Origin of the sequence: Lactiplantibacillus sp. DA1 (assembly GCF_032681335.1) — a bacterium.
In the GTDB taxonomy this organism is placed as follows: Bacteria; Bacillota; Bacilli; order Lactobacillales; family Lactobacillaceae; genus Lactiplantibacillus.
Map to the genome: position 1 here is coordinate 57,672 of NZ_JAWHTQ010000007.1, position 57,671 is coordinate 115,342.

The 57,671-nt window shown below is 42.2% G+C and carries 55 protein-coding genes and 1 pseudogene (1 of these 56 only partly in view); 26 read left to right on the forward strand and 30 right to left on the reverse strand.

Going from position 1 to position 57,671, the window contains the following annotated elements:
- The 5 genes from RXV91_RS11720 to RXV91_RS11740 all read right to left on the reverse strand — a co-directional run.
- Nucleotides 1-616, reverse strand: partial view of an ABC transporter ATP-binding protein gene (locus RXV91_RS11720; RefSeq protein WP_316439998.1) — the 5' portion only. The gene continues 278 nt to the left of window position 1, outside the view; only the first 616 of its 894 coding nucleotides appear in the window; it begins with the start codon at nucleotides 614-616; its stop codon lies beyond the left edge, outside the window.
- The gene (locus RXV91_RS11725) at nucleotides 613-969 is read right to left on the reverse strand and encodes a GntR family transcriptional regulator (RefSeq protein WP_316439999.1); all 357 of its coding nucleotides are present in this window, start codon (nucleotides 967-969) and stop codon (nucleotides 613-615) included. Before RXV91_RS11725 ends, RXV91_RS11720 begins: the two co-directional genes overlap by 4 nt.
- A gap of 258 nt (nucleotides 970-1,227) precedes the next feature.
- Nucleotides 1,228-1,413 (reverse strand): hypothetical protein, encoded by a 186-nt coding sequence (locus tag RXV91_RS11730; protein WP_316440000.1) that lies wholly within the window; start codon nucleotides 1,411-1,413, stop codon nucleotides 1,228-1,230.
- A gap of 93 nt (nucleotides 1,414-1,506) precedes the next feature.
- Nucleotides 1,507-2,034 carry a GNAT family N-acetyltransferase gene (locus RXV91_RS11735; RefSeq protein ID WP_316440001.1) on the reverse strand — a complete coding sequence of 176 codons (528 nt, stop codon included), beginning with the start codon at nucleotides 2,032-2,034 and terminating at the stop codon, nucleotides 1,507-1,509.
- Entirely contained in the window at nucleotides 2,034-2,522 is a 489-nt protein-coding gene (locus tag RXV91_RS11740; RefSeq protein WP_316440002.1) for a GNAT family N-acetyltransferase, read from the reverse strand. The genes RXV91_RS11735 and RXV91_RS11740 overlap by 1 nt, the downstream gene beginning before the upstream one ends.
- 184 nt (nucleotides 2,523-2,706) lie before the next feature.
- On the opposite strand from RXV91_RS11740, the gene RXV91_RS11745 reads away from it, so the two are divergent.
- The 6 genes from RXV91_RS11745 to RXV91_RS11770 all read left to right on the forward strand — a co-directional run bounded on the left by RXV91_RS11745 (nucleotide 2,707) and on the right by RXV91_RS11770 (nucleotide 8,101).
- Nucleotides 2,707-3,174, forward strand: coding sequence for an ASCH domain-containing protein (locus RXV91_RS11745; RefSeq protein ID WP_021731981.1), 468 nt, complete (start codon nucleotides 2,707-2,709; stop codon nucleotides 3,172-3,174).
- Nucleotides 3,175-3,653: 479 nt separating this feature from the next.
- Nucleotides 3,654-4,205: an XRE family transcriptional regulator gene (locus RXV91_RS11750; protein WP_316440003.1), complete on the forward strand. Its 552-nt coding sequence runs from the start codon at nucleotides 3,654-3,656 to the stop codon at nucleotides 4,203-4,205.
- A 70-nt stretch (nucleotides 4,206-4,275) separates the two neighbouring features.
- The gene (locus tag RXV91_RS11755; protein WP_021731983.1) at nucleotides 4,276-5,373 is read left to right on the forward strand and encodes an ABC transporter ATP-binding protein; all 1,098 of its coding nucleotides are present in this window, start codon (nucleotides 4,276-4,278) and stop codon (nucleotides 5,371-5,373) included.
- Between the two features lie 12 nt (nucleotides 5,374-5,385).
- Nucleotides 5,386-6,219, forward strand: a complete 834-nt coding sequence (locus RXV91_RS11760; RefSeq protein WP_021731984.1) for an ABC transporter permease — start codon at nucleotides 5,386-5,388, stop codon at nucleotides 6,217-6,219.
- On the forward strand, nucleotides 6,219-7,034 hold the full coding sequence (locus RXV91_RS11765; protein WP_033610035.1) for an ABC transporter permease: 816 nt from the start codon (nucleotides 6,219-6,221) through the stop codon (nucleotides 7,032-7,034). The genes RXV91_RS11760 and RXV91_RS11765 overlap by 1 nt, the downstream gene beginning before the upstream one ends.
- Entirely contained in the window at nucleotides 7,031-8,101 is a 1,071-nt protein-coding gene (locus tag RXV91_RS11770; RefSeq protein ID WP_316440004.1) for an ABC transporter substrate-binding protein, read from the forward strand. The genes RXV91_RS11765 and RXV91_RS11770 overlap by 4 nt, the downstream gene beginning before the upstream one ends.
- A 174-nt stretch (nucleotides 8,102-8,275) precedes the next feature.
- Here the strand turns inward: RXV91_RS11770 and RXV91_RS11775 are convergent, their stop codons facing one another.
- The 3 genes from RXV91_RS11775 to RXV91_RS11785 form a co-directional block, all read right to left on the reverse strand.
- Nucleotides 8,276-8,515 carry a hypothetical protein gene (locus RXV91_RS11775; RefSeq protein WP_396426774.1) on the reverse strand — a complete coding sequence of 80 codons (240 nt, stop codon included), beginning with the start codon at nucleotides 8,513-8,515 and terminating at the stop codon, nucleotides 8,276-8,278.
- 194 nt (nucleotides 8,516-8,709) lie between these two features.
- Entirely contained in the window at nucleotides 8,710-9,912 is a 1,203-nt protein-coding gene (locus RXV91_RS11780; RefSeq protein ID WP_316440005.1) for an NAD(P)/FAD-dependent oxidoreductase, read from the reverse strand.
- Nucleotides 9,913-10,092: 180 nt separating this feature from the next.
- Complete coding sequence (locus RXV91_RS11785) at nucleotides 10,093-10,515, reverse strand: MarR family winged helix-turn-helix transcriptional regulator (RefSeq protein ID WP_316440006.1); 423 nt, start codon at nucleotides 10,513-10,515, stop codon at nucleotides 10,093-10,095.
- A gap of 73 nt (nucleotides 10,516-10,588) precedes the next feature.
- Here RXV91_RS11785 and RXV91_RS11790 point away from each other — a divergent pair, with 73 nt between their 5' ends.
- Nucleotides 10,589-11,032: a GNAT family N-acetyltransferase gene (locus RXV91_RS11790; protein WP_316440007.1), complete on the forward strand. Its 444-nt coding sequence runs from the start codon at nucleotides 10,589-10,591 to the stop codon at nucleotides 11,030-11,032.
- Between the two features lie 129 nt (nucleotides 11,033-11,161).
- Here the strand turns inward: RXV91_RS11790 and RXV91_RS11795 are convergent, their stop codons facing one another.
- The gene (locus tag RXV91_RS11795; RefSeq protein ID WP_316440008.1) at nucleotides 11,162-12,358 is read right to left on the reverse strand and encodes an acetate kinase; all 1,197 of its coding nucleotides are present in this window, start codon (nucleotides 12,356-12,358) and stop codon (nucleotides 11,162-11,164) included.
- Nucleotides 12,359-12,543: 185 nt separating this feature from the next.
- Between RXV91_RS11795 and RXV91_RS11800 the strand changes: the two genes are divergently transcribed.
- The 9 genes from RXV91_RS11800 (at nucleotide 12,544) to RXV91_RS11840 (ending at nucleotide 22,420) form a co-directional block, all read left to right on the forward strand.
- Nucleotides 12,544-12,909, forward strand: a complete 366-nt coding sequence (locus tag RXV91_RS11800) for a hypothetical protein (RefSeq protein WP_316440009.1) — start codon at nucleotides 12,544-12,546, stop codon at nucleotides 12,907-12,909.
- A gap of 532 nt (nucleotides 12,910-13,441) precedes the next feature.
- Nucleotides 13,442-15,811 (forward strand): ATP-dependent DNA helicase, encoded by a 2,370-nt coding sequence (locus RXV91_RS11805; protein ID WP_316440010.1) that lies wholly within the window; start codon nucleotides 13,442-13,444, stop codon nucleotides 15,809-15,811.
- Nucleotides 15,811-16,527: a hypothetical protein gene (locus tag RXV91_RS11810; RefSeq protein WP_316440011.1), complete on the forward strand. Its 717-nt coding sequence runs from the start codon at nucleotides 15,811-15,813 to the stop codon at nucleotides 16,525-16,527. Before RXV91_RS11805 ends, RXV91_RS11810 begins: the two co-directional genes overlap by 1 nt.
- Nucleotides 16,524-17,441 (forward strand): sce7725 family protein, encoded by a 918-nt coding sequence (locus RXV91_RS11815; protein ID WP_316440012.1) that lies wholly within the window; start codon nucleotides 16,524-16,526, stop codon nucleotides 17,439-17,441. The genes RXV91_RS11810 and RXV91_RS11815 overlap by 4 nt, the downstream gene beginning before the upstream one ends.
- Nucleotides 17,442-17,452: 11 nt before the next feature.
- Nucleotides 17,453-17,827: a glycine cleavage system protein H gene (locus RXV91_RS11820; RefSeq protein ID WP_316440013.1), complete on the forward strand. Its 375-nt coding sequence runs from the start codon at nucleotides 17,453-17,455 to the stop codon at nucleotides 17,825-17,827.
- 404 nt (nucleotides 17,828-18,231) lie between these two features.
- Nucleotides 18,232-18,861 (forward strand): LysM domain-containing protein, encoded by a 630-nt coding sequence (locus RXV91_RS11825; protein WP_316440014.1) that lies wholly within the window; start codon nucleotides 18,232-18,234, stop codon nucleotides 18,859-18,861.
- Between the two features lie 1,087 nt (nucleotides 18,862-19,948).
- Nucleotides 19,949-20,719 carry a LysM peptidoglycan-binding domain-containing protein gene (locus RXV91_RS11830; protein ID WP_316440015.1) on the forward strand — a complete coding sequence of 257 codons (771 nt, stop codon included), beginning with the start codon at nucleotides 19,949-19,951 and terminating at the stop codon, nucleotides 20,717-20,719.
- Between the two features lie 122 nt (nucleotides 20,720-20,841).
- Nucleotides 20,842-21,564: a CPBP family intramembrane glutamic endopeptidase gene (locus tag RXV91_RS11835; RefSeq protein WP_316440016.1), complete on the forward strand. Its 723-nt coding sequence runs from the start codon at nucleotides 20,842-20,844 to the stop codon at nucleotides 21,562-21,564.
- A 94-nt stretch (nucleotides 21,565-21,658) separates the two neighbouring features.
- Nucleotides 21,659-22,420, forward strand: coding sequence for a CPBP family intramembrane glutamic endopeptidase (locus RXV91_RS11840; RefSeq protein WP_316440017.1), 762 nt, complete (start codon nucleotides 21,659-21,661; stop codon nucleotides 22,418-22,420).
- Between the two features lie 186 nt (nucleotides 22,421-22,606).
- On the opposite strand, the gene RXV91_RS11845 is transcribed toward RXV91_RS11840, so the two are convergent.
- The 4 genes from RXV91_RS11845 to RXV91_RS11860 form a co-directional block, all read right to left on the reverse strand.
- Nucleotides 22,607-23,266, reverse strand: coding sequence for an ABC transporter ATP-binding protein (locus tag RXV91_RS11845; protein ID WP_316440018.1), 660 nt, complete (start codon nucleotides 23,264-23,266; stop codon nucleotides 22,607-22,609).
- A gap of 11 nt (nucleotides 23,267-23,277) precedes the next feature.
- Nucleotides 23,278-24,744, reverse strand: coding sequence for an ABC transporter permease (locus RXV91_RS11850; protein ID WP_316440019.1), 1,467 nt, complete (start codon nucleotides 24,742-24,744; stop codon nucleotides 23,278-23,280).
- A 347-nt stretch (nucleotides 24,745-25,091) separates the two neighbouring features.
- On the reverse strand, nucleotides 25,092-25,655 hold the full coding sequence (locus tag RXV91_RS11855; protein WP_316440020.1) for a DNA-3-methyladenine glycosylase I: 564 nt from the start codon (nucleotides 25,653-25,655) through the stop codon (nucleotides 25,092-25,094).
- Nucleotides 25,656-25,746: 91 nt separating this feature from the next.
- Nucleotides 25,747-29,871 (reverse strand): MMPL family transporter, encoded by a 4,125-nt coding sequence (locus tag RXV91_RS11860; protein WP_316440021.1) that lies wholly within the window; start codon nucleotides 29,869-29,871, stop codon nucleotides 25,747-25,749.
- 180 nt (nucleotides 29,872-30,051) lie between these two features.
- Here RXV91_RS11860 and RXV91_RS11865 point away from each other — a divergent pair, with 180 nt between their 5' ends.
- Nucleotides 30,052-30,624 (forward strand): TetR/AcrR family transcriptional regulator, encoded by a 573-nt coding sequence (locus RXV91_RS11865; RefSeq protein ID WP_316440023.1) that lies wholly within the window; start codon nucleotides 30,052-30,054, stop codon nucleotides 30,622-30,624.
- A 322-nt stretch (nucleotides 30,625-30,946) separates the two neighbouring features.
- Here the strand turns inward: RXV91_RS11865 and RXV91_RS11870 are convergent, their stop codons facing one another.
- From RXV91_RS11870 to RXV91_RS11880, 3 genes are all read right to left on the reverse strand, one after another.
- Nucleotides 30,947-31,639 carry a GTP pyrophosphokinase family protein gene (locus tag RXV91_RS11870; RefSeq protein ID WP_021730568.1) on the reverse strand — a complete coding sequence of 231 codons (693 nt, stop codon included), beginning with the start codon at nucleotides 31,637-31,639 and terminating at the stop codon, nucleotides 30,947-30,949.
- Between the two features lie 45 nt (nucleotides 31,640-31,684).
- Nucleotides 31,685-31,972 (reverse strand): hypothetical protein, encoded by a 288-nt coding sequence (locus RXV91_RS11875; protein WP_316440024.1) that lies wholly within the window; start codon nucleotides 31,970-31,972, stop codon nucleotides 31,685-31,687.
- Between the two features lie 168 nt (nucleotides 31,973-32,140).
- Nucleotides 32,141-33,535 carry an FAD-linked oxidase C-terminal domain-containing protein gene (locus RXV91_RS11880; RefSeq protein WP_316440025.1) on the reverse strand — a complete coding sequence of 465 codons (1,395 nt, stop codon included), beginning with the start codon at nucleotides 33,533-33,535 and terminating at the stop codon, nucleotides 32,141-32,143.
- Between the two features lie 276 nt (nucleotides 33,536-33,811).
- On the opposite strand from RXV91_RS11880, the gene RXV91_RS11885 reads away from it, so the two are divergent.
- Nucleotides 33,812-34,843, forward strand: coding sequence for an LCP family protein (locus tag RXV91_RS11885; protein WP_316440026.1), 1,032 nt, complete (start codon nucleotides 33,812-33,814; stop codon nucleotides 34,841-34,843).
- Nucleotides 34,844-34,988: 145 nt separating this feature from the next.
- Here RXV91_RS11885 and RXV91_RS11890 read toward each other — a convergent pair whose 3' ends face one another.
- On the reverse strand, nucleotides 34,989-35,246 hold the full coding sequence (locus RXV91_RS11890) for a hypothetical protein (RefSeq protein ID WP_316440027.1): 258 nt from the start codon (nucleotides 35,244-35,246) through the stop codon (nucleotides 34,989-34,991).
- A 160-nt stretch (nucleotides 35,247-35,406) separates the two neighbouring features.
- Between RXV91_RS11890 and RXV91_RS11895 the strand changes: the two genes are divergently transcribed.
- Nucleotides 35,407-35,784, forward strand: coding sequence for a hypothetical protein (locus RXV91_RS11895; protein WP_316440028.1), 378 nt, complete (start codon nucleotides 35,407-35,409; stop codon nucleotides 35,782-35,784).
- Nucleotides 35,785-36,061: 277 nt separating this feature from the next.
- Here RXV91_RS11895 and celB read toward each other — a convergent pair whose 3' ends face one another.
- The 3 genes from celB to RXV91_RS11910 all read right to left on the reverse strand — a co-directional run bounded on the left by celB (nucleotide 36,062) and on the right by RXV91_RS11910 (nucleotide 38,786).
- Nucleotides 36,062-37,384, reverse strand: coding sequence for a PTS cellobiose transporter subunit IIC (celB, locus tag RXV91_RS11900; protein WP_021730562.1), 1,323 nt, complete (start codon nucleotides 37,382-37,384; stop codon nucleotides 36,062-36,064).
- Between the two features lie 302 nt (nucleotides 37,385-37,686).
- Nucleotides 37,687-38,418, reverse strand: a complete 732-nt coding sequence (locus RXV91_RS11905; RefSeq protein ID WP_316440029.1) for a MurR/RpiR family transcriptional regulator — start codon at nucleotides 38,416-38,418, stop codon at nucleotides 37,687-37,689.
- 80 nt (nucleotides 38,419-38,498) lie between these two features.
- The gene (locus RXV91_RS11910; protein ID WP_316440030.1) at nucleotides 38,499-38,786 is read right to left on the reverse strand and encodes a hypothetical protein; all 288 of its coding nucleotides are present in this window, start codon (nucleotides 38,784-38,786) and stop codon (nucleotides 38,499-38,501) included.
- Between the two features lie 166 nt (nucleotides 38,787-38,952).
- On the opposite strand from RXV91_RS11910, the gene RXV91_RS11915 reads away from it, so the two are divergent.
- Together RXV91_RS11915 and RXV91_RS11920 are read left to right on the forward strand one after the other, a co-directional pair.
- The gene (locus RXV91_RS11915) at nucleotides 38,953-39,657 is read left to right on the forward strand and encodes a response regulator transcription factor (RefSeq protein ID WP_316440031.1); all 705 of its coding nucleotides are present in this window, start codon (nucleotides 38,953-38,955) and stop codon (nucleotides 39,655-39,657) included.
- Nucleotides 39,644-41,026: a HAMP domain-containing sensor histidine kinase gene (locus tag RXV91_RS11920; RefSeq protein WP_316440032.1), complete on the forward strand. Its 1,383-nt coding sequence runs from the start codon at nucleotides 39,644-39,646 to the stop codon at nucleotides 41,024-41,026. Before RXV91_RS11915 ends, RXV91_RS11920 begins: the two co-directional genes overlap by 14 nt.
- A gap of 43 nt (nucleotides 41,027-41,069) precedes the next feature.
- Here the strand turns inward: RXV91_RS11920 and RXV91_RS11925 are convergent.
- A pseudogene (locus tag RXV91_RS11925) lies at nucleotides 41,070-41,251 on the reverse strand (hypothetical protein).
- Between the two features lie 704 nt (nucleotides 41,252-41,955).
- Between RXV91_RS11925 and RXV91_RS11930 the strand changes: the two are divergent.
- From RXV91_RS11930 to RXV91_RS11940, 3 genes are read left to right on the forward strand one after another with little or no spacing between them, the layout of a single operon-like run.
- Nucleotides 41,956-42,207: a hypothetical protein gene (locus RXV91_RS11930; protein WP_033610459.1), complete on the forward strand. Its 252-nt coding sequence runs from the start codon at nucleotides 41,956-41,958 to the stop codon at nucleotides 42,205-42,207.
- Nucleotides 42,208-42,264: 57 nt separating this feature from the next.
- A complete protein-coding gene (locus tag RXV91_RS11935; protein WP_021730556.1) occupies nucleotides 42,265-42,570 on the forward strand; it encodes a hypothetical protein in 306 nt (101 codons plus the stop codon).
- A gap of 35 nt (nucleotides 42,571-42,605) precedes the next feature.
- Nucleotides 42,606-43,247: a hypothetical protein gene (locus tag RXV91_RS11940; RefSeq protein ID WP_316440033.1), complete on the forward strand. Its 642-nt coding sequence runs from the start codon at nucleotides 42,606-42,608 to the stop codon at nucleotides 43,245-43,247.
- 26 nt (nucleotides 43,248-43,273) lie between these two features.
- Here the strand turns inward: RXV91_RS11940 and RXV91_RS11945 are convergent, their stop codons facing one another.
- Nucleotides 43,274-44,635, reverse strand: coding sequence for an Nramp family divalent metal transporter (locus tag RXV91_RS11945; RefSeq protein ID WP_316440134.1), 1,362 nt, complete (start codon nucleotides 44,633-44,635; stop codon nucleotides 43,274-43,276).
- 203 nt (nucleotides 44,636-44,838) lie between these two features.
- The gene (locus RXV91_RS11950; RefSeq protein ID WP_060677575.1) at nucleotides 44,839-45,528 is read right to left on the reverse strand and encodes a TetR/AcrR family transcriptional regulator; all 690 of its coding nucleotides are present in this window, start codon (nucleotides 45,526-45,528) and stop codon (nucleotides 44,839-44,841) included.
- Between the two features lie 184 nt (nucleotides 45,529-45,712).
- Between RXV91_RS11950 and RXV91_RS11955 the strand changes: the two genes are divergently transcribed.
- Nucleotides 45,713-46,153, forward strand: a complete 441-nt coding sequence (locus RXV91_RS11955) for an Rrf2 family transcriptional regulator (protein WP_316440034.1) — start codon at nucleotides 45,713-45,715, stop codon at nucleotides 46,151-46,153.
- Nucleotides 46,154-46,455: 302 nt separating this feature from the next.
- Here the strand turns inward: RXV91_RS11955 and lpdD are convergent, their stop codons facing one another.
- From lpdD to tagD, 6 genes are all read right to left on the reverse strand, one after another.
- On the reverse strand, nucleotides 46,456-46,866 hold the full coding sequence (gene lpdD / locus RXV91_RS11960; RefSeq protein WP_316440035.1) for a gallate decarboxylase subunit LpdD: 411 nt from the start codon (nucleotides 46,864-46,866) through the stop codon (nucleotides 46,456-46,458).
- Between the two features lie 2 nt (nucleotides 46,867-46,868).
- Nucleotides 46,869-47,432, reverse strand: a complete 564-nt coding sequence (locus RXV91_RS11965; RefSeq protein WP_316440036.1) for a UbiX family flavin prenyltransferase — start codon at nucleotides 47,430-47,432, stop codon at nucleotides 46,869-46,871.
- Nucleotides 47,433-47,827: 395 nt separating this feature from the next.
- Nucleotides 47,828-49,576 carry a hypothetical protein gene (locus tag RXV91_RS11970; RefSeq protein WP_316440037.1) on the reverse strand — a complete coding sequence of 583 codons (1,749 nt, stop codon included), beginning with the start codon at nucleotides 49,574-49,576 and terminating at the stop codon, nucleotides 47,828-47,830.
- A 308-nt stretch (nucleotides 49,577-49,884) separates the two neighbouring features.
- Nucleotides 49,885-52,704: a glycosyltransferase gene (locus RXV91_RS11975; protein ID WP_316440038.1), complete on the reverse strand. Its 2,820-nt coding sequence runs from the start codon at nucleotides 52,702-52,704 to the stop codon at nucleotides 49,885-49,887.
- 51 nt (nucleotides 52,705-52,755) lie between these two features.
- On the reverse strand, nucleotides 52,756-53,964 hold the full coding sequence (locus RXV91_RS11980; RefSeq protein ID WP_060677562.1) for a CDP-glycerol glycerophosphotransferase family protein: 1,209 nt from the start codon (nucleotides 53,962-53,964) through the stop codon (nucleotides 52,756-52,758).
- Nucleotides 53,965-53,988: 24 nt separating this feature from the next.
- Nucleotides 53,989-54,393, reverse strand: coding sequence for a glycerol-3-phosphate cytidylyltransferase (gene tagD, locus RXV91_RS11985; RefSeq protein ID WP_021730542.1), 405 nt, complete (start codon nucleotides 54,391-54,393; stop codon nucleotides 53,989-53,991).
- Nucleotides 54,394-54,753: 360 nt separating this feature from the next.
- Here tagD and RXV91_RS11990 point away from each other — a divergent pair, with 360 nt between their 5' ends.
- The gene (locus tag RXV91_RS11990) at nucleotides 54,754-55,536 is read left to right on the forward strand and encodes a hypothetical protein (protein WP_316440040.1); all 783 of its coding nucleotides are present in this window, start codon (nucleotides 54,754-54,756) and stop codon (nucleotides 55,534-55,536) included.
- 41 nt (nucleotides 55,537-55,577) lie between these two features.
- Here the strand turns inward: RXV91_RS11990 and RXV91_RS11995 are convergent, their stop codons facing one another.
- Complete coding sequence (locus RXV91_RS11995) at nucleotides 55,578-57,542, reverse strand: glucose PTS transporter subunit IIA (RefSeq protein WP_316440041.1); 1,965 nt, start codon at nucleotides 57,540-57,542, stop codon at nucleotides 55,578-55,580.
- Nucleotides 57,543-57,671: the final 129 nt, after the last annotated feature.

Below are 57,671 nucleotides of genomic sequence, written 5' to 3' on the forward strand. Positions count from 1 at the left end.
TTTGCCCATTTTTCAGCATCAGGGCTCGATCAATAACACCTTCTAGCTCAACTAAGTTATGGGAGGCAATAACGATTGAACGCTCACCGGTCGCCACTTCGTCGATCAAAATACCGAGAATGTTTTTACGAATCAGTACATCCAAGCCATCCAACGGCTCATCTAAGAACAAATAAGGCGCTTCAGTTGCCACACTCAAAATAATCGTGAACAAGCCAAAAGTCCCCTTAGAAAAATGACGCAGCTTCTGCTTAGACGTCAAATGATATCGTTTTAATAGCTGTTCAAACTTAGCATTATTAAAATTCGGATAGGCGGTCTGGTAATACCACTGAATTTGTTTAATCGTTGCGCCTTTAAAAAAATTCGCTAACGGATCAATAAAACACAGTTGCGTACGCAATTGGGGCTTGGTCGCAATAACTTGCCCATCAATACTGACATCACCATTGTCAGCTAAATATTGACCATTAATCGTTCGAAAAAGCGTTGTTTTACCGACCCCGTTACGCCCTACAACGCCTATGATTTGTCCTGGTTCAATTGTAAAACTAATCTGATCTAAAGTCGTCCGGTGGTCAATTTGTTTACTTAACTTATTAATTACTAAACTCATACTGGTTCCCCCATTTGATCAAGCCATCCATGCAATTCAGTGATACTCACGCCACTTTGGTAGGCTAACTTGACGATCTGTGCTAACTTTTCATGGACTTCTTGCCGTAGCACCGTCGAGTCACTCACGTTCACATAGGTCCCTTTACCGGGTACGGTTTGAATAACGTGTTGCGCTTCTAGTTGCTTATAAGCTTTGCTGACCGTATTCGGATTGAGCAAGTGTCGGCGAGCCATTGCGCGCACTGACGGTAATTGTTCACCACTACCTAACACGCCGTGCGCAATATCTTGCTTAATTCCCGCTACTAACTGCGCATAGTATGGATAGCCACTATTATGATCAATTTGCATAGCCACACCTCCATGAATGATAGTAATTTACTTAAACCAAATAGTACAGCATAGTACAGTAACTAACAAGGTAAGAAAAAGTTAAAATAACTATCGCGATAAAGTTAGTAGGTTACTATTACTAATCAAACCATCACGAGCATACCTACTACCAATTGTTAAGGCACCCCGTTCTTTAACATGACAATATAAAAAGTCCGCATTCGCAGGTAAACCTACAAATGCGGACTTTTATGATTCGTTCGGCAATTAAAGCTACTATTTTCGCCGTAATTCCGTTGCGGCGTATTCCATAATCGCCATCAACACAATCAAACTAATCGGAAAGGCAATGACACTGACTGTCAAACTGGCCGTGATTTCAAAAAACGAAAAAATCACCATCAACAGCAGAATTGCTGTAATCAACATACCGGTCTCAGCCTTTCCCCAACGCTTAATCATCGTGTTAACCTCATTTCTATTTATTAGTCACCATGAGTTTAACATGCCTGATAATGCTTACTAGTCCTTATCACTAAGAGTTTCATGAGAATTCTATTGGAGCACCCGTGTCATTGTCGTCACCGCTAACCGACCGCCTGCTTTCAATGGTAAAAACAACTGATTACCATCTTCAAAACCCAAACGGTGCCAGAATCGAGCCACCCCATCATCAGCGGTGACACGCGTTAATTGAATGGCCGCGATATTGCTTTGTAATGCAGCCTGCATAAGCCCCGTCATTATCACTTGGCCCACTGACTTACGTTGATAAGTTTGATTAACCATCAACAGTCCAACGAACAATATTTGCTCTTGAGGATACTGATTTAAAAGATCTAAGACGGCCACTAGCCGATTAGCAAGATAAAATCCAAAAACTTGCTTTTGCGCGGCCGCAATTTCATCTGGATGGGCAGTTAAATCATGTCGAATTTCGGTCATTGTTAACGGTTCTGGTGAAAAATACTGGTGGTAACGTGGATTACTTTGTTCCAAGGCTAACAGTGCCTCTTGATCAGCTAAGGTTAATAATCGAATTTTAAAATTCGGTAACTGTGCTTGTAAAGTTGCTAGTTTCATCAATCAGTCCAGACTTTCTCTAAATTATACCAAGTTTCATCCGCATGTTCAGATGCTGCAACACCCTGATTAACAAACCCATTACGTTCATAGAATGGAATTAACCGCTCCAAGCAAGTCAATGCCATACTGGTGCGTCCATGCGCTTGTGCATTTTCAGCCAAAGCCGTCAACAACTGGCTCCCGATTTGTTGGTGACGTGCTAATGGTGAAACCGCCAGCGTGAAGACAAGCTGATGCCCACCTCGCGGTAAATTAGTCGGAGTCGTAGCAAACATGGCGTCTTCAATATAGCGGGCCCCCACTGCTGGTCCTACAATAAAGCCAAGTACAACTGCACCATCACGGGCAACTAGGAAGGTATCAGCCAACTTTTCAATGCGTTCACGATAAGCAGCTTCGCTACCGGCTTCTGCTTCCGAAAAGCCAGACTTCTCAATTGCCATAATTTGTGGTAAATCCGTCATTTTAACTGGTGTGATTTCCATTAATTTTCGCCCTCCAATTCGTACATTTATTATAACAAATGTTGTTAAATTGTTGACTGACTTAATTTTCCTTGAAAAACCAGTGTCGAGCATGTCGTTTTCAGAAGTGACATGCTATACTTGAATTGTGAATTCGGTTACATATCCAAAAATTCACTATTCTTATTGAAATTAGGTGAAGCTTATGCCAGCACAATCAGCAGAACAATTATGGAACGCTTACAATGAAACCACCGATACTCATGGCGCTTCTTATCAAACACGTTGGTTCGGTCAACAAAATAATCCCGCCGAAGTGCAGGCCCTTGCCGAGGCTATTCTGGCCGGTACGAAGACAGCTACGACCACGCCATTGGACAGCTATACGGCAGAACAAGTTGCGATTCCCCAAGTTGGGGACTATAACATTCTTTTGAATGGCGAAATGAAACCCGTTGCCGTACTCAAGACGGTCGTGTCCGAACTTATTCCATTTTATCGAATCTCGGCGGAACACGCCTATCACGAAGGTGACGGTGACCGTACCATCGGTGATTGGCGCAAGCGCAAGACGGAAGAATTTACACCAACGTTAGAAGAACACGGCAAAAACCTCTCATCGGATACTCCAATGGTCAGCGAAGTTTTTGAAGTCGTTTACCGCGCAGATTAATCAACAACGTTAACGGCCTAAGACGGATGTCTTGGGCTTTTTTATTAGAGTGTGAGGGGCGCGGGTTGAAGCTGAGCATTGCCTAGATAAGGGATTAATGCGGGTTAGGCATTGATTCCTTAGCGTAGCAAGCGCAGGCTTCAGCAGCACCGAGCACGTTTCAATAGAGTGTGAGGGGCGCGGGTTGAAGCTGAGCATTGCCTAGATAAGGGATTAATGCGGGTTAGGCATTGATTCCTTAGCGTAGCAAGCGCAGGCTTCAGCGGTAGCCGCATCTACTTAGCTAATTTATACTAACCAAACACCGCAATCATTGCTCCAAACCGCCAGTCAGCACGTGATTTAGCGAGCCGAGCCGTGGAGCACCAAATAACTGATCAATGATTGCAAAAAGGGCTTGTCACCACACCATTTTTCATTATAATTAAAGCTCGTACTAAACTTGTTGTTTAGTTTAACAAAACAATAATTGATTCGAGGTGAATGTCACGGACATTGGTCAACGTATCCGCAACTTACGGATTCAAAAACAGCTTACGCAAGAAGAACTCGGTGAACGAACTGACCTCAGCAAAGGCTACATATCACAGTTAGAGCATAATCAATCATCACCCTCAATGGAAACTTTCTTTGCGATTCTTGAAGTGCTTGGTTGTGCGCCCAGCGATTTTTTTGCGGCGGAACAACCTCCTCATAAATTGGTCTACCATCCTGCAGATCAGACCACGTATGACGATGAAGCCTTAGGATACCGTGTGAAATGGCTCGTACCCGCATCTAACGAAAATCAGTTAGAACCGGTCACCGTCACACTGGCACCTAATGGTCGCTTCAAATCTTTTGAGCCGTCGCCGGCAGAGACCTTCATTATGGTCCAAACCGGCACTTTAAGCTTACAGCTCGGAACTCAGCAATACACTGCCAATGCAGGTGATACGCTGTACTTTCACGCGACTAAGACGCATCAGATCCGCAACCTAGGGACCACATCCTGCACGTTCACCTTGGTTACGACCGCGTCCTACCTATAATCATGTCACACCCTATCGAGCCCATTTTAAGTTACAATGGCTCGGTACACGTTTTAAGGAGGTCTTTACTTTGGGGGTTAATACACAACCTATTATTCGGTTAACCAACGTAACCAAAAGTTACGGGGAACATCAAGTTTTAAAAAATATCGACTTAGATCTCGAAGCTGGTAAGTTCTATACCTTACTCGGCCCTTCTGGCTGTGGTAAAACAACCATTTTGCGCACCATTGCAGGCTTTACCGATGCTACTTCTGGTCAAGTTTATTTTGACGGTCAAGTCATCAACACCCTGCCGGCCAATCAACGCCAAGTCAACACAGTCTTTCAAGACTACGCCCTTTTTCCACACCTGAACGTAGCGGAAAATGTCGCTTTCGGCCTTAAACTACACAAGGTCGCTAAGGATGAGATTGAAACGCGCGTCCAAAAAGCACTTGCGATGGTTCAATTAGCCGACTTGGGTGACCGCGAAATTAGTGAGATTTCTGGCGGTCAACAACAACGAGTCGCGATTGCGCGCGCACTAGTTATGCAGCCTAAGGTGCTCTTACTTGATGAGCCATTATCGGCTCTCGATGCTAAGCTTCGCAAAGATATGCAGTATGAACTACGCGACTTACAACAACGGCTAGGCATTACCTTTCTCTTCGTTACTCATGACCAGGAGGAAGCTCTGGCAATGAGCGATGAAATCTTCGTCATGAACGCTGGTGAAATTTTACAAGGTGGTTCGCCAGTCGATATTTACGACGAACCCATCAACCATTTCGTAGCTAACTTCATTGGTGAAAGTAACATTATTCCGGGCAAAATGCTCAAAGATTTTGAAGTAGAATTTGTTGGCAAACAATTTGAGTGTGCCGATGCTGGAATGCAACCCAATGAACCGGTCGAAGTCGTACTCCGACCAGAAGATCTCGATATCGTGGCTGCTGATCAAGGTAAGCTGGTCGTTACTGTCGACTCCCAACTATTCCGGGGTAACTATTTTGAAATCGTCGCTTACGATACCGATCATAATGAGTGGCTGGTTCACTCAACTAATCCAGCAGCGGAAGGTGAACCGATTGGCTTAACCTTTGACCCGCAAGACATTCACGTCATGCGGCTCAATGAAAGCGAAGCGGCCTTCGATGCCCGCCTTGAACAATACGAAGATGACTAGGAGGTGGCAATTATGCAGCAAAAACAACGGCTGAGTCGTAACACGGCCTATTTTATTCCGTACATGTTGTGGATCATCCTCTTCGTCATTGCACCAGTATTACTATTAATTTATCAATCATTTTTTAACATTAACGGGCAATTTACACTGAGTAATTACCAAACCTATTTTTCATCCAACACTTACTTGATGATGACACTCAACTCCGTTTGGTACGCCTTCTTGATCACACTCGCAACATTGTTAATCAGCTATCCCACAGCTTACCTACTCAACGAGACAAAGCATCCGCAACTGTGGCTACTCCTGATCATTATGCCAACGTGGATCAACTTATTACTCAAGGCCTATGCGTTCATTGGCATCTTTAGTCAGGCGGGGATTGCTAACCAGTTTCTAAGCTTCATCGGCATTGGTCCTAAGCAGCTACTCTTCACTAATTTTAGCTTTATTTTTGTCGCAGCCTATATTCAGATTCCATTTATGGTCTTGCCCATTTATAACTCTATTAGTGAACTGAATCCGTCCTACGTTAATGCTAGTCGTGACCTAGGCGCAACGAATTGGCAAACTTTTAGTCGCGTGATTTTCCCACTGACACTTCCCGGTGTTAAAGCGGGGATTCAAGCTGTCTTTATTCCCTCACTATCGCTCTTCATGTTGACTCGGCTAATCGGGGGTAACAAAGTAATCACGCTGGGGACTGCGATTGAAGAGCACTTCTTGACGACGATGAACTGGGGCATGGGTTCCACGATTGGTGTCGTCTTGATTATCGCAATGGTTATCATCATGTGGCTAACCGGCGGCAGTAAAAAGCGCACACGAAAGGGGTTAACGAAATAATGACCTTACGTAACTTTAAGTGGCGCAACTTATACCTGTGGCTCGTCTTCATTGTGCTATACGCGCCGATTATTTTTCTGGTCGTCTACTCCTTTAGCCAAGGTACGACCATGAACAACTTTCATGGCTTTACCTGGCAACACTACCAGGACCTATTTGCCGATAGTCGCTTAATTGCCATTTTTCTCGACACTATCTTGATTGCACTCTTATCGTCATTATTAGCTACTATCATCGGGACTCTGGGAGCACTCGGTATCAATAGTACGACCAAACCGATAACTCGCAATACTTTATTATCATTAAATAACATCCTAATGGTTTCCCCCGACGTTATTATTGGGGCCAGTTTTTTGATATTCTTCACCGCGCTTAAAATTCCGCTGGGCTTTGGCTCGGTCTTACTGAGTCACATTGCCTTTTCAATTCCAATCGTGGTGTTAATGGTCTTACCCAAGATTCAAGAAATGAGTAGTAGTTTACTAGACGCAGCGGCTGATTTAGGTGCTAACAATTGGCAACTACTCAGTCAGATCATTGTGCCATACATCATGCCCGGAATTTTTTCTGGCTTCTTTATGGCGCTGACCTACTCCCTGGATGACTTTGCTGTCACCTTCTTCGTTACCGGGAACGGTTTTAGTACCTTATCCGTTGAAATCTATTCGCGGGCTCGCCAAGGTATCAACTTGGAAATCAACGCCCTATCAGGCCTAATGTTCTTGATGGCCCTAGTGTTAGTAATTGGTTACTACTTCATCAATCAATATAGCCGACGGCACCGGCGGCCAGCAGTCAGGGGGCGGCGGAAATGAAAAAATTATTGAGCATCATCGTTAGCCTGCTAGCGGTTTGTGGCTTATTAGCATTCGGCGCCCAACGCTTACAGACAAGCTCTGGTAGTACTGGCAAAAAAGTCTTGAATTTATATACTTGGGGAGATTATATCGATCCAAGTTTACTGACCAAGTTTCAGAAGCAGACGGGCTACCACGTTAACGTGGAAACCTTTGATAGCAACGAAGCCATGTATACCAAGATCAAACAGGGCGGTACGAGCTATGACTTAACGGTTCCTAGTGATTACATGATTGAAAAAATGAAAAAAGCCCACCTGCTCTTACCACTTGATAAAAGTAAGCTGACCGGGATGCAGAACTATGACTCACGCTTCATGAATTTGGACTTCGATCGGCATAATCGCTATTCAGTTCCTTATTTCTGGGGTACCTTAGGGATCATTTATAACGACAAGTACGTTCAACCAGGGCGTATTAAGCATTGGAACGACTTGTGGCAGCAAAAGTATCACAACAAGGTTATGCTAATTGATAGTGCCCGCGACGTGATGGGCTTTGCGCTCGCATCAATGAACCAGTCTATGAACACAACCACCCCTGCCACCTTGCTTGCTGCTCGTAACAAGTTAAACCGACTATCGCCGAACGTCAAGGCCGTCGTAGCGGATGAGATCAAGATGTACATGATCCAAAATGAAGCCGCAATCGCGGTCGACTGGTCTGGTGAAGCCAGTGAAATGTTGGCTGGCAATTCGCACTTGCATTACGTTGTCCCCTCTGAAGGAAGTAACTTATGGTTCGACAACTTAGTCATTCCAAAAACGGCCAAACATTTCAAGGCAATTTACGCCTTCTTGAACTTTATGAATGAACCTAAGAATGCCGCGCAAAATGCAGAGTACATTGGCTATGCAACACCTAATCGGAAAGCTAAGGCGCTACTGCCTAAAGCCATTCGCAATGACCGCCAATTTTATCCAGACAACAATACCATTAAACATCTCCAAATCTACCAAGACTTATCACCAGCTAAAGTTGGCCTGTATAATGACCGTTACTTGGAATTTAAGATGCATCATTGATTGACTTGCCGTGTTAGCATTGACATCAGTTCTAACCAGTACCACAGGATAAGTGGCCTTAAGAAACAACTGATTATAAAGTAAAAGGGCCTGACTTGAAACAAAGCGTTTCAAGTCAGGCCCTTTAATGTTGACACGATTTACCGCAATGTCAGGCCACCAATGATCAAGAATTTAATATTTGCTATCACTCACTACTAACGCTAGTACCATTCCTAAACTGAGCCGATTTAGCCAATAACGATCCGCGGTGGTTGGAAAAACAATAAATTGTAAGTTTAAAACGAGTAGCGAACAAAACGCACTGATGGCCAACCACCAAAGTGCGTTAGAAAACAAGATCGTCAGTAAGCAGACCGCTACCACTAGGACAAACCACGGTTGAATTGGTATCCGTATTGATTTAGTCGTCATTTTGACCGCCCCCTTATCATGCCTTAATTGTAAGAGGTGCCCGTAAAGTATCGTTAGTCCCAACAGCTGGTTACTTAATTGCCCGAATCAGCAACAAGCTGAGTCATTCGACTGTTAACTAGTCCAAAATAGCCACCACAGAAATCGAATTTCTGCGGTGGCTATTTGCCATCCTGCTGGAATTAATTTAATGATTAATGATATAAGTCAAAGCGCCCTTTACTGAAGACGGTTCCTAAATGGGCACTTTCCAAAAGCGAACGGTCAGTAATAATTTTCTTCAAGGCCGATGCAGCGTAACCGTGGACCGGTTTATTACTACTAAAGATTTCACCAATGCCGTCACGATCACTCAATGAAGCAACGGTTCCACTAGATTCATAGTGGAACGGTGCGGTTGATTGATTATGACGTAACGCGCCAATATTCTTAGCAGCCTGTTCGCCCGCCGCCAAGGCAATTTGCGCCGTAGTCGGGTATGGCCGATTACTTTCTGGATCCATCACTGCTGCCACGTCACCAACAATAAATACTTCGGGATGATCTTCTAGTGACAAATCGGGTTTAACCACGACTCGGTTACGGCGTTGATCAAAGCCTGAATCAGCAATCACGTGTGAACCACTGACACCAACCGTCCAAATAATGGTATTGGCTGTAAATTCATGCTCATTCTTATCAGCATCACTGTAGACGACCGCCCCTGGCTTAATGGCTTCAATAACGGCTCCCAACCGCATTTCAACGTTATTTTTTTCCATAAACTTCAAGGCATAGTCGCGTAATTCCTGTGTAAACATTGGTAAAATTGATGGCATCCGTTCCAAACAAACTAGTTTGGCAGCGGGGGTTTGATACTTCGCTTGCAGTTTCGGTAATGTCTGCGTCAATTCACCTAATAATTCAATTCCAGTGAACCCAGCACCACAGACCGCAATCTTCAAATCATTTTTGTCCTTACTGGTACGGTAAGCTTTAAAACGTTCTTCCAGATGTTCATAAACGGCCTGTGAAGTGGCCAAATCGTCCATTGGCAACGCATTTTCATCGGCACCAGCTACCCCAAATGTTTCTGACTGGAAGCCTAATGCTAATACTAAGTAGTCATAGGTCATTTCAGGATGATCTTCAAAAGTTACTTGCTTATGTTCGACGTCCACGTTTTTGACCGTTGCTTGCACGAACTGAACCCGCTTACCGATAATATCTGGAATCTGATAAGTAATCCGATCAGGAGCAATCGTCCCCGCTGCGACCTCGTGTAAATTGGTCTTTTCCGTATGAGTTGGTGTCTGATCAACAAGGATGATTTCGTCCTCAGTCGGTAGACTCTTCTGTAAAAATTTGACGGCCCGCATCCCTGCATAACCCCCACCTAACACCAAAGTTGTTGCCATGATTTATTAACCCCTTTCATTATCGCTGTCGACTAATGCGACTTGCTAAGGCAATTGCCTCCACATACATTAATCCAGTTATAACTTGATAACTACATGGTACACTCTTCACGTCTAAAATTCAGCTAAAACGCCACGCTATTTTAATTGTTCACAATTCATCTAGTTTAGTGAATAAACTTACTCAATATACTTAGTCACATTAGCAGTTACTAGTGACAAACTTTCAAACAAGACTTGTTGTTGCCCAGCCGTTAATTGTTCACCGACTAAGTCAGCACACCATTGTTCATAAGCATGTAATTCTGGATACAGCGCTTGACCAGCATTAGTGGGATACAAACAACGCACTTTTTTATTCTTTGGGTGAGTTTGCTTAGACACATAGCCCTTTTTAATTAAATTCTGAACGGCCCGATAGTTAGTGGTTCGATCCATCTTCATTTGATCAGCTAGTTGACTGAAAAACAACCCGGGTTGCTCGCAAATCCGAATTAAATAAATAAACTGATTATTATTGAGACCGTATTTTGCAAAACGCTGATTGCCCTCATTCATGACAATTCGCGACAAAGTTCCCATCAATCTTAATGTTGGTATCATAAAAGCTCCTTTTTATTATTGCATATGCAATTATTCAGTGATAAACTTAACGGCATGCTAAGGAGGCACTACCATGTGGTCAATCAAAACATTCTCAGAATTAACAACAACTGAATTATACGATATTTATGAATTACGAGTCAAAACGTTTGTCGTTGAACAACAACGTATCTATCAAGAAGTCGACGCTATCGATTTGGCAGCTTATCATGTCTTTAAAACCGTCAATCACAAAATTGTTGCATACGCACGAATATTCAAAGAGGCCGATCACCTTTCTTTTGGTCGGGTAGTGGTTGACCAAAAACAACGTGGTCAGCATCTAGGAACCGATCTAATGAATCACATCGAGCAAGTCGTTCAAGACCACTATTCCAACTTGCCAATTCAAATTGAAGCCCAAGTGCCAGTACAAGGTTTTTACCAGCATTTTGGCTTCACTTCGAACGGCGCACCGTTCCTATTCAACCATACACCCCACATCAAGATGACCAAACCAGCACTACAAATCCAGTAGTGTGCGCAAAATTGATGTTATTAGTTAGCTAGCTTGCACAATGGGATTTCACCGATTATTAAGCTTATAGTAACTAAAACGCGTGACCCAGATTACCATCATCTGGACCACGCGTTTTTAGACGCCTAATTATTCAGCTTTGGATAGTCGCTCAACGTCGCGTACAATCATCAACTCTTCGTTAGTTGGGACGACCATGACCGTTACCGGTTCGTCATCCTTACTAATAATTTGTTCCTTGCCGTGCATATGATTCTTTTCATCGTCAACGGTTACACCAAAGTAACCCAATGCGTTAGTAACACGTTCCCGAATCATCCATGAGTTTTCACCCACACCTGCTGTGAAGACAAGGGCATCGATACCGTTCATCTCGGCAATATAACTACCAACGTACTTCACAACCCGATTAACAAAGATATCAATGGCGAGTTTCGAGCGTTCACGCGTATCTTGCGTTTTATCAAGATCACGCATGTCAGGTGATAGCCCGGAAATACCCAGCAAACCGGACTTGTGATTCAAAATATCCACGAAGTCCTCGACATCAGAAATTCCTAAGTGGCGCATTAAAAATGGAATAATTGACGCGTCAATGTCGCCTGAACGTGTGCTCATTGTAATCCCAGCCAGTGGTGTGAACCCCATTGACGTATCAACCGCTTTACCATGATCAAAGGCAGTGATTGAAGCTCCTGATCCTAAGTGCAGCGTCACTAATTTAAGTGAGTCAAGCGGTTTGCCTAATAATTGGGCCGTTCGGTTGGCAACGTAACGGTGACTTGTGCCATGTGCCCCATACTTCCGCGCGCCAAACTTCTCATAATAATCGTAAGGAATACTATATAGGTAATTAACTTTAGGCATCTCCGCATACAGCGAAGTGTCGAACACGGCTACTTGAGTCGCTTTTGGTAATAAATCACGGAATACTTCAATATAATAAGCCTGCGTTGGATTATGTAGCGGCGCATACTCAGATAAATCTTTGATTTTTTTCAAAGTTTGTGGCGTAATAATGACGGAATCTTTAAAATCTTCGCCACCCGCAACGACCCGATGGCCAACCCCGGTGATTTCACTAAGGTGGGTCACAATGTTATCGCTCTTCAACCGTGTTAGAACCATCGCGGCGGCTTCTTTTGCGTCAATTTTGTCCTTTGTTTCAGAATACTTACTACCGTCCGCTTTCTTAATTGTAAAAACGGAATCTGACAATCCCAGCCGATCAACCATTCCCGATGCGATTACCGTTTCTTCGGGAACACTGAAAAGCTTCCATTTTAAAGTTGAACTGCCAGCATTAATTGCTAATATTTTTGCCATGACTATTTTTCCTCCATCCATCATCAAGTGTGCCTAATGTCAGTTTAACTAATCGTGGATACGCTTTCAAGGATTTATTCACAAACTTTCAATTTTCATAACATTGCAAACTTAATTATTAGCATATCATTTCTTTCATAAGCGTGAATTGTCCTATAATATGGGTAATAGAAAGCGAGGCGATCATGATGAAAAAAGCATTTACTTGGTCCCTAAGTAACGGGTTTGCCACTCTCCTCCTAATCGTGGGGACTGTCCTTGCCATCGTCACCCTCAGTATTAGCTTCGGTTCACCAATTAGTGTTGATGCAATGGTCACGGCTGCGGCCCTCTGGCTTGCTGGTGTCGTCTTCTTACATCCAGCCCCTGTTAAGATCTTGATTCCAGTAATCTTATTAGCCAGTCTCAGCCTTGGTTATGCCACCTACTTCAGCACGGCTGGTTCATGGTTACTAGCAGTCCTCGCAGCCATCATCACCGCCAGTATCGTCAGTTATGGTTTCAGTCTCCGTAAGACGATTCGCCAACATCACAGTCACTGGTACGATTAGCTGCCCAGTCTGATAGACTTTCTTCTAAACCAAAATCATTAATCTAAGCATCGCAACAGGCATCAACGTCTTTGTCGCGATGCTTTTTTCGTTGAACTTTCAATTCAAGGATGAATTAGTGTTAAGTTGTGTTAACTTTCAAAGTCAAAAACAACCAGCTGAGATTCGCTGAAAGAAATGCGGATTAGTGTAAACATGCTTAATTGGTTTGTCCTATGCCGACCTCCAGGCATTTCCGCTAATTGCTGGGTACTTTAACACAGTTTTAAGCCGAAACCCACGTCTCAAATACTGGTTTTCCACTAACTAAACCAATAACGCTCGCTAAGTGGAATTTCACCGCTGAGCACTGGCAGAAACGCCTTCCAATTGGGATAATATTCGAATGGCTGACGGTGATCAACTTTTGCACGATTTAACCACCATTCATGTCCACACAACAGAGTCAAACCCAGCTTTACCAATCAACAGAAGACAAAGCCGAACAGATGTTTTATAATAGGAAACGACTAAATTCAGAAGGGATGCTCCGATGGCAACTAAGATTGGGATTCGACAACTGGTAGAATTCGTCTTGCGACAAGGCGACTTAAATGAAGTAAAAAATAGTCAGAACACCGCGTTAAATGGTGCCAATATTCACCGGCAACTCCAGAGTAGTCGTGGCGAAGACTATGATAGCGAAGTTTACCTAAAAAAAGTCGTCACGATGAATGCCACCGATTATATTATTGCTGGTCGGGCAGATGGTATTCAATTAAACGATGACGGCGCTTTGATCGAAGAAATCAAAACTTCTGATCAAGCCTTTGAAGACTTAAGCACCAATACACAGACTCTTTACTGGGGCCAAATTAAAGTCTACGGTTACCTCTTACTACAAGAGCACCCTGACCTCGATCAAGTTACTTTACAGCTGACTTATTTTCAAGTTATCAATAAAAAAATCACTAAAACTCAGCAAGTTCTTCACCGCGCCGAACTAGACGCCTTCTTTCAGGACTTAATTACAGAATATGAATATTGGCTAACACTACGGGCTGATTTGCGACGGCAACGAAACGCTTCTATTGAAGACTTGCCATTTCCGTTTCCAGCTTTTCGACCGGGCCAACATGAATTGGCTGGCGCTGTTTATAAGACCATTCGATTACAAAAACGCCTCTTTGTCGAAGCACCAACTGGGACGGGGAAAACAATTTCAACGCTATTTCCGGCCATCAAAGCAATGGGCGAAGACGTGATTGAGCGCCTCTTTTACCTGACCGCTAAGCAAAGTACGCGCCACGTTGCTGAAGAAGCGGTCACGCTAATGAGTCATGACGGACTCAAACTGAAAAGCATTACGCTAACTGCCAAGGATCAGATTCGGTTTCCTGAGGAACAAGATGTACTTCCAGAAGATAATCCTTATATGATTGGCTACTACGACCGACTTAAACCAGCACTCAAGGATCTGTTGACCCATGAAGACCAAATTACTCGTCCCATTATTGAACAGTATGCTCGCAAACATACTGTCGATCCGTTTGAATTTTCCCTTGATACATCGCTTTTCTGTGATGTGATTATTTGCGATTACAACTATCTTTTTGACCCATTAGTCTATTTACAACGGTTCTTTAGCGAAAGTGATGACGACAACTTCTTTCTTGTCGATGAAGTCCACAACCTTGTTAGTCGCTCCCGTGATATGTATTCTGCGGTCGTTAGTGACCAGCCAATCAGTGCGTTGCTAAAATTGGCCAAGCCCGATAAAAGTCAGCCGAGTGACGACTTACAACGCGAACTCAAGAAAGTCCGGCGTAGTTTTACGCGCATCAGTAAAACCTTGATTGATGACCAAGTGACGGAACAGGTGCTACCTGATCCCCCGGACAAATTATTACGCACCCTCAGAACATTTAATGAATTTGTGACCGACTGGTTGGCGCAACAAAAGCCGGGGCCACTGCTTGACGCCGTCCGTGACTATTTCTTCGCCTGTCTGACCTTTGTTAAAATTGGCGACCTATATGATGGCAGCTACCAGACTCGCTTCGTCCTTGACGGTCATCACTTGACGATCAAGGAACTCTGCCTTGATCCAAGTGACTTTCTTAACCGTTCCCTAGAACTGGGTAGTGGCGCCGTCCTTTTCTCTGCAACGCTGACCCCCATGGCATATTACCAGCGGGTGCTCGGTGGTGAAGCCAATAGTTTGGCCTACCAACTGCCATCGCCATTCCCACCAAAACATCAGGCCATCCTCGTTACTCAGTACGTTCAAACGACGTATCATGAGCGGGAACATAACGTTCCACGAATTATTGCTAGTTTACACGCCATGTTGACAGCTAAATGCGGCAACTACCTCGTGTTCTTCCCATCGTATGGCTACCTTTTGCAGATTAAAACAGCCTTTGAAGCCGCCTATCCTGATGTGGCAACTACCGCCCAAGCTTCGACGATGGATGCAACAGCCCGCGAAACATTCTTAAATCAATTTCAGTCAGCCCCAGCGCAAACTTTACTCGGCTTCTGCGTGCTTGGTGGCATCTTCTCTGAAGGTATTGATTTACGTGGCGATCGTTTAATCGGAGTTGCCATCGTTAGCGTTGGTTTGCCAGGGATCAATCCCGAAACTAACTTGATTCGGGACTACTACGACCATCAAAATGGCCTGGGATTTGCCTATGCTTATCAGCTACCAGGTATGAACAACGTCCTACAGGCAGCCGGTCGCCTAATTCGTAGCACCAAGGACACCGGAATCGTGCTGTTATTAGACCAACGTTTTGCCAGCCGGCGCTACACCGAGTTATTCCCAGCACACTGGCAATACTATCAGACGATCCAATCAGTGCCGCAGCTCGAAGCGACCATTACCAACTTTTGGCACCAAACGGAGGTGACTCATTAATGAAGACTAAATTAACTAAGCAACTTGAAAGTACGCTCTACCAATACTGTCTGGAACAGGGAGCCTACGTGGTTGAAGAAGTTGCGATGCCCGCTGATAAGGGGATTGTTGATACGTTAAGCTACCAACAACTCCCTGATGGCCAGATTGAATGGCGTTGCTATGAATTAAAAGTCACTAAAGCTGACTTTCATTCTAAAGCCAAGCTTTCCTTTATCGGTCATTACAATTACTTTGTCTTGCCACAACAACTTTATCAAGAAGTCCAAGCTGAAATCCCAGATCACGTAGGCGTATTGATTTACCGTGCCTTCGATCAACAGGCACTGGAACTCGCCCCTCGGCCGTTACGAACACCGGGCTTCTTGACAGTCGCTAAGAAAGCGCAGCGGCAGGATTTACAAGTCGAACAGGCGCCCCTGATCAGTCACTTCATCGCCTCGTTATTTCGCGAAGTTGATAAAGCCAAACGCGTCAAAAAAGGATTACAACTTTATTCTGATGACCAACTCTTCAAAGAATTACGCAAGCGGAGTCGGACTGGCTATGATGTCTATAATCCAGAACAAAACTTATATGATCGCTTTATTGATGATATCCAAAGTGACGCTATAACAGCCTTGCAAACAGAACTGGATGCTCGTAACGCAGAATATCAAGCGCTCAAACTAAAATACCAGGCATTAACAGCGCCAGATTTGCGTGACCAATTATGAGTACCTACTACCCTTACTTACGTGGCCGGATGTATGATCTATTAGCCTTAAAAACCTTGTGTGAACAAAATCAATTAGGACCCAACATCATCCCAGTTATTGAACCAGTCCGTGATTCTAAGGAATTACAACAGACCGTTCAGGCTTTCATTGAGGCACAACAACCGTTTAGCATCATTGCCAATCCCCAAGTAAGCGTCTACGGACTCAATACCGTTAAACTCCATCCACTGCCAGACCTGCGCCCCTATCCGTTTTACCATCCGGGAGCGATTCTTGCAGCTGATTTTAGTCACGATTTTCTGACGACTGGTCTTGGTCAGACGAGCTTGCTAGTAGCACCTAACTATCCGTTGCTTAAAACTTACCAACACACTAACACTTTGCGTCAGACCGGGCATATTCTGATTCCTGATGAGGCGCGACTACACGAACTATTACCAACCCGTGCTATCTTATTGACCGATCCCGTGCCAACACCAGCGCACGTTGCGAATTACCAGGAATTAGTCGACGCCTACTTTGCACCTGCCAACTGGCACCAATCACCAGTTGGCTTTGATGGCTTCGGTGACTATTCATTAATGGGCCGCCCGTATTTTGAGCACGGAATGCCGTCACGGGCAATTGCGTTACATCTTATTTATGTTACGGTTAATGGTAACCTCCGCATCCATCATTTCGTCTCAGATAGTAATGACAATATGCGCGGTCAAAAAAAGAAATTTTTCGAAGCACTCACGAAGCTAACAGCTTGGGCGCCCACCCACTTAACAGGACTAAATCGCACCCCAGCTTTGACCGCCCTACTAGCCTATGCTGAAGGCACTAAGTTTCCAGGATTAGGGACAATTAAAAAACTAGCAATCATGCACCACTTTCAATTAATGCACCGACTACTGACACTGAATTAGAGGAGAATACGATGGCAAAACAAGAATCGGCTTGGAAACAAATGATCCATTTCTATCGTCATGATTATGAAGAACAACATGCGCCGATGTTATACGGTGACGTCTGGTTAAAGACCAAATCACATCAACGGCTACTGCTAGGGCTAAGCACGCAATGCCAGCAAAACTTAGTCCTAGTTAGTCAAATTAGCTTGCCAACTAGTGGCGAGCATCTCATGGCTGGGGACACTCTGGTAACTCTCACAGACGACCATGGTGTGCACACACTGCCAACACCCTTTAGTGGTACCGTTCAGAAGATCAATGCTGATTTACAAGCCACCCCACCACTGATCGTTACTAACAAGCAAACCGATAATTGGTTAGTCCAATTAAAGGCTGACTAGTTTTAAGTTACCAAAAGTAAGTCGTCTAGCGAATAAACAAACGCTTACATTACCATTAAATCGACTTATAAATTGACCAAACTCAGCTTAGCGATTAAAGCAATGGCCGCTAATCCTAATTATAATGGGCTTTTATTTGTAATGAGTACATTTAGTTAAGTTGACCAACAGACTCGTTCTTTGTCTTCAAATATTGTTAATTAGCGGATTCAAAAATTAGTACCTGGCGCGTTATATTACAAAAGATTACAAAACACCCCATTTATTACAATAATCGGTGTAATTCGTAAAACTCCTGCTATTTTCCTGTTACAATCACCAGTTATACTAGGTACCATTGAGCGCTTGGAAGATTCACGGGGCCAAGCCAAATTCGGACTAAAAAATAGGAGTGTACATTATAAATGAAGATTAAGAATGCTTTATTATCAACTGCTGCCGCTACTGCTAGTCTCTTTGCCATTGGTGCGACTGCCCAAGCTGCTACGGTAACTGTTAAATCTGGCGATACGGTTTCTGCTATCGCTGCTGAAAACAATACAACGATTGCTGCAATCCAACAAGCTAACCATTTAAAGGACGTTAACTTAATTTTAGTTGGTCAACAACTTGAAGTTAATGGTGATAGCACCACGACCACTTCAACGCAAACGACGCAACAAACGACCACGACGCAAGCTTCAACCCAAACTAGCCAAGCCCAATCAAACCAAACTAGTCAGACGCAATCAAGTCAAGCCCAGACCAGTGCACCTGTTGCTAAGACTACGACGCAAACGACTAGTTCAACATCAAACTACAGTAACAGCGGTTCTGATAGTGCTGCCAAGGCTTGGATTGCTGGTAAAGAATCTGGCGGTTCATACTCCGCTCGTAATGGTCAATACATCGGTAAATACCAATTAAGTGCTTCATACTTAAACGGTGATTACTCCGCCGCCAACCAAGAACGGGTTGCAAACAGTTACGTTTCTTCACGTTACGGTTCATGGAGCAATGCTAAAAGTCACTGGTTGGCTAACGGCTGGTACTAAAAAGCTACTTTAAATTAATAATTAACTGGATAAAATTCCAAAACGCGTAGATTACTCAAAACAACTTGAGTAATCTACGCGTTTTGCTTTTCCAAGGTTACTGGCGCTACCTACGTGCCACAGGTCAATTCTTCCGTACTCGTTTTTGCCATCAAGCACCACTTGAGTTCAAAACTACTATATAATGACATCATTGTTAACATGGATTAGCGGTCAATCCTAACCCACAACTTAATAAACCCATTATTCCGATACACAACTGGCCGTCTCCATCTAATACTAGTGAACGTTACTCAACAAGTAGGTACCGTTAAGCATCGTCTGAATAGCCCAATCATAATCGAGATACTTCAGAAAACGACGTTAATTGCCAGACCGGCCGTCTAATGATGCGCCTGCTCCATTCAACAGCCCACTACGGAAGAGTAATTACTTACTGCTCAACAACAAACACTCAACAGCAACTAGGATTAGTTCAGTTCTTATCACTTAAAACCACGATGCCGCAATAATCATCGCAGACTATTTTGGATACAAACCTACTATAATAGTAATTAATTAACAGCCCCTTTCATAAATCGGCCAGGTCATCAGTCTAATTCAACAAATGGTCAACTTAATCGAAAAAGCCAATTAATTAGTAAAAATTGCTGTTCAATCGTTACTTTAACTGAATCTAAGGATGAATCAATAAATATAAATCCACTACTTAGATCTTTAAAATTGTCGACAATCACGTTTACTTTTCATAAATCAATCTGAATTCACTAATTTTCTAGAACAAAGCCAACTGTTTTCATCATTAGTTTCTCGATTTAATCATTGGCGCTATTGATGTTCTAACTAGTTAATCAGTATTGATAGCGCTATTTTACATGAAATTCAGCTCAAATATTACAATTCATTACAAAAACGGCCTTATATTACAAGCACCCCCTAAAAACGTAATGTTCTGATTATTGCACTGCAACACTCACTAGTTATACTAGTCACTGTTGATTGGTTGAGACATCAACTGCTTGACCAATAGTAAATCACATGTAAATAATCGAACACACGCAAATTATAGGAGAGTGTATTAATTATTATGAAGATCAAAAACCTTGTATTATCATCAACTGCTGCATTAGCTTTATTCGCTATCTCAACAACGGTTGCCAACGCTGATACTTATACTGTTAAGGCCGGCGATACTGTTTCAGCAATTGCCAAAGCACACAATACTTCCGTATCAACTATCGAAAAGGCAAACAAGTTAGCTAATGTTAACTTAATCTTCGTTGGTGATAAGCTTGAAGTCAACGGTACTACTGCCACGACCACGACTTCTGCTGCTACAAGTGCTGCACCACAATCAGCAACTAGTCAAGCTACTGCTTCAACTGCAACGAGCGCCAGTGCTACTAGTGCTTCTTCACAATCAGTAGCTAGCCAAGCTTCTAGTTCTGCTGCTAGTCAAGCTACTTCAAGTGTTGCGACGAGTGCCGCTTCTTCAGCAAGCTCAACGCAATCAGCTGCTAGCCAAGCTTCTAGTTCTGCTGCAACGACTAGCCAAGCTTCATCAAACACAACTAGCTCAGCTGCATCATCAACTAGTTCAACAACTTCAAGCTACAATGGTAGCAACATGCAGAGCTATGTTTTAAGCCAAATGGAATCACGGACTGGCGTTTCAGCTTCACAATGGAATACAATCATTACGCGTGAATCAAACTGGAACTCATCTGTTAAGAACAGTACTTCTGGTGCCTATGGTTTATTCCAAAACATGCACATTAGCAGTGGCTCTGTTCAAGACCAAGTTAACGCTGCCGTTAACTTATACAATGCACAAGGCATGTCTGCTTGGGCTTTATAAAATATAACTGATTATTTGTAAACAGCGTAACGACATTAATTGCCGTTACGCTGTTTTTTTTCGTTATCAGTAGCGAAAAGGCGTATGCTGATACTATAGACATTATGGAAAGGCCTGATTAAATGCACCGTCAAATTAAATTAATCAGTGCACTATGGGGCTGCATGTTAGGAAGTATGCTATTAATTGGCCTGATCTTCCAGTTTCCCCTATTAAGCCATCTCTCCTCATCATTAACAACTGGTCTTGAGGAAATGGTTTTTATTGCAATCGCTCTCATACTAAACCGTGACTGGCTACAACAACCCCTCACCTATCGTCTAACTGCCACTTGGAAGCAACGGTTGCACCCCCTCGAACCAACTTTAATTGTAACTGGCTTAATGGGTGGTTACACGTTGATGACCGCGCATCGGCTGAATACCACGTTAACGATCCTGTTTATCGCCATACTCATCAGCTTATTTGAAGAGACTTTTTTTCGAGGTATGTTATTTCAAGCAAGCTATCCAACACTAGGCGTGATCAAAGCCGCCATCTTTAGTAGCCTTCTCTTTAGTCTAACGCACCTGATTAACCTTAGTCACCAAGCCCTCAATCTAACCTTATTACAACTAATATTTACGTTCGTACTCGGTTTACTTTTGTGCCTAATCACTGCGCAGACAGCATCGTTATTTTGGTCACTGATTATCCATGCCACTAATGATTTCTTTAGCTTGATGCAGCCACCAATCAATTTACCAGGAATTCATTCCACTACCAGTTTTCAAATTGCAGAAACTATCATTGTCGTATTATTAATTGTGCTCATCCTGCGCAAAAATCGGGCATGGCTGTCATAATGACCACTGGCAAGCAACTGTTTAATTATTAAAGCATCCAACGTTTCAAATTGGCCTATACTAGAGTTAATATTAGTTTCTGGAGGGGATTTAAATGCAACTAACTAAACACGGTTGGGGTGCCGTTATTAGTATTTTTATTTTAGTTCCGATTCTTTTTAAATTAAGTGCATTATTACCAGTGCCAACATTGTATAGTGGTCTAACTCAAGACTTACTAATACTTTTAATATTCTTATTATTAAACCATTTTTGGTTTAAAATACCGATTAAGTGGTGGCAATCACAGTCACTTGCTCATCAAAGCTTGCAGCTCATCCCTGGTATCATTATTTTATTGTTACCTATGACCAGTAATTACATTAAATTATTTCAGCTGGGTTGGACTCCAATATTAGGCCTTTATATCGGCTATATGTTATTAATTGGCATTACTGAGGAATACCTTTACCGAGGTATGCTCCTACCGTTACTGCGAGACTGTTTTCCCAATCGGATAATGCTTGCCATCTGCATTGATAGTTTATTATTTGGTATTACCCACCTATTCATTAACAGTAGTCAACTGACCCTTAACTACGTCATTCCCCAAGTCTTTTACGCCGCAATGGGCGGACTCGTTTTCTGTGGCCTTTATCTGCGAACTAATAACTTAATCTGGTCGATGATGCTCCACGCATTATCAGACGTATCCGTCGTTGTTAGTTTAGCCACTCATACTCACACCGCTGCCAAATTAAGCATTCCCACCGCTTACGCAATTGGTATTTCAGTACTTTACCTTGTTCTATTTATTATCGTCGCCTTTATTATTCGCTGGCAAGTTCGTCCTAAAAAATCAGCTCTATCTCGTTAAGGATTCAAACAAAAATGAGTCTCCAGAATTAAACAATTCTGAGGACTAAAGTGAACCCCCTGAGTTTGGATTTACTCCAACTCAGGGGGTTCACTTCAGACTCATTTTTTTGTTATTCATCGTGGCAAAAGTCAAGCCATTCTTGCCACCTAATGACTAGCTCAACATTGATTTACCAATATCATACTAGGTTTCAGTAACGAATTGATGCTTTTCTAGTCGAAATGAATGGTCACAAACATCAGCGACGTCCGGCTCATGGGTGACAATAATAACGCATTTCTTTTGTTCATGGGCAATTTTTTGGAATTGGTCAATCACATATTTCGTATTTTCCTCATCTAAATTACCCGTCGGTTCATCGGCAACCACTAGCTTAGCATCGCACACCATCGTGCGGGCGATGGCGACTCGTTGTTGCTGACCACCAGACAAACGTTGCACATTTTTCTTCATCTGGTCATCCGTAATTCCTAGCCGCCGTAACATCTTCATCGCATAATCCTTATCACCACGGTGTTCTGAATTCGTAATTGCCATGGCAGTCATGAGATTATTCAATGGTGACATGTACGTCAACAAATTATACGATTGAAAGACAATGGCAACTTTCGATTTTCGATAATTGGTCAATCCGATTTTATTAATTGGCTCGCCATTGAATTCAATCTGGCCAGCGCGTGGTTTATCTAACCCTGCTAGTAGTGAGAGAAAAGTTGTCTTTCCAGACCCACTCTGGCCAACAATCGCGTACGATGTTCCAGATTCAAACTCCAAGTCAACGTGTTCAAACAGACTATTTTCTTGGCGGTCATACCAGTAACCAAGATCATTTACTTTTAACATTGCCACCCCTCCTAATCAATTAAGACTTTCTTCGGCTGTAGTCGTAGTATGCCACCTGAAGCTAGCATAATCGACAAGAACATAATCGCTAAACCAAAGCCACCAAGTTCAACTAGGTCCATCACTGTGATATTAATGTCTAGGTCCGTCTTAGTCGTTGCTCTAGCCGTACCGCCAGTCTGACCACCACCTGGCATATTACCACTTGGCTTGCTACCGGTATTACCACTAGGAGCACCGCCGCCTCCAGGTTGACCTTGCTGACTAGTTGAGCTAGTCGTTGCAGTCGTTGTTTGTTGTGAGACTAACTGGTCCCCCAACTTATTACCCACAAACTTACCACCAAAACCGGCCAAGACAACCGAAACGATCAAAACCATCACCATTTCAGCAAAGAATTGGGCTACGATCTTCCAACGACTCTCACCTAATGAGAGCAAGACCCCAATTTCGTAGCGACGTTCACGAATCATCAAGATGACAATCAAGGCTAGGATAATGGTTCCAGCAATAGCGACAAGCCAAACAATCTTATCGGCAAATGATTTGACGTTGTTCATCGAGCTCTTAACCGTTTGGTAACTGCTGTCATCCGTTGACAATGAATACTTCGACGTATTGATCAACTGTTTACCAGATGTTTTAACACTACTAACTTTAGCTGGGTCCGAAATGTCGAACGTAACCGAATCAGCCGTATTTTTATATTTAGAACCCTTGACCGTGTTAGCGAACGTGTATGACGTGTAGACACTATTGCTGACATCGGTACTACCAGGGCCCTGTTGCGTACTTGCACTAGATGACGCTTTGTAGACCCCAACGATCTTCATGGTGTAGGTCTTCTTATCACCGGTTGTTGCTTTTAACTTGATTGTATCACCGACGCTCAAGCTATCTTCCTTAGCTAATTCACTTTCGATGACGACATTATTAGTCCCTTCATCGCTAGCCGTAATGCCACGACCCTTAGTGATCTTACTTGAACTACTTTCAAAGGTCGAGACGCTGCTAGTATTGGTAACACCAGTAATTGAAACATCACCGGTACCACTACTACTTGCACCACCCATCCCCTTCATCCCACCACCAACACTGCTACTAGACGTTGAAATCGTATCAAAGCCCTTCGCATTAGCGGAAGTCGAGACAGTCGCGTTATAACTTGAGACATTACTGAGTTTGGCAATTTTCTTAGCATCACTCAATTTAACAGGTGATGTGGTTAGCTTAGGCCGACTACTTTTACTAGTCGACGTCGCACTCCGCATCTTCTTAAAAGCTGCCTCCCGATTAGCAGATAACGTGACGGTTGCCCCAACACTCTTCTTAGCATTACTAGTTGCCGTATCGGCGGCATTCCTAATCAATAGTCCTGCTAACACAAACAACATAATTGCCGATGTGACGAGTACTAATAGAATTGAGCGGCCTTTTTTCGCCGTTAAATTGAGCCATGCGCGTTTAAAGAAATTCACGCTTAAACCCTCCTTCAGATAAATTATTGGTATGACAATTGCGTTTCACAACTTTAAACCTACACGGGAAATCCGACTTATTTGTGAACGCAATTAGGTTATTTATTGGTTTGAAGCCGAATATTTTTGATTCGATCACACAACTGCTCTAAAGAGATGGTTACCAGCGTCTAACGTCTTCATTTAGCATAACCATATGATAAAAAAAGGGCCGCAAAACTTTTGCTTTTGTGCTTTGTTATAGTTTTGATAAGCATTTATTTATAATCTTTTTGATAATTTTATTTGTTTTCATAAAAATAAAAAGCAATACCCATATTTAATATCGAGTATTACTTCAATTAACCTTAAACCATCAAATTTTCTGGTGCCCACGCACAATTAGCAACATGATCATTAATAATCCCCACTGCCTGCAGATACGAATAGATCGTTGTCGGGCCAACAAATTTAAACCCACGTCGTTTCATTTCCTTCGATACTTGACGCGCCAAATCATTGGTTGCTGGCACCTCATCAATCGATGCCCATGCTTGCCGAAGCGGGTGATTATCAACAAACGCCCACAACCATTTTGAAAAATCATCACCGGCCGGCCAATCCCGAATGACACGTGCATTATTAATCGTTGCCATTAACTTCTGACGATGTCGGATAATCCGAGCATCCGTCAACAACCGCTCAACATCAGTCATCGTCATGGCAGCCACACGCTCAATATCATAATTATCAAAGTCCTCATCAAATGCTGCTCGCTTATTTAACACCGTTTGCCAGCTTAACCCAGCTTGATAAGTCTCTAAACATAACAATTCAAAAAGTCGTTGTTGATCATATTGTGGTCGGCCCCACTCATTGTCATGATACGCCTGCATTGCTGGTGACGAATTGGCCCATGCACATCTTTCCATTTAAACCATCTCCTTAAAAAAAAGCGCCGCCCAACCCAGTGGTTGAACGACGCCAGTTGGTTATACTTTATTATCGCATAACTTAGCTATTTTATTGATGATTCCGTCTGGTCTGCTTTTCAGCAGTTGTTTCGTCTTCCATCCGATCCGTCAATGGATAAGTTAAGCGAATCAAACTTGGAATAATTGTTGGGATGGCGAATACCAGGATAATCAAACCGATAATCACGACCATCGCCACTTGGATCAACGTCAAGACACCGGATGGCATCAAGGCGGCGAACGTCCCACTCAAGATCAAGGCAGCGGATAAGACCACGGCCCCAATAACAGCGGAAGCTCTGACAATTCGAGTACTTGGTGTGGCAGCCGAATTATCAAATTCACGATACTTCATCATCAAGAAGATACTGTAATCGACCCCTAAGGCAATCAACATGATGAACCCGAAGAACGGTGTGTTCCAAGTTAACATGCTTTGACCCAAGAACCAGTTGCTCAAGATCCGGGTAATACTCAAGGACATAATGTAAGCCAATAACAACGTCCCTAAGATGTAGAACGGTTGTAAGACCGAACGCGTAATAACCATTAAGGCAATCAAGATTCCGACTAACATAATCGCAGCAGTCCGAATAAAGTCACTCGAAGCAATTGCTTGGGTATCATTCGTTTCAGACGTTTGACCACCAATCGCAATGGTGGCACCATCTAACGCGGTTCCCTTCAAGCTGTTCGTTGCTTGCTTTTGAATTGCCGTTACTTTATCCATCGCTGACTTCGAACTTGGATTTTCATTCAAGACGATCGTTAACTTCGTTGCATGGTTATTGCCAGACATGTAAGCCTTCAAAGCAGACTTGTAAGTCTTACCCTTTAAAGTACTCTTTGGTACGTAGTAAGTCTTAGCAGCCGCTGAGTCCTTCAAACCAGTCAAGTAACTGTTAGCTGAACCAACACCAGAGTTGATTGTCTTAGTTCCGTCGCTGGCAGTCTTCAAACCATCTTGGAGCGTCTGCATCTGACCTACTAAGCTTTGGATACTGGTGTACATTTGTTCGTTACCAGAGGCAACTTGTGAGGCACCGCTGTTAAGGGTTGCAGAATTAGCAACTAACTTGTTCGTCCCAGCATCTAATGCGCTAATTGCACTAACTAACGTTGGTACTTGGCCTTTCAAAGTAGTTAAGCCAGATGTTACTTGAGATGAACCAGAAGCAACTTGATTTGCACCAGATGCTAACTGGTTTGCACCTGAAACTAATGCAGCAGAATTATTAGTAAGCTTATTAGTTCCAGCATCTAACGCACTAATCGCACTAGTCAACGTTGGAATTTGGCCTTGTAATGAACCTAATCCACTAGAAAGTTGACTTGCACCGGTTGAAGCACTGCTTACACCAGTATTGAGTTTAGATGCACCTGCAGATGCTGTTGCAACTCCTGCTGTATATTGATTAAGGCTAGTTGCAAGGGTGTTAACCCCTGTTTGGAGTTTCGACAAGTTATTTGTAAGCTCTGAAGAACCACTTGATAACTTTGCAACAGCAATCTCCATCTGTTGCATCTTCGTGGCTGCTTCTGAAATTTGTTGAATTGCTTGTAATGAAGCCTGGTTTCCTTTGATAGCAGCGGAGGCAACCTGTTGTACACTTGCTAAATTCTTTAGATTAGTACTTAAATCATCCAGAGAATTGGATGCTTCTTTCAAAGCCGTTAGCTTCTGTTGCATATCTGCCAATGCTGTCAGACCATCACTCGCTGTTACTGCACCCGCTTTGGTTGTTGCAGTTGAACTTGTATTGGCATTCGAACTATTTTGAGCATTTACTTCAGAAGTAACCGCTGAGTTGATAGCCGCCTTTTGTTCCGACGTTGCGGATGAACCAGCCGCTGCCAATGCAGCAGAAGCAACTGAGTTTGCATTCACACTAGCTGTCGTTGAACTTGAAGTAGCATCCCGACTTGCCGCGCTTGATAAGGCACTCTTCATTGTTGCCATATCATTTGAGATTGCATCCACGTTTGTCTTAGAGAATATACTTGCAACTTTCTCCACACTACTAATATCAGGTTGGGTATTAACTACAGTTTGTAAATTCGTATTGATCTTCTTTAATTGATCAGTTAATGTTTGTAATTCACTGGTATCTATAGAACTGTTACTACTACTTACCTCTTTTTCCAAGGCAGCTAGATTTTCAGATAAAGTAGCTGAACCTTGTTGTAACGCGGAAATTGACGTTGTTAACTGAGCTGTCCCATCAGAAATTGAAGTTTTCTTACTATTCAACTCTGACAGTCCACTTGATAAACTTTGAGTGCCTGAGAACACAGTCGTTAATCCACTAGATAATGAATTAGCTCCAGTGGCCAACTTATTAACACCACTAGACAAAGTTCCAGTCTTGCTATTTAGCTGATTAAGCCCACTGTTAACCGTATAGACACCGTTTGTGTAAGTGACCAAATTAGTTGCCAGAGTTGAGTTTCCTGATGCTACAGTTTTAGCACCACTAGTAACTTGACCTGACCCATTGACCAACTGATTAACACCGCTAGACAAAGTTCCGGTCTTACTATTCAATTGGTTTAAACCATTGTTAACAGTGTAAACACCATTCGTATATGAAACGACACCACTGGATACTTGATCCGCTCCATCCGCTAACTTCTTAGCTGACTTAGCGCTACCATTCATATCGGCACTCTTCAACTTACTATTGGCGCTATCTAACCCACTACCAATCTTAGTTAGCCCCTTGCTAGCAGACTTCATCCCACTAGTGACAGTACCTAATTGATTGCCAACGTACAATTGGTCAATTTGTGAGCCACCTGGTTGGGTGACGGACGCCACCGTTTTGACACCCTTAACTTTTTGTAACTGTTTCGTTAAGCTGTCGATGACTTTTAGATCTTTTTCATTATTTAAGGCATGATCTGTCTTAATATACAAGGTAGACGGTTCAGCGGTCCCTTTGGAAAAATGATCTTGAACAACTTGGAAGCCCTTCTTCGCTGGAATCGTATCGTTTAATTCAGCCAACGTATCATAGTTCAGCTCATTGTTATACGTTAAAATAAATGGCAGCGAAACTCCTAAGACAACGACTAGCGCAATAATTGGGTAACGAACTGATGACGCTGCAATGCCGTGCCACATCTTGCTCGTACTACCACCAGCAAACTTCTTCGTTGGCCAGAATAACCGTGGTCCTAAGATAGCCATGAAGAATGGGTTTAATGTTAACAAGACGACCAGTAAGATTGCCACCGCAATGGCCACTCCAACCGCCGATTTGTAAATCGAGAAGTTGGCTAATCCCAAGGCACTAAACCCAATTAATAGTGACGATCCACTGTATAGGATCGTTCGTCCGGCAATCTTTAACGCGCGCCCAGTCGCGGCGACCGGACTATCGCCATGACTGAGTTCTTCTTTGAATTGATCGAACAGTAAGATGTTGTAGTCGGTCCCAATCCCGAACAAGACCACGACCATGAAGACCTGGGTAAAGTTCGATAAAGGAAAGTTAAATTTATCAACAAGGTTCATCACAACGCTTAGCGAAATGATAAATGACACCCCAACTGACAACAACGACACTAATGGTGCAATTGGTGACCGGAAAACTAACGTTAACACAATGAAGATGAAAATCACGGTAATAATTTCCGTCTTCTGAATGCCAGCTTCCGTTTCTTGAGTGAAATCATCATTTAAGATATCACTCCCCGTCACGTACGTCTTAACACCAGTCGTTTTAGCTCCGGCGGTGATATTTTTCGTCATGTTCGCAACGGTCTGATTCTTACCAACCATTAATTGTAATAATTCGGTTGATTTATCCTTTGAAATCAACTGTTTCTTGGCAGCAGCATTGTCGCTAGCGGCCGTCATTGACTTCACATGGTACTTTGATTTTTGGACTTTGAAGCGTTGAATCGTCCCATCGATTGCCTGCTTCTGGTCACTCGTCAATGGCGAATCTCCATTATTGAAGACCACCACTACTTGGCGCGTATTATTCTGATTACGCCCCCAATGATTTTGGATAACTTGTGCAACTTGACTCTTCGCACTACTTGGTAATTTGGTCTGGCCCTTATCACGTACCAGACTGCTGATGTTTGGCAGGAAGATGATGGCCGCTACCATCACAACTAGCCAAACAATCGCTTGGATTGTAAAACGTCTACGGCTCCCTTTCACGTTATATCCCTTCCCTAATTCAGATTCTTAAAACGACATCGTGACATTTAATCAACAATGTGTTTAAATAATAACAACATGTTAAATGAAAACAGTTATAATTTCAACCAACAATTTTCATAAAAGCGTCATTAAATAAACAAACCATACTATATTGTTCAAACAATGAGGTGAACTTCAGTGGTAGGTACAAAAAACAACCGTCGTTCGCAAATGACCGAACGTCTCATTCAAGACAGTTTAATCAATTTACTTCAGCGCCAGTCACTGGACGAAATTACCGTGACTGCTGTTTGCAAAGCTGCCGACATTAATCGGGGCACCTTTTACGCCCATTACGAAGACGTTAAGGATTGCATGGAAAAGATGGAACAAGACGCTACCGAGGAATTACTGGCGGTCATCGACAAGCATCTCAATCCCGACTCTTTGCAAGCGATCCTAACCGGCATCTTCGAAGTCGTAAAAAAACGGCATGCCGTAACTTCTTTCATTCTGACAACCGACCAAGACTTCTTAATGAGCTTTATCGCAACGACTAAGCGCGAGATCTTAGCGCATAATCAAGCCCCGGTCGACGGTATCGGTAATCGCGAAAAAGAATACATGTTTGAATACTACCTTAACGGTATCGTGGGCGTCGTGCGCTATTGGTTGAAGACCGGTCTCCACGAATCCCCAAAGGAATTGGCACGCTTCATTAATGACTGGTGGTATCGCGGCAAACCCGTCAAGGAATTGGCAGATCATTAACCAAGGACGTGTCATGCTTTAATTGTTAATTGGCCGAACCAATCGTTGCTATTTAATTTAGTTATGCTTTGGGCCATTAAGAATTATCTCGCGTATTAAAAGTAACATGGCACCCACAATAGCGAAAGTAATCCAACTTCAAAATTGATGCGCCACGGATTGTGTTAACTAACCAATCATGAATCATGGTTAACTCGCACAACGCGCCTGCTCAATATTTGGAGACGAATTGCACGATGCTTAGAACTTGACCTACATCAAGCCACACCAAAAAGATCCCAGGCCGCCTTAGTTGCTTACAGCTAAGGCGGCCTGGGATCTTTTATACTTCTTTAGGTGGTGTCTTGGGTTCATACATCCGCCGTTTAATATCATCCATTTCCTGATCTAACTCAGTAATCAACTGGGCTTTCTTGGTCAATGATAATCTTAACGCGTCCTGATGCGGAACATTCTTCTTATAATTTAGTTCATGTTCCAACGATGCCCAAAAGTTCATCGCAATGGTCCGAATTTGTAGTTCAACTTCAATAATATTGGGGCCATCAACCGTGTAGACTGGCACACCAAGAATTAAATGTAAGCTTTGATACCCATTCATTTTCGGATGATGGATATAGTCCTTCACCCGTAACACCTTGATGTCTGCCTGCGTTGCCAATAAATCTTCAACCGTCTTCACATCACTTAAAAAGCGGACAATTAACCGAATACCCGCAATATCATGTAAATTATTAAAAACGGCATTCAGCGTTAGTGGTAAATGTTTACGTTGCATCTTGCCGACAATACTCTCGGGTGACTTAATTCGTGATTGCTTACTGTCAATTAGGGCATAGCCGTAGCGCAATTCGTATTCACGACTAATATAATCCAATTTATCCAAGACCAGCTTCATTGCCACTTCATAGCGCAATGAATAAGCCTTCAACTGATCAACGGCTTGCAAAAGTTCCGGTGGTGCTGGTAAAAGCTGGTCATTATCTGCACCTGGTTGGGAATTTGTTGTGCTCAATCAATATCGCTCCAATATAAGACTCTATTCTCTCTTAAATCTATCTTAACGGATGGTAACCGTCCACTCACGGGCAATCTGATCATAAGCAATCCGGTAATTAGCCTCACCGACTTGATAAGCTAATTGGCCATCGATGTCCGCAAAATCACTAGGAATTAAGCCGCGACCTTCTAAAACATTCAAATGACCAACGACCATCCGATCCGCCAAGAAATTTTCAAATCGGTGCCAAAAATTTTGAAAGCTGCCAAAGTCGTGCACGTCAAAAATCTCATTGCGCAACACTTCAGCATCAAATTCAAGCCGGATTCGTGCACTTTTAGGTATCACTGAGGTCCTCCTTCATATCGGTTAACCCCCACCGCCTGCATCTTAGTGACTCATTAACCAACAACTCATTTTATGATACTACCTTAATAATAAGGCAATCACGCTAAGTTATGCAATATCTGCCCAGCAACTGCTACCAAAACTTAACCGCTTTGTTAGCGATGTCACTTAGTTGATTTTACGTTTTGGATTTAAAATATTCATCGGATCAAAGAGCGCCTTGATCTGATGTTGTAACATATCGACATCTTCTCCTAATTCAGCATTGTTCCACTGATTCTTCAACATGCCAACCGCGTGTTCCCCAGAGATTGTGCCACCAAGCGCCAAGGTTTTCTTGAACATCTCTTGCAAGGCGATAACCACTTTCTCAGGGACTTTGGTTTCTGACGTTGGCCAGACCAAGGTCGGATGGACATTACCATCACCAGCGTGGCCGGCCGTATAAATTTCAACATCTAAGCGCTGCGACAGGTCTTGTATATAGTCCATTAAAGGCGCCAATTGCGATAACGGGACCGCCATGTCTTCCATAATATGGTTCTGTCCAGCAAAGACCGCGGGTAACATGTCCCGCCGTAGCTGCTCAAGCTCAGTCTGTTCTTCGGGTTTAGTTGTGATCGTCACATTGCTGGCCTGTTGCTCCGCCAACAACTTTTCGACGACAGCCATGCTAGCTTGGCCCCCATTATCCAACTTAAAAATCAGCATAGCCGCACTATCCTTGGCGTAGTGCGTCTTCTCATAACGATCAAGGGCTGCGACCGTATTGCCATCAAGAGCTTCTAACATCGTCGGATAAACGCCTGAGATACGAATCGCCGTAACAGCCTTCGCCAATGCCGTCATATTATCAAAGAAAGCAATCCCCATTACTGGTGTTCCTAGTGGAATTGGTAATAATTTAACGGTTACTTCAGTAATAATTCCAAGTGTCCCTTCCGAACCTACCATTAATTGCGTTAAATCATAACCAAAGGCCTGTTTCAATGTTCGGCCACCTAACTTCACTTCACGGCCATCTGCTAAGATGACCTTCACACCTAATACGTTGTCCTTTGTAGCCCCATACTTGACTGTACTCATACCACCAGCATTAGTCGCCACGTTACCACCAATCCCAGAGATTGGCTTAGAACCAGGATCTGGTGCATAGAACATCCCTTGCTTGCGGGCGGCCTGATCTAAATCACCGTTGATAACACCAGGCTCAACGACGGCTACCGAGTCGGCCTTACTAATTTCAAGGATGTGATTCATCTTAGCCGTCGACAGAATCAGGCTATCTTTTAGTCCATCAGCGCCAATGACCGTACTAGTCGTTTGATCTTGTGGGATCACCGCTAAATGATACTTACGAGCCGTTTTAAGCGTACCCTGAATATCCTTAGCCGACTGGGCTTCAATATATGCTAAGGCTAGACCACTATCATCATCTGTTAACCGGGGACTAAAGGAATACTTATTAAGCGTTGTTTCGTCAGTTAAAACGCGCCCGTCAGTGACTTGGGCCGCTAAATAATCTAAAACTTCTTGGTTAGAAAACGCACGAAAGACTGTCAAATTATAAGACCTCACTTTAAATATTTAAGTTCAATGTCAGTATAAGCCAACAACCACGTTTCTGCCGTAATCCTGTCCGCAAGCTTTTAATCTGATTTGCTAAGTTTACAATCCAATTCAAGTGACTGGTATCTATTTTTTAAATTAAGTACACTCAAAATAAGTATTTTCCGGGATCGTACTAACCGGGTATGCTAGAAACAGTGTTTTCAAGATTACAAGAGGTCGCTAACACGGAGAATGACACAACGACTTCAATTAAGGGAGGATTTGAATATGCGGCATTCAGCATCTTCAAAATTACGGCCAGTGCTTATTGCGGTCAGTATCATTATTGTGATTGCAGTGATTGCGATTGGTTTAATTATTCGTCAAGCACAGGCCCGTTACCAGTCAACCATTTACACTGGCAATAGTAGTGCCAAGATTGACACAGCCAAGCCACTCAGCATCTTATTACTAGGTGTCGATACCGGGGCGGACGGTCGTATTGATAAAGGGAATTCTGACACCATTATGGTTGTGACGATTAATCCCCAGACTAAAAAAACGGTGATTACCAGCATTCCACGCGACACACTCGCCGAAATGGCTGGTGACCAAGATACCAATGTTCAAAAACTCAATGCCGCTTACAATATTGGTGGTTCTAAGATGGCCAAAGCAAGTGTCAGCAAACTTTTCAACGTCCCAATCAATTATTACGCAACGATCAATATGGGTGGGCTCAAACAGATTGTCAATGCTGTCGGTGGCGTTACAATTACTAGTCCCATGAACGTCTCATTTGACCACGTTACGGTAACTAAGGGCCGCCATCACTTAAACGGGACTCAGGCGCTCGCCTATACTCGGATGCGTTATCAAGATCCACGAGGCGACTACGGGCGACAATTACGTCAGCAACAAGTCATGCGTGCCGTACTAACCAAGCTTGCTGATACTAAAACGTATAGTCGTTATAATCAATTATTATCTTCACTAAAGGGTAACTTACAGACCGATTTGAGTTTTGACGACCTCGTCGGCCTAGCGACCCATGACCATGCCAACATGAAACATATCCACTCAACACAAGTCGTCGGCTTACCGGCTTGGATCAATACTAGTTCCTACCAGATTCTTAGCACCAAGACCTTACAACAAACTTCTGATCACTTACGCACTCAGTTAGGACTAAGTACGGAAACGCTCAGTAATATAGAAACTAAGTTGAATGCTAAAAATACTAGTTACGATGGTAAAACGAATCTTAACTACGATACACAAGGCTTAGACAAGATCACTTATACTGATAACACCAAGTAACATCAAAACCATCATTAAAACGAGTCCCAACTTGAAAATCATTTTTTCCAAGCTAGGACCCGTTTGGTCTACGTTAGTTATTGCTTTACTTAGTCACGAGTTAATGGGCACCGACCCGGCTTAACATTCTCAGTCAATCACGCTTTTAGTGCGCCCAAACCGCCAGTTGACTCACTAACCCATTCGTATCATCATTAAATTCATATTTAATGTCACCACGATCAGCGACTGCCTGGTACTGGTTTACTCGTAAGTCGCTGATTCGGAACGTTAATTCCAATGGTTTAAATTTTTGAATTGAGCGAATCCAGATATACCCTGCGAGTCGTTGCGCTCGTACAAAAAAATACCGTTCGGTTGTCGTTGTTAAGTCAATTTGTTTTAAAATTCCCGTCTCCATCATCGCAACCCTCCTTTAATATTTTCATCATTAAATATAAGCGATGAAACGCGTTTCAGGTCAAGGGTTGACACTCAATTATTTTTAATTGCAAGTTTAAATATTACATTTTAATAAAAGTAAGCAAAAAAACTAGTCAAAATAGTCAAACGGTTGTACCATTGTGGTAAATAAGATTATTGATTTAAACGGTAACTTACAAATCCACCTTAAAGGAGCATTCTCGCCAATGAGTCAGTCCGCCTTTCTGCATTCGCAGGCCTATTGTTACTATATTGAACTAACTGGTACCGAACGACCCGAACTGCTCAATACCTTAACGGCTAACGAGCAAACACTGGGTGATTGGGAACGTGTGCATGCTGCCAAACTACCGACTTGGCGCCTGTGGACCAACGCTAATGCTGATACCATTCGCTACACTGTTGCACACATCATTGCTCGTAGCGCTTTGCCACAAAACGCCTACTGGTTATTGCAGTACAAAGGAACTGACCACGGCCACCCACGGATGCTGCACCCACAGTTTCATACCCACTAATAATTAGGAACTAAACAGTGCTCGACGACTGTTTAGCTCTTTTTAATTCGCTATGCTGCATTTTAAGGCTTATTCACACCATCAACATAATCAGTTACCTAGTATGTTCTATGCTTGACGCTAAATGGCACACCAAACATTAACTTCTTTCTAAAGCTTCCATCGAAGGCCTATTATTTTAACTGCCAGCTTCATCTAACCACTAACAAAAATACCACGCTCAACAGATTTGAAAACAATCTGCTAAGCGTGGTATTCATCACTACACAATCATAAATTAAGCTTTAACTGTTTCACCAGCAGCTTCCTTGGCAGCGAAGGTCTTTTCTTCTTTAACCTTATCACGATCTAGGGCCTTGAAGAAGAAGTAGTAAATCGCACCATCAAGTACAATGTTAACGATTTGTAATACCGCACCAGAAATGTGCATGGTTGCCAAGTAACCAGAGATAATTGGCGGAGTGGTCCAAGGAACCATGACCCCAACAGTCTTAGCAACTAAGCCCGTTGACATTGCAAAGTACGTCGTCGTGACGTTAACTAACGGTGCAGCAATAAATGGAATAGCCATCCGATAGTTCATAACGATTGGTAACCCAAAGACGATTGGTTCGTTGATGTTGAAAATGGCAGGACCAATAATCAACTTACCTAATGTCTTAAATTCGGCACTCCGTGAGACAAAGGCAATCATAAAGGCTAACCCAAGGGTCGCACCAGAACCACCCATATGAACAAAGTTATCAAAGAATTGTTGCGTGACAACGTTTGGTAAAGCTTTACCGGCCTTTAAAGCTGCCGCATTTTGTGACATTGCAGCCAACCAGATTGGTTGCATGACCCCAGAAACCACGTTAGCACCGTGAATCCCGAAAATCCAAAGAATACATACGACGAATTCGGCAACCAGAGCTCCTGGTAACGTGTTGCTTAACAAGCCCAATGGTTTTGCCAAGACGAATGAAATCACGTTTGGAATACTTTGCATTGGTGATGCTTCAACGGCTAACCGAAGTAACCACATCAAGAACAAGATAACAAACCCAGGAACTAAGGCAGCAAACGAATTGCTGACAGCCGGTGGCACACTATCAGGCATCTTAATTGTCCAATTGCGATGCACCATGAAGACGTAAAAATCAGTAATAAACAGCCCAATCAGTAAGGCAGTAAATAATCCCGCTGAATCAAGTTGGGTTAACGGTACCCATAATGCACCAGCCTTATCGGTGTTTAGTGGAATCGTTAAGAACCAAGCACCTAATGAAACAATGGAAGCAGAAATTGGATCGACCTTATAACTCTTAGCCAAGTTATAAGAAATCCCAATAACCGCAATCAATCCCATAATATGAAACGATGCGTTGGTTGGATATTGAACAATTGTCGCCCAATTCGAACCAAAGGTGTTGGCCATAAAGGTCTGATAACCCTTGATAGGGAATTGCGCAATGATCATGAAGACCGACCCGATAATAATCATTGGTACCGCTAATGTCATCCCATCACGTAACGCAATTAAGTGACGAGAACCAGCAATCTTACCAAAGAAAGGGACAAGTCGGTCATTAACAAAGCTCGACTTATTGTTTTCGCTCATGTCGTGACCCCCTAGAATAATTTAATCTCACGTATTCGTGCAACGAACGTCCCCGGATAGTCAAAATAATTTAAGTAAGCCAACGATTAGCTCGCAGTTAACCGTTTACATAAAATTGAGTTAGTCCGTTACAAAGTAGTCCTGTCATCTGACATTTGTACCCATGAATACGTTTCCTACAAAACTCATTATACCTGTCATTCCTAAAATGTATACCCTTTCACTCTAAAATGGGTACTGTTCCGCTTATCGGAAATTGTTCTGTTTATGGAATATGTTCCATAAATTGGTTTGAAATACCTTTATGCTAACGGTTGAATAATCATGGCTAATTGCTCCAGATAATAAATAACTGGCAGTTGTGACAAGGTACTACCGCCACTAATCGCCTGAACTTCTGGCGTGTCATAGGTCAAGACCACGTCCGCAATCCCAGCCAATGTCGAGTGACTGCTAGCTGTAATAGCAACCACCTTCGCCCCATTTTGGCGGTAATAAACACTCTGTTCAATAATATTTTCAGATGCTCCTGACACTGATAATGCAAAGAAGACAGTATCCGATAAATCCTGATGCTGAACTGGATGAGGCTGACTCGGATCACTAATCATCAGGCTATACAAGCCAAAGTTAGCGAATAAATGGCTCCCATAAGCTGCCAAACCGGCACTCGTACCTGATCCAATCAATACGACCATTCGAGCCTGATGGACTATTTCTGCCACCCGATGAAGTTTAGCCGTAATATCAGGTAAGTTCATGCGGTCAAAAAACGTTCGCATCGGTACAACGGTCTGAGCTAACGGTTGCGCGGCATCTTGCCGTAACTGTTCTTTTAATGTGAACTTAAATTCTGCGTAGCCATCATAGCCCATATGCTTCAAGAAACGCAAAATAGTTGTCGCTGAGACGTGACTATGATCGGCTAATTGCCGAATTGTCATGGTGCTAACTTCAACAGGATGACCCACAATATATTTATAAATTTCAATTTCCAAGCGGTTTAACTGCTGAACTTGATCGTACGAAAACATTGACTCACCCCGTTACAATTGATTAATTGGTCTAAAAATAAATTAATACAACGATTAGAATTTATAGGAACAAATTCCACTTATTGATCACCCCAGCGACCATCAATCTGAGGCTTGATTTCAATATCCTGCATTTCCAAATCACAAGTTGCCACCGCCGCGATTAACTTAGTCGTAAATTCAGCTGTCTTATAAGGCGAATCAACTGACCATGTCTTAAAATTAGGCGTCCGATTAATACGGCCTAACGCTGCAATTGCTGGTACTTCCTTAGGATCAACGGCCGGTGCCGTCTTTTTTACATTGATGTTATAACCATAATGACCACTGTGATAGAGCGCTTGCATGGCGTCACGAAAAAGTCCCATTTTTGCTCACTTACCTTCCATTTTCATAGTCCAATTTTAGCATAAGTCCCACGATGCTTTCATTTAGTTCACACAAATCCACAAAAATAAGTCAAAACATCGGAAAACCGTCATAATTATTCGCTATAATTAAACATAAATTATGGTTATTGGGAGGAATACGACATTGAAAAACACGATTTTAATTGTTGAAGATGAAGACGGACTATCGGGGTATCTCACTAAGGAGCTTCAATTTGAAGATTTTAACGTTTTAGTAGCAGCTGATGGGCTAGCTGCTATGTCGACCTATCAAGCACATCAAAATGAATTGCTTCTTCTCCTGCTGGACTGGATGTTACCAAAACTTGACGGCATGGAAGTCCTTCGCCGCATTCGCAAGCATGATCAGGTACCGGTAATCATTATGACTGCACGCGATTACGTTGGCGATAAGGTTGCTGGGCTAGATAACGGTGCCGACGACTACATTACCAAGCCATTTGAAATTGAAGAATTGTTAGCGCGAATTCGTGTCATACAACGACGGGCCGAAAATCAAGTCGAACCTAATCAAGTCTACCAACTTGACAATGTTCAATTAGACACTAAGGCGCACCGAGTCACGAATGCTGACTCAGAGATCACCTTGACGCATCGCGAATACGATCTGCTTCAATTCTTCTTGGCCCACCCCGACGAAGTTTTTACGCGCGATGACTTGCTCGATCAAGTCTGGGGTACTGACTTTCTTGGCCAACAAAATGTCGTTGATGTTTATGTCGGTTATTTACGCAATAAAATCACATCTCCCGGTGCGGCTCCGTTAATTCAAACCGTACGAGGCGTTGGGTACAAACTAAGGGAGCCGATGTCTGATGTCCAAAATTAAAACTATCCCCACCTATGAACAGCTCATTAACAAAGCTATTCGACGGCTGATGCTAACAATTACTTTACTCGTAAGCCTGATTACACTAATTATGGTTGGGACCCAACAAGCCGTTAATACGACTCGGGAAGCCCGCGATCTGATGACTAGTCTCAATCAGGCTAATATCAAAGACGTCCCCAGTTTTATTCAATGGAACAATACAACGACCCGGAATACGAAACAACCGGCTTTTATTCGAGTAACAACGAAAAAAGCGACCCTAACTACGGCTACTAAAACCAAACGGACGATTATTACGACACCTTCGTCTAAAACATTCTTTGCCAAACAACCGGCTAACCTGCTTGGCCCACTCGTTTATGTACGAGGATTTGGTTTTTTCCTATCATATAGCGAAAAAGATGGCCATAATACTTACCAGCTGTGGGTCAGTTTGCGTCGTTTAATAAATAGTCTCTTTGTCCTGATTTTATTAATGCTTGTTGTTACCTGTGTGGCACTAGCCTTAGGAACGTGGTGGGCTCACCGACTAGCGCTTCGCTTGAGTGATCCAACAATCAAGTTACTGCATGCAACCAAGTACACCTCGAACAATCCCGACAGTGATCAGCCCACCCTAGATGTACCGGCCAGCCCCCGCGAAATCAATGATTTAGGACAAGCTTTCAACGAATTATTAGTCACACAAAATCAACGTTTACAGCATGAACGTCAATTCATTTCAGACGCCTCCCACGAATTGCGAACCCCGATTGCAGCGATTCGAGGTAACCTTAGCTTAATTCGGCGACGTGGTGACGCTCACCCAGAAGTGATTCCCGAATCACTGCAATTCATCGACGAAGAATCTTTACGAATGCAGCATTTGATTGAAAATCTACTTCATTTGTCACGAGCTGACCGCGCCAAATTAGTTTTAACTAATCAGGATTTATCCCACTTAATATTGACATTGGGCGAACACTATCAACCATCGATTGACCAGCCTCTAGAGCTCGCAATTGATCCCGCTATTCACGTTCAAGGCAACGCTGAGATGATCCAACAAATCGTTGTGGCGCTACTCGACAATGCCCATAAGTATTCACCACACGATCAACCAGTCAGATTAAGCTTGCAACAGACCAATCAAGCGGTCGAACTAACCGTAGCTGATCATGGTGAGGGTATTCCAGATGATCAAAAACAAGCCGTCTTTCAGCGCTTTTATCGGGTTGACCAATCACGATCACAAACAGTTGAAGGAAGTGGCTTGGGCCTAGCAATTGTTCAACAATTGGTAACCTTGAATCAAGCTACCATTAAGATCACCAATAACCAGCCAACCGGTAGTATCTTTACAATCAGTTGGCCAATAACTAAATAACTCTTTATGCATTGTGCTAGTTATTATTTAGTATGAATCATGGTTAAAAATGGCCATTTATAAGTTTAAAAGCTATCAGCTGAGTCCCGCCGAAAACCGTGCATTTAACGAAAAATCACTTGATTAGTGCGTTCTACGCCGGCTTCCAGGCATTCCTGCCAATTGCTGGAACGTGGTGGACACAGATTTGAGCCGAAGTCCACGTCTCAAATACTGGTCTTCCACTAACCAAGCAAAGGACGCTTGCCAAGTGGAATTTCACCACTGAGCATTGTCAGAAATACCTTCCTGCCGGGATCGTGTTTGAATGCAGTTATTGATGGACTCAACTTTAATTAAACTAGTCATTGTTTCATATACAGCAACAGCTTAAACTGTAATTGTTTGGGGTTGGCAATAACTGCAAATCAGCTATTCGTTTTTTAGTTACCATGCTAATAATTAAGCGTTTCAAACCAGTAGATTCAGACTAATGCCATGGTTAGCTAAAAGTTCCACACAACAAATATTCCACAATCAATTGTATCAAGGCGCGTGATTGTTTATCAGCTATTCGAGCGGCCCGCTGAAACGTGCTCGGCATCGGACGCGCATATACTGACGAATAGTAAGCCAACTAATTGGCATGTTTTAATCATGATTCATGACAAATTAACTAGTATAACGCGGAACCCTTTATCAATATCAAGCTAGTTTTTGACGCTTTGTAACGTCTAAAACTAGCTTTTATAATACCGTCAATCGCAACGTAACGGCCCTAATCACGCAATCTAAACTCGAATCTAAGAATTTCTTAGATAAAGTTTATGGAAAGTCGATAGTTACCATGCCAAATTGCCGGTAAACTGTAGTCATTCAATCAAACCACCCAACTTAAAAATTAATTTCAAAGACAAAAACTGACTCATACCAACTAAGGAGCTATAAATATGTTATTAGATACTGATCCAAAAATTAAAAATATCACTGCTGTCCAACTAGTCAAAGTCACGTACCCACTTGTCATCGCCAAAACAGAAGATGGTGAGTTCGTCAAAGTTAAACTCAGTGATGACCAACTACAAGATCCACTATTTTGGGATACGTTAAAGAATATTCGTAGGTCCCAATTATGGGTACCACTTGGCCGCCATTTTCATCAGCTACTTTCCAATGACTGGTTAATGCCAACCGCACAATAATTGTCATCCCACTGCGCTCGTAACTAAATAATAACAACTAAAAGGAGTTTGATTATTATGAATAACATGTTAAAGAAACTAACGATTACTTTGATGGCCGCCGGAACCTTATTTGCCACTTCAGTCTCTGCCTCTGCTGATACGACCGTTACTAATTCTGAACCAACTTCATCCACCCTAGTTAACAAAGTCACTCGCGATACTAACCTAGCCACTGGTGCCAGCACGCATCAACCTAAGCATAATTTAACTCCTCAACCAACTAAACTCATTGTTAAATCGTCTCAAAATCAAGTTCTAGCTACAATCGACGCCAGTAGTCAAAGTATCACCAAAATGAAGTATCTAACTAACGCTAAGTAACCCCCACTCTAACAATTACAAAAGGAGGCCCCGCGATGAGTCAACTTACTAAGGCAATCACCCGCCAATTGCAACGCCAATACGGCGAACCAGTCCTGAAAGACTTAAATGGTAACTGGTATACCGGGGCCGATATGCTCGAAGATTTGGCCCTATGTAAAACCAGCTTACAACAACAAAATGTTCACGCAGGTCAAGCAATCCTACTAAGCCCAGCCCAAGTCGTTACCATTCCCAGCTTATTGCTTGCTAGCTGGCAATTAGGCTTGACGGTCACACTGACACCGCCCAGTCACCAACTGCCTGAGATTGCTCCGCAAGTATACGCTGCGATGGTCTACTCCTCGAGCCAAACCAACCAATTGGCCAATCAGTTAGATCCAAGCGAAATTAGTGTTTTAACGCTAATCCTCAACACCGCTCCCAACTTTGCTTACTTGGTTCACGACCATGCACAGCCCCTAGCCCGGCATAGTCATCCGGACCTAATTCTCCCAGCCAATCAGTGTCAATTCACCCAGTCTCAGCTACTTAAAATGGCTGAATATGGCCAGCCACATGAATACGTCTGCGACTTATATAACCCTGAAACTGGTTTATTGCCCTGTTTAACAAATTTAATAACTGCTACCCCCTTCACCATCCGGCCAACAAAAAACGCGTTCCTACCGAATTAGTAGCAACGCGTTTTTTCGTTTTCGACTTACTTGACTAGACCAACTGTCTGTAAAATAAGATAAATGTTTAAAATAATTAAAATGACCGTCACAATCCAAGCCGTCCATTTAACCCAAACGCGATTGGTGAAATTCCCCATCAGTGCCCGGTTACTTGTATACATTACCAACGGAATCATAGCAAATGGCAATGCAATACTTAGGAAGACTTGTGACATTGTCAGTAAATCTTCAATCTTCGCTTCGTTACCATGGTAATAAATAGCAAAGGCTAACACTGGTGTGACCGAAATCAATCGAGTTAATAACCGTTGTGCCCAGAGCGGCATCTTCAACCGGATAAACCCTTCCATGATGATTTGTCCTGACAAGGTTCCCGTAATCGTTGAACTTTGACCAGAAGATAACAGTGCAATCGCAAACAACATACTGAGCAGTGGGCTCGCAATCGAACCGACCACTTTGCTATTACCGAGTGCATTGTACAAATCAACGAACCGGCCAAGATCACCCTTAGTTCCAAAGAACAGTGCCGCACCTAGAATTAACAGCAAACTATTAACAACGAACGCAACTGACAATTGAATATTGGAGTCGATTGTCGTGAACTTAACAGCCTTGGCAACTTCTTTTTCATCACTGCGATCAACTTGGCGGGTTTGTGAGATTGACGAACCCAAGTACAAGTTATGTGGCATCACGGTTGCCCCAACAATTCCGAGTGCTAAGAATAGCATTGACCGGTTGCTGACAATCCGACTAGTTGGGACATACCCCTTTAACATTTCTGGAATGTTAGGTTGTGAAATGATTACTTCATACAAGAAGACAAAGAGAATGACCGCGACTAAAGTTGCCACAATCGCTTCAATTTTCCGAAACCCAAGCTTCATTAATAATAGCAGGATCAGAACATCGGCCGTGGTAATTAAAATACCGACAATCAGTGGAAATCCGAATAATAACTTCAAAGCAATCCCAGAACCGATAATTTCAGCAACGTCCGTGGCCATAATCGCCAATTCAGTGACGACCCACAGAAAGATTCCCATTCCCTTTGACGTTCGTTCCCGTGTCAGTTGTGCTAAATCTTTACCCGTCACGATTCCCAGACGAGCCGCCATTGCTTGTAACAACATGGCAATTAAACTTGATAGTAGAATCACAGAAAGTAATGCATATTTATATTGTGAGCCACCGGCAATTGATGTGATCCAGTTTCCTGGATCCATGTAACCAACTGCAACTAGCGCGCCCGGTCCAGTGTAGGCAATTAGAGTTCGCCAGAAATTGGCATCCTTAGGGACCCGGACACTCCCATTAACTTCGTCCAAGCTCTTACTATTGGCACCCGTTGAATGAATCGCCTTTTCTTCGGCGGCTTTCATCTTAGCGTGATCCTTCGTTTTTGCTGATTTCATTATGAAACCCTCTCTTCTATTGGTTTAGAATTCAGGTTGTGGACTACTATGTGATCCTCAACAGTGCGGCCCCTTAATTGAGCACTCACTTTAATTCCACTTGGTAGTATAGCACCATTAACCTATTAGTCAACTATTATTAATTATTAATTTGGCGTCCCTAAAGCTTGCTATGACGCGGTATTATCATCTTGTAAGGGGATTCTCCGCGGGCTCAAACCATTAACTAAAAAATCGCTGAGATAATGAATCAACTGCTCATCACTCAAATCCGTTAATTGTGGATATAACACCTGTTCTACTAAATAGCCCCCAATAGTTGAAAATACAAGTTGTAAAATCATTCGATTCGGCCAATCAACGAGTTCCCGTGCAGCCTTCAATCGGTCCATTGCCTCATTCGCCTGTGCCAAAATAGTTGGTGAGACCATTCCCAAAACAGCGGCCCGGTCCTGTGCATTGTTGAAAAATTGTGACAAAATAACTGCCAAAGAGGCTCGGTTACGTGAAGCAAAGGCAACTCGATCCCGCACTAGTGCAACAACGAATGCTTGTAGCGTCTGATTAGGACTATCTAAAACGGCTTGATCCAAAGTGTTCAACATGGTTGGTAAGATGTTTTGTACAATTGGTTGCATAATCGCATCCAAAATACCATTTTTATTAACAAAATTATGAAAAAGCGTTCCTTCCGCGACACCAGCCCGTTCGGCGATTTCACGTGTCCCGACCTCTTCATAGCCTTTTTCTGCAAACAAATCGAGGGCCGCGGCTAAAATCTGCCGCTGGGTCCGGGTAATACGACCATCCTTCCCCAATGAGGCAGCATAGTACGCCTGGATGGTTTCAATTTCACTCATGTTAATAAGCTCCTTTTTTGCAGTAACTGCTCAATTTTGGCACTTATATCATAACTGATTCGGTCGCCCGAAACAACCTTCTTTATAAAAGTTACACCATTATAGCTAATAAACTTGTTAATTGCTTTTATAAACAGATTTATTTATAATTATAGTAACCAATTAAGTTACAGGAAGTGATAATATGCGCGTTTCAACTCGTTTTAGTGACTCAATCCATCTATTAGCTTACATTAAAATCTACGCCGACACTAAGTTAACGAGCGATGCCATTGCGCAGAGTATCGAGACTAGTCCAGTCGTCGTTCGCCGATTAATGAGTAAACTCCGGCAAGCCGGACTAATTACCACAACACCCGGTACCGCTCAACCAACATTGGCTAAACCATTAAGTCAAATCTCATTACTCAGTGTCTTTTATGCAATTGAAGGCGACAAGCCGCTACTCGCCGTTGATCCTAAAACCAACCCGGATTGCATTGTTGGCGGTAATATTCAAACCGTCCTGAAGCAATACTATCAAGACGCGCAAACGGCGGCGGAAGCACGGTTGGCTAAGACTAGCTTACAAGACGTGGTCGATAATATCTTGGTGGAACAGGCAAAGAAGGACGCCCATAAATAAGCTTTCAGATTGGCTGACGGTGTGAGATTGCGACACCTTAGCACGCGTGCTAACCTTCATTCATAATTCACCTTGAAATCCCACTCGTTTAAATTCAAACATACTAGCGTTTTTACGCCTAACTTGGACAAAAGTTGCGCTTCAGAATCGACATCTGAAGCGCAACTTTTTTTGTTGAATTATTCATCTAGTACAGTTTTAATTGCAATAAACGACTAACTTGGTGCGAGTTGACAAACAGCAAGCAATATCTACTAGGACAAGGTGACATTCATTTCTTCTGTACTCAACACACCACTAGTCTACCGCAGTTGCTCATCTTGTCCATAATATTCCGGCTTTTCAGCCTGGACGGGATGGGCCTGTAACCAGCTAATAATCTGGCGGCTGAGGTCATCGGTCATTGGTGCCGCAGCTGCTATTTGTGCTTTAGTAATTTGGTTGACATGAATCCCTGCAGTAATCGTACAGCTTCCATCTAGATAAGGCTGAATCCGCTTGGCCATTCGTTCCGAAATGAAATTATCTTTATGGAAGCGACCATCATGGCTGGGAAACTTAACCGTTTCGGGCACCGTGCTGGCAGTCAATGTGGTCACGTCACCAATATGGGGATTAGTCCCACCAGTAACGACGATCAACAAGTCATATCCAATCACTTGGACTGTTGCTTGCATTTGATACCCGGCCTGCTCAGTCGTAAAAGTTGCCATCCTTAATCCCCCTCCCAACGGCGATCAGTTTCATTATGAATATGAAACGCATCCAAAATTTTCATTGTTTGATGATTGACCAAATCCTGAATGGACTGCGGATGATTATAAAAAGCAGGAATCGGTGGAATAATTTGAGCACCGAGTTTTGCCAACTTTGTTAGATTTTCTAAATGAATCACGCTTAACGGTGTTTCACGTGGAACAATCACAAGTTTACGTTGTTCTTTAATCGTGACATCAGCAGCCCGCGATATTAAATTATCACCGAAGCCGTACGCAATCCCCGCTACCGTCTTCATACTAGCTGGGACAATGACCATGCCGTCATTCAAAAACGAACCACTGGCAATCGCTGCTCCTTGGTCATTAGCCCGATAAGTAGCATCCGCTAGCGCCATCAACTGCGCGAGCGAGTAATCAGTCTCTAACTCCAAGTTTTTCTTCGCCCACGCACTCATTACCAGGTGAACTTCAACATCCGGTCGCTGATGTAACTTTTCTAATAAGTCAACCGCGTAAATCGTACCAGACGCTCCCGTGATTCCCACAACAATTCGTTTCATGGTAATATCTCCTATTTCTGCTAATTAATAATATGTGATTCAATTAAATATTCATCCTTATATTAACCTGCACTATCGATTGAAACAAATCGAGTTTTGACTGCTTAATATTCTTAAATGGAATATAAGCCACTAATAGAGAGGACTGATTACCGAGTCAGACGTAATACATACTTGCTTAGTTAGCTTAATGATGAATTACTATTCATTCCACGACGAACCAACTGTTTCATTATATTAACTATAAAAAGCACATCCATCAGTTTAAATGTTAAAGTCCGGCTAATAAGTAAATTAAAATCAAACAAATGCATTATTAATACATAAATGCACTCCAATTATTTACTAGTTAAGTCAATTTTTCGAAAGAAGATCAAGTTTTCCTTGAAATCATTTTAATTGTATTTTGGTTTAAAATAGCTAATTGCTAAATAAACCAGACTACCAATGAACGTAATGCCCGTTAGCAATAACAATCCAATGTGTTTGGACTGATGCGCTATGGACACATCAATATAAGAGGCTCCGGCCGGTAGAGCAGTTTTTAATTGTCCCTCAGAATATTTAAAGTCCTTCTTTTTACCATTGACCTTAACCGAATAATTTACATTTTTGTAACCAATAACAGGTAACTTAACTGATTTCATATTCTTCTGATGATATTTAAAAGTTACTAGTTGATCGTTTGCAAATATCTTTTTGAACTTTTGAGCATTATCAGCATCAAATTGCACAGTTTTTTTGGTTGCACGTGATGCTGCGGCAAAATTAAGCGCAGCACTCACTTTTTCCAAAGATTGAACAGACTCAGCCTTTTTAATATGGTAATCAGGCACTTGTGTATCGACTAATCGCTTTTGGTAGTTAGCATTAGTTAAATATTGCTCTCGACATTGTTGTGCAAGTGAACTAGACTTTGGTTGTTTCAGTGCCCATAAATAATTTTGTTTAGTTTGATTATGAGCAGATATTACACCACTCATGCCAACTGTGATTAAAACAAAACTGATAAAAAGAGTTGTTGAGTATGAGTGCCAGTCAATTTGTACTAGGAACAGGATGGAACCAATCATGAGTAATAACACGACAATGGTTAGAAAGCGCATTGTAAATTGAAATAAACTTACTGGGGTGTTAGCTAGAAAGTCACCATCAATCCAGTTCTGTGATAACACCCAAATACTTGCGGCACCAATGATCCAATAGCGCCATGAACCTGTTTGATTTGAAATTAGTTGTAAAATTAGGTAGAGAAAAATAAAGGTCACTATAATACCTAAGTGAGCCCCTCTAGCTAACTCTCCAATGTTATTAGTTAACATGCGATTCAAACTCGTCAAAGGATCCAGACTAATAATCAGTCGAGCAGGCGCCACCATCTTATTGTGTAGGAGCCAGTCAACAATATTATATAGAGAATAACTAGACATAATTATACTGATAAAAGCGCCGATTAGTAACTGAATCAACTCATGCCAAGATAGCTTTCGACAAAACAGCCTAATAATTTCAAGGAAACTGATTAAGACTGTAAATAGCACCAATGAAAGGATGTGGGAGTTGGCAACTAGACTCATACCTATTGCAAGGACTATTGTGCCTTGTTTTTTTCGATTCCAAATCTGAAACAATCCCAACATAATCAAAGGTAGAAATGTATAGCCTAGTGCTTCCCCAAGTGCTACACGAGTATACATTAGCTGAAGATGATAAGCATTAAATTGATAGATAGAGACACTTAACAAAATGATTAACCGATTACGAGTCAATGATTTTGCTAGCCAGTATGAATTAAGGATTGTAAAAAAATTCATCAATGAGAAACCAATAGCTAGTGCAAGCATAGGGTTATCAATAATGAGCCGAGGTATTATATAGATTAACAAAGTTATCCAGGGGTACATCGCATTCATCGCAACCCCTTGATTGTCAAAGCCGATGAAGTTGATAAGGCTCGGAGCTCGTCCGACATTAAATGCTTGATATAATGATTCCAGGCGGACTAGATGAACACCACCATCATTACTGAGTTCAAAGAAATGTCCGCTAAAGGCTGGATAAGTCGAAACGAGAGCCAATAAAGAAATAATTATTAATGTTAAGGTTGCTTCAAAGTAACGACTATTTTTTATTTTGATAAACATGTGTAGCCCTTCCTTAGCTAATATGATTAATATATCCAAACTGATGCAACTAAGTCGAAAGTTACATTAATAGTTACTTTGTAAAAAATGCACCCGATGAAATTCAATAGAATCAACAGGTTAAAAATACTTTTATTGGGAATAAATTAAACTAAGACACAATATTGATACTATAACTTGCTGGATGTTACTTGTCATTATTTTCAAAAGAAAAGAGACCCAAGACTGCCTCAAAATGAGAAGGTTTGAGTCTCTTTCTATGCGACATAACGTAAATCGCACTCATAGAATTAATAACAAGTAGAATCTCAAAGAATTGCCCTAGTTTCAAATTCATTTAAAGCATTACGATTATACTCTCGCCAATCAAAGCGTTCAAAACAAACCTGTTGCTCCATATCTAGCACAATCATTATTGCTGCATCATTTTGTACATCATAATGAGCAAGTTGACTGTTCTGAGCTACACGATTTCCGTCAATAAACACCCCGTAATTCGGATAACTTTCAACGTGTTTAATTTCAACGAATGCACGCCCATTATTACCATTTCCCAAAACGATATCTGGATTTTTCCACTCATCTGAACTAGTAAGCCATTGACCGTCAACTTGAGTTTCAGCATGAAAGATTTCCAATGGTTCCTTTACAGTTTTTACATACTTGATACTGTCTCTGGTCTCAATTGAGAGAGCTAAAGTATTCGCCAAACTATTTGGATTTGCTACGGCATTTTTACCGCTCAGTAAGCCAAAACGTCCGCCCTTGATTACATCTTGAATGCCAGCAACATCTGTTCCAACAACCGGCTTGTGTGCAAGCAAAGCTTCAATAATAGCAAGCCCTTGACCCTCTGTAACTGATGGCAGTACAACATAATCAGTAAATGACACAAATTTCATTGGGTTCTGCAAAAATCCCATCATAAACACTGATTCATCTAACCCTAGGCCGGAAATAAGTTGCTCTACTTCTAGTCGTATTGGACCATCCCCGACAATATATAATCGCGTCTTCGGATAATTATCATGCACTAACTTAAATGCTTGAATTAATCCTAAATGGTTCTTTTCAGGAGACAGCCTTGCCACCGTCACAAAATTAAAATAACTCTGATCTACAGGATGGAATAATTGAGTTGTAATAATTCCGCTTGACGTCTCTGTCTTAGTAAGTTCTATCAGTGAATCGCCATTATCCACTTGTTGCTTTACCTCAGATAATTCTTTTTCAATTTCGGCACCATTAACTAGATTCTCAACCCAAGTAAACTTAGCAGAATCAGCATACTGACTCAAATCTTCCCGATTTCGTTTATTAGCTGATTTGGAAACTGAAATGATTTTGTCAAAATATTGATAATAAGTAAACGTAACACGCAGATTCTTACGATGCTTGTATCGCCCATTAACAATTTTATTATATTCATCCCACATAGTATTGTGCAGAAAGACAACCTTTTTTGGAACCGGTGATAAAGCAAATAATCCAGTAATAGCTTTGTTGTAGCCACCAAAGTCAATAACTTCATATGGCATAAAGTTACCAAAAATACGCCTAAAATTCAGCTGATACGTTGCCCTCATCTTGTTTTGGTTAACTAACTTTGAATTAAACCCGAAGTGGTAGCTAGTATTCTGATTATACGTATCAAAGAATGTTCTAGTTGCCCATGAAAAATTAAAAATAAAATGTACGTTATCGGGTAAACGACTCATATTATATTCTTTTTCGGGGCGCATCCGCGGATAATCAACAAACACTAATTCATATTTATTAGTGTCAAAATTTCTAGATAAATTAATAATAGAATTTGTAATCCCGTTATTATAGAATCCTCCAGCATAAATCAATAACTTCTTTTTATTGTTGTTGAAATTAAACCGCTCAACCGATGACGACTCTTCAAACAACACTTGTACTGCGCGTTCAGTCGCTTTGCCATCATCATAACTCAAGAATTCGGTTTTATAATCATTGTACTGTTGTTCGTAAGTTTTTGCCCATGAATCAAAGTATTTTTGATTACAGTCATCAAGCAATTGATCAAACTTATCTGTGACCAGTCCTGGAAGTGTATCAAGCGGCTTGTAGAAGCCTCGATTTTTTGCGTAACTATCCTTATCAGGAACATAAAACATAACAGGTCGTTGAATCGGCAAAAAGTCGAAAAAGATACTGGAATAATCCGTAATCAATACATCCACACCACGTAACAATGTATTGGTATCAATGGCATTTGAAATCAATTGATCACCATATCCCATTTCAACTAATTTATCATAAATAAAATAATGTACTTTTAAAAACACTTTGTAGCCAGATGGTACACGTTCCTGCAATCGTTGGACTTCATTTAACAACTGTAAAATATCGGCTTCAGTAGTATATTCCACATCTTTTTTCCAAGTTGGCGCATATAAGATTATCTTCTCAGCTGGAAGCCCCAAGCGCTCTTTCAGCACTTGCGTATCCTCTGAAACTAGTGTCCCCAGCAAGTTATCAACCCGTGGATTACCAGTAATATAAACTTCATTTGGAAAAATGCCGTTTAAATCATGGCTCGTAATTAAATGCTCAGCCGTAAACTTGTTAGGCATAGCTAAGACATCAGCAGCCAATAAATTACGCTGAATGTTCTTATGGTCTGCCCTACCTGAACCTTTAATATCTAATCCCAGTGTTTTTAAAGGTGTCCCGTGCCAAGTATTCAGATACCGTTGCCCATCCCTTTTGATAAAATAAGGCATGAAGGAAGTATCGTTAATTAAATACTTTGAGGTAGCTAAAGCCTTCATATATTGACGTGATTCGTACTTAACTAAATGTACTCGATGTCTCTTGGTATCCGTCATAATATCCGCAGGAATTGTATCTTCGTCTTTGTATGCCCAATAGTACGCATAATCCGGATATTCCTGTACCATCTTTTGATACATCGCATACACATTTCCAGTCAAATTGACAGCATGATACGATTCCAAGAAAACAGCCTTTTCTTGAACTTTGCTATGTTTCACATAGTATAAATAAAAATTAATTTGACGAATTGCCGGCTTAGTTACAAACTCCCGGATTGGCCGCGCAACAAACTTACACGCGAGTTTGATGGTATTCATCTTTCCCATAATATATATCATTACTCCTTGTACTTGACTACAGCACTCTAGCCTAACGGATTAGCCTGTATAATTATTTGCGTTCTGATCTATGCTAGTAATCAACTTCACAACTCGTTGACTAGCCGTTCCTTGCTCCCATTCCGTGAATTGTGTCCGAAATGCCATCATCTTAGCTATCTCATTTGGATAACCACCATTAGTCAAGAACTGATCTAGCTTTGCCAGAAAATCCTGCTCATTAGTGACAATCGGACCAGGAACCTTGTTGTAATCAAAGTAGAATCCACGAACATCACCCTGATAATGCGCTAAGTCATAAGGATAGAATAACATCGGCCGATTTAAGATTGCGTAATCAAACATGACCGAAGAATAATCCGTAATCAATAGATCACTAATTAAGTACAAATCATTAATATCTTCATCCACACATAATTTAACGTTATCTTCAAAACCTTGAATATTAATCGACTCAGCCACCAAGTAATGCGGTCGAATAATAAGCACATCTTCCTTACTAAGACTTTTAACAACTGCGACCAAACTAAAAGGCAAGTTCATTTTATACATACCCTTACGGATGAAAAAATCATCTCGCCAAGTTGGCGCATATAAAATCACTTTGCCTGTCTTATTTCCAACAATTCTTTTTTTAATTGCCGCAATCACATCGCGATTCTTACGTTGATGCACTAACCGATCATTACGAGGATAGCCATAATCCAAGAACTGATTTTTGAAATCAAATGCTTTTCGAAAGACCTCTTTCGAAAACTGATTTGGCGCAATTAAAAAATCCCAACGTTTACTCTCCGTTGTGAAATTCTGACGATACTGATTTGTATCAGTACCAGGCATTGAAACATTTGGGATATCAATACCCAGACGCTTTAACGGTGTACCATGCCAAGTCTGGATATAAGTCGTTCGTGAGTTTTTCTTTAACCAATATGGCATCCGAGCATTCAGAACCCAGAACTCTGCCACTGGTGCCACTAATAACCATTTGGCTGAGAATCGTGGAATGATTTTCAACTTGGGATACTTTTCTTGGGCTTCTGCAACCAACTGACGCTTAACACCCCAGACTAGCTTCCAATCTGGATGCGCAATCTGAAGTGCTTCGTAAACATATAACGGATTATCCATTGGAAGTTTACCATTAAACGCCTCAAACAAAACAACGTGTTTTCTCACTGGGCACACAGTCGCAATTACATTGAACAGTCGACGATAAACCTGACTGATAATATCTTTTAATGCCATTTTATTGAATTCCCCATCACACGTTTATTTTTGATTGAAATTCAAGTCTTGCTTAATCTTAGTGGTTGAGATTTCAGGAGTCCGTGGTAAATAGATGACTTCAGCATCAGTTTGTTCACCAACAAAATCAAATTTGCCAGTCCAATCATCACCCATGACAAAGCGATCAATCTGGTACAATTTTACGTCACTAACTTTTTGATCCCATGAATTTTCAGGAATAACCAAATCAACATAACGAATAGCTTCCAATAGCGCCTTTCGTTTTTCATATGAGAAATAAGCCTTTTTCTGCTTACTATCCCAGTTAAACTCATCTGTTGATAAAGCAACAATTAAGTAATCACCAAGCGATTTGGCACGCTTGAGCAATTCAATATGCCCATAATGTAATAAATCAAAAGTTCCATACGTAATAACTCGCTTCATAGTAAAAAACTCCTCCTAAAATTACTTCGCTAAATTAATAACTCTTACCCTGAATATAAACAAGGCTATTATATCATGAAAATCCTAACTCCACCTATCATTATACAATTCTTAATGATATGCAGTCTCCGAGCTTTATACAGAACAATAACTATAGTGAATATGTTTATACAAAGTAACGCTATCATGGTATAACCATCCAGCCTATTTTACACTAGCCAGTTATTTATCAGTCAACACATATAAGCATGTGAAAATTTTTCAATTTCCATATTCATCCCTAAACCTAAATATTCAATACGCCATTCCCCGCTTTTTGACCTATAATTAAGGCAGTGTATTAATTAAGGAGGAATGTCTATGGCAAAACGACGTATCACCCACGACCCGCACCAGTTTGTTAATACTGCCGCTGATCGCCGACAATTGCAATTAGCCGTCCAATTAGCACTACCAACAAATGCTCACGTCTTAGCACGTAACTTTGCTCGTTCCAGTGCCAGTTCATACTGGTTATTAATGCTAAAACAGCCGCACACGGCCGCTCCACAGTTTTTAACCCTACGAATCGCAGATCATTTACTATGGCTCACGAATCATGATCAATTAGCCATTAGTTGGGAGGCTGGTAATTTCGATACCGTTCAGCGTACTTTACACGAAGCTTTGACGCCAGCCATATTACAGCGCTACAGTTACCAACTCACAACAACTGATGTTATGACACTCAGATTGATTTTGCATTTGGAACAACATCAACTTATCTGGTTAGTCCAATTAGCTCCTGAAATCGCTAAAGCTTATAAAAACCAACACTTTGACCTTCACGCCGATTTTAGTCACGCCAAGTTATTGTTGGGTAACATGAACAATAGCAGTCTACAACTGGTGCCAGTTAAGCAACCAGCTTTTCAAGATCATCTCGGGCAATACTTTGGCCGTAATCTCTTGTTTTCGCAGTTTACTAGTCACCATTTATTACGACTATTACCGACTAACCAATGGATTCGACCCTTATTAAAAATATTACCACCAACGCCAAATCTAGAACAACAATTATCCGTTCTGTACGGCACTGATTTTGTTCGTATTTACGTTGAAGCCATTCAACAGCAGGCGCGGTTACAAGCCATTAGCTCATAAAAACAAGACCCCCGCTATATTCAGCAGGAGCCTTGTTTTAGTTACTGATCCGCTCTTAAATTCGTTTTAGAACCTAATCGTTTATCTGAAAAACCAAATAAATAGACTAACGTTGTTGCAAGCACTAGCGTCCCGTAATGAGATATTAAATAACCATAGAAGTTAGTCCCAATACCAACCCCCGGGGTGATGAACGCCGGAAAACCGATCAACGAACCAGACAGCGCGTAATTATTAACACGTAATAATCCAGTCAATAAGCCACCCAAACCACTGGCAATACTAGCAACAATGAAAACCCGCTTGTATTTCAGATTAACTCCATATAGTGCGGGCTCTGTAATGCCGCAAAAAGCTGAAATAGCTGCTGCCAAAGAAATTTCTTTCAAATGTCTATCCCTAGTCTTCAAGAAGACGGCCAAAACCGCGCCACCTTGAGCAACCATTGTAATCGATAGAATCGCGTTCAAATAGCTGTGTCCATTCGTTGCAATATCATTAATCACAATTGGAATAATGCCCCAATGTAACCCAAAGATAACCATCGTCTGGTATAGGCTACCAATGACTAACCCTGATAATGCGGGGCTAAAATTATACACAGAAACTAGGCCATTCGCCAAATCCTTGCTGAGAATTGTAATCAGGGGGCCAACTATCACCAATACCACGACCGCCAAAATCAGGGCCTCAACAATCGGAATAAAGACGCTTCGTAAATACAATGGAATGACGTATTTCAAGCCCCGCTCAACGTACGTTCCTAGCCACGCGGCCACAATCATTGGAAACACAGACGCCGAATATGACATTAAGTGAGTTGGAACGCCCAGAAACGTGATTTGGGCCGTGGCGCTCTTACCAGCCGCCGTTATCAGGCTCGGATAGATAAGAATAGCGCCAACAATCGCTAACACAATCGGGTCCGAACCTAATTTTTTTGCAGCGGTAAATCCTAGGACGACTGGCAAAAAGTAAAACGTCGCATCAGCTACCGCATTCAACACCATGTACGTCCCACCAGTCACTGTCAAAACGTTGAAACCTGTTAACGCAGCCAAAATACCCTTTAAAATCCCCGACCCCGCTAGAATCCCAATCACCGGAATCATTGATGCGGTCATCACACCGATGACATCGCTAGCACCACCTCGCACACGGCTTAACCAATTAACCTCATTTGACTCCTGCTTAGCACTAGGTACTGGCTCATCGTCTGCAAATTCAGGCTCTAGTTGTGCCAGTACCGCATCAAAAACATCGTTCACTCCCAGACCAATCACAACTTGATACTGCCCACCAGCCTTAGCAACATCAATCACATCGTCCAAGTTCGCAATAACCGAATCATGTGCCAAGGCTTCATCTTTCAGATAAAATCGCAACCGGGTCATACAATGAATCACACTATTAATATTTTGTTGACCACCCACATTGGCAATAATTGCCGTTGCCAACGCTGGATAATACGTCGCAGCGTGATTGGCAGATGATGTCACTGTCGCCGATTCTGTTGTGGCTACCGCTAAATGAGCGATTGCAGCGACGTCCCCAGCCGCTATTGACTTCGTTAATGGCAATAATGTCAATGATGCTAACGCTTTCTGCTCGTTCGTTACGATAACGAGAACGGTTGTCAACTTGTGCGCCTGCTCAACCGCCGCTAAATCCATATCGGCTACTAACGCTCCGGCCGCCACCTCATCACCAACCTGCACGTGAAGTACAAATGGTGCACCATTTAAGACCACTGTATCGATACCCAGATGTATCAGAACTGCTAGACCAGTCGGCATTACAATACCAATCGCATGCTTCGTCGCCGCTACTAACGTCACTCGACCACTCACTGGTGCCATGATTTGACCAGCTGTTGGTTGAACCCCGAATCCCGGTCCCGTTTGTTCTGCCGCAAAAACAGGATCCTGAACTGCTGCTAACGGCAACACGTGACCGGCAACCGGAGCTAAGACAGATACTTCATTACTTTTCTTCATGATCATCATCCCTCATATTTAAGGTTTCTAGCCTAACTCCCAAATGATCCAAAAAGATTTACTATTTAACGCTCAATCATGATTCACTAAAATTCTATCATCATCATTAAACCAATCACCATCACTTACCATCACAAT

Bases quoted from the DNA above. Each gene is read 5' to 3' on its own strand.
- RXV91_RS11725 (WP_316439999.1), bottom strand. From the start codon at position 969: ATGCAAATTGATCATAATAGTGGCTATCCATACTATGCGCAGTTAGTA.
- RXV91_RS11730 (WP_316440000.1), bottom strand. From the start codon at position 1,413: ATGATTAAGCGTTGGGGAAAGGCTGAGACCGGTATGTTGATTACAGCA.
- RXV91_RS11735 (WP_316440001.1), bottom strand. From the start codon at position 2,034: ATGAAACTAGCAACTTTACAAGCACAGTTACCGAATTTTAAAATTCGA.
- RXV91_RS11740 (WP_316440002.1), bottom strand. From the start codon at position 2,522: ATGGAAATCACACCAGTTAAAATGACGGATTTACCACAAATTATGGCA.
- RXV91_RS11745 (WP_021731981.1), top strand. From the start codon at position 2,707: ATGCCAGCACAATCAGCAGAACAATTATGGAACGCTTACAATGAAACC.
- RXV91_RS11760 (WP_021731984.1), top strand. From the start codon at position 5,386: ATGCAGCAAAAACAACGGCTGAGTCGTAACACGGCCTATTTTATTCCG.
- RXV91_RS11765 (WP_033610035.1), top strand. From the start codon at position 6,219: ATGACCTTACGTAACTTTAAGTGGCGCAACTTATACCTGTGGCTCGTC.
- RXV91_RS11770 (WP_316440004.1), top strand. From the start codon at position 7,031: ATGAAAAAATTATTGAGCATCATCGTTAGCCTGCTAGCGGTTTGTGGC.
- RXV91_RS11775 (WP_396426774.1), bottom strand. From the start codon at position 8,515: ATGACGACTAAATCAATACGGATACCAATTCAACCGTGGTTTGTCCTA.
- RXV91_RS11780 (WP_316440005.1), bottom strand. From the start codon at position 9,912: ATGGCAACAACTTTGGTGTTAGGTGGGGGTTATGCAGGGATGCGGGCC.
- RXV91_RS11785 (WP_316440006.1), bottom strand. From the start codon at position 10,515: ATGATACCAACATTAAGATTGATGGGAACTTTGTCGCGAATTGTCATG.
- RXV91_RS11790 (WP_316440007.1), top strand. From the start codon at position 10,589: ATGTGGTCAATCAAAACATTCTCAGAATTAACAACAACTGAATTATAC.
- RXV91_RS11795 (WP_316440008.1), bottom strand. From the start codon at position 12,358: ATGGCAAAAATATTAGCAATTAATGCTGGCAGTTCAACTTTAAAATGG.
- RXV91_RS11800 (WP_316440009.1), top strand. From the start codon at position 12,544: ATGATGAAAAAAGCATTTACTTGGTCCCTAAGTAACGGGTTTGCCACT.
- RXV91_RS11805 (WP_316440010.1), top strand. From the start codon at position 13,442: ATGGCAACTAAGATTGGGATTCGACAACTGGTAGAATTCGTCTTGCGA.
- RXV91_RS11810 (WP_316440011.1), top strand. From the start codon at position 15,811: ATGAAGACTAAATTAACTAAGCAACTTGAAAGTACGCTCTACCAATAC.
- RXV91_RS11815 (WP_316440012.1), top strand. From the start codon at position 16,524: ATGAGTACCTACTACCCTTACTTACGTGGCCGGATGTATGATCTATTA.
- RXV91_RS11820 (WP_316440013.1), top strand. From the start codon at position 17,453: ATGGCAAAACAAGAATCGGCTTGGAAACAAATGATCCATTTCTATCGT.
- RXV91_RS11825 (WP_316440014.1), top strand. From the start codon at position 18,232: ATGAAGATTAAGAATGCTTTATTATCAACTGCTGCCGCTACTGCTAGT.
- RXV91_RS11830 (WP_316440015.1), top strand. From the start codon at position 19,949: ATGAAGATCAAAAACCTTGTATTATCATCAACTGCTGCATTAGCTTTA.
- RXV91_RS11835 (WP_316440016.1), top strand. From the start codon at position 20,842: ATGCACCGTCAAATTAAATTAATCAGTGCACTATGGGGCTGCATGTTA.
- RXV91_RS11840 (WP_316440017.1), top strand. From the start codon at position 21,659: ATGCAACTAACTAAACACGGTTGGGGTGCCGTTATTAGTATTTTTATT.
- RXV91_RS11845 (WP_316440018.1), bottom strand. From the start codon at position 23,266: ATGTTAAAAGTAAATGATCTTGGTTACTGGTATGACCGCCAAGAAAAT.
- RXV91_RS11855 (WP_316440020.1), bottom strand. From the start codon at position 25,655: ATGGAAAGATGTGCATGGGCCAATTCGTCACCAGCAATGCAGGCGTAT.
- RXV91_RS11885 (WP_316440026.1), top strand. From the start codon at position 33,812: ATGCGGCATTCAGCATCTTCAAAATTACGGCCAGTGCTTATTGCGGTC.
- RXV91_RS11890 (WP_316440027.1), bottom strand. From the start codon at position 35,246: ATGATGGAGACGGGAATTTTAAAACAAATTGACTTAACAACGACAACC.
- celB (WP_021730562.1), bottom strand. From the start codon at position 37,384: ATGAGCGAAAACAATAAGTCGAGCTTTGTTAATGACCGACTTGTCCCT.
- RXV91_RS11905 (WP_316440029.1), bottom strand. From the start codon at position 38,418: ATGTTTTCGTACGATCAAGTTCAGCAGTTAAACCGCTTGGAAATTGAA.
- RXV91_RS11910 (WP_316440030.1), bottom strand. From the start codon at position 38,786: ATGGGACTTTTTCGTGACGCCATGCAAGCGCTCTATCACAGTGGTCAT.
- RXV91_RS11920 (WP_316440032.1), top strand. From the start codon at position 39,644: ATGTCCAAAATTAAAACTATCCCCACCTATGAACAGCTCATTAACAAA.
- RXV91_RS11930 (WP_033610459.1), top strand. From the start codon at position 41,956: ATGTTATTAGATACTGATCCAAAAATTAAAAATATCACTGCTGTCCAA.
- RXV91_RS11935 (WP_021730556.1), top strand. From the start codon at position 42,265: ATGAATAACATGTTAAAGAAACTAACGATTACTTTGATGGCCGCCGGA.
- RXV91_RS11940 (WP_316440033.1), top strand. From the start codon at position 42,606: ATGAGTCAACTTACTAAGGCAATCACCCGCCAATTGCAACGCCAATAC.
- RXV91_RS11945 (WP_316440134.1), bottom strand. From the start codon at position 44,635: ATGAAAGCCGCCGAAGAAAAGGCGATTCATTCAACGGGTGCCAATAGT.
- RXV91_RS11950 (WP_060677575.1), bottom strand. From the start codon at position 45,528: ATGAGTGAAATTGAAACCATCCAGGCGTACTATGCTGCCTCATTGGGG.
- RXV91_RS11955 (WP_316440034.1), top strand. From the start codon at position 45,713: ATGCGCGTTTCAACTCGTTTTAGTGACTCAATCCATCTATTAGCTTAC.
- lpdD (WP_316440035.1), bottom strand. From the start codon at position 46,866: ATGGCAACTTTTACGACTGAGCAGGCCGGGTATCAAATGCAAGCAACA.
- RXV91_RS11965 (WP_316440036.1), bottom strand. From the start codon at position 47,432: ATGAAACGAATTGTTGTGGGAATCACGGGAGCGTCTGGTACGATTTAC.
- RXV91_RS11970 (WP_316440037.1), bottom strand. From the start codon at position 49,576: ATGTTTATCAAAATAAAAAATAGTCGTTACTTTGAAGCAACCTTAACA.
- RXV91_RS11975 (WP_316440038.1), bottom strand. From the start codon at position 52,704: ATGGGAAAGATGAATACCATCAAACTCGCGTGTAAGTTTGTTGCGCGG.
- RXV91_RS11980 (WP_060677562.1), bottom strand. From the start codon at position 53,964: ATGGCATTAAAAGATATTATCAGTCAGGTTTATCGTCGACTGTTCAAT.
- tagD (WP_021730542.1), bottom strand. From the start codon at position 54,393: ATGAAGCGAGTTATTACGTATGGAACTTTTGATTTATTACATTATGGG.
- RXV91_RS11990 (WP_316440040.1), top strand. From the start codon at position 54,754: ATGGCAAAACGACGTATCACCCACGACCCGCACCAGTTTGTTAATACT.
- RXV91_RS11995 (WP_316440041.1), bottom strand. From the start codon at position 57,542: ATGATGATCATGAAGAAAAGTAATGAAGTATCTGTCTTAGCTCCGGTT.